Origin of the sequence: Methanobrevibacter thaueri (assembly GCF_015062915.1) — an archaeon.
In the GTDB taxonomy this organism is placed as follows: Archaea; Methanobacteriota; Methanobacteria; order Methanobacteriales; family Methanobacteriaceae; genus Methanocatella; species Methanocatella thaueri_B.
Genome location: NZ_SUTJ01000004.1, coordinates 57,672 through 112,446 on the forward strand (window position 1 = coordinate 57,672; position 54,775 = coordinate 112,446).

Genomic DNA, 54,775 nt, shown 5'->3' on the forward strand with positions numbered 1-54,775 from the left:
AAAGATGGAAGTAAAAATTCAATCTCCATTAAGATTTTAACCAATCCGTCCAGCCCTAAGGCAGCGACTGATTTAGGTTATCTGAAGGATTATCTTAGTGTTGCAAAAAGTGTTGTAAAGACCGCAGAATCTAAAGGCAAATTGCCTAACTATGTAAATTCCAAAATCGGAAAAATAGGTTACAAGGGTATTGTAAGTGCATTTGCAAAGGTACTTGTTTCATATGACAAGAAAGATAAAATGCCTTCATACATTGCTGTAAAATCCCTATCAAGTTCAACTTCTTCAGCAAAAGGAGCTATGAACATGAAAAATACAATCACTGCTTTGGCAGCATATCTTGCAGCTTCCAAGAACTGTGAAGTTAACAATGCTAAAATCAAAAAACTGGTCACAAAATTGACCAAGGATTGTAAAACCGAAAAGGAAAAGGCAAGTGCCATTTACAATTATGTAAGGGACAAGATTTCTTACAGTTTCTATTACAACACAAGATATGGTGCTGTAGGCACATTAAATGCTAAATCTGGAAATTGTGTAGATCAAGCACACTTAACTGTGGCAATGTTTAGGGCCGCAGGTCTGGCAACCAGATATGTCCATGCAAAATGTACCTTCTCAAGTGGAAACACTTTCGGGCATGTATTTGCTCAGGTATTGATTGGAAATACATGGACTGTTGCAGATACTACAAGTTCTAGAAACTCGTTAGGTAAGGTAGCTAATTGGAATACAAACACATATGTACTTGAGAGTTTTTCATCAAGTATTTCATTCTAATTATCTCCTTTTTTTAATTTTTTTAATAATTTTCTTTTTTTATAGCTAATTTTATAAAATAGTTCTAATATACATTTAATCACAAGTTAATGTTAGGACAATATCATGAATTCTAAAAAGTATAGTAAAGTGGCTGTTGGGGGAACTTTCGACAAGTTTCATGACGGTCATAAGAAATTGTTATCAACTGCCTTTGAGATAGGTGATGAAATTGAAATTGGAGTCACTTCCGATGCTTTTGGCGGTTTGAAAGGAGACATTGATTCTTGTAAAGAGAGAATGAGTAATTTAAAGTCTTTTTTTGCCGAGAGATCTAATTTTATAGTCATTCCTTTAGAAGACCCGTATGGGACAACAATTTATGATGCCGATTTTGATGCTATCGTTGTCAGCGAGGAGACTGAACCTACTGCAGTTGAAATCAATAAGATTAGAATTTCAAAAGGTATGAAACCTTTGGATATTGTTGTTGTTAGCTTCGTCTTAGCTTATGATGGAAATCCCATTTCCTCCACACGAATTAGGAGTGGTGAAATAAATCAGAAAGGGAATTTCATCGAATAATCGGAAAATATATCGATATGTTTATATATTCATTTCGATAAATATTTAATTGACATAAAAAATTTTTTTATGTAAATTGAGGTGGTTATATGGCAGTAAAAATAGACGCTGATGCTTGCGGACACATCCAAGATTGTCCAGTGCAAGGATTATGTATTAAACTTTGTGAACAAGGAGCAATCATAGAAGAAGACGGGGACGTAAAAATAGTTCCTGAAAATTGTGATGATTGTGATCTTTGCATACAAAATTGTCCAAATCAAGCCATTTCTAAAGCATGAGGGATAATATGTTTAATGTTGAAAGAGAGGGTGTAGAGCACCGTATCTTGTCATACAAAGACTCAAACTGTGTTGGCTGTGGAATATGTGTAAATGTATGTCCAACCGATTCGTTAAGATTGGGTCCTATCGTGCCTGTTGCACGTGGATTAATTGAAATGGATTTGGTTTCCTGCACTGCAGATTCTTGTGTGCTATGCGGATTGTGTTCAGTGGCTTGTCCATTTGATTCATTATCATTAACTATCGATGGCACTGATATTAAAGAAATGGATGAGTATCCTAGTTGGGATGTTGAATCAAGTGTTGATGATGAAGAATGTGTGTATTGTGGTAGATGTTATTCGGCATGTCCGAGGGATTCAATTCTCTTTGAAAGAAAGCTCCCTAATCCGGTTGATCTGGTTAGAGGAGAAATCGAAATCAATGAAGACGATTGTATTTACTGTTCTTTCTGTGCAGATATGTGTCCTGCTGGAGCTATTACAGTTAAAAATGTTCCAACATCAACAAGTGACTTGTTGAACAATTCAATTGAAGTCGACCTATCAAAATGTATTTTCTGTGGAGTTTGTAAGAGAGTATGTCCTGAAAATGCAATTAAACAAATCTGTTCTACTTGTATGTTGAGAGATGAAATTCCTGCTCCTGAAATTACTGGTGAAACATTCATTTTAGAAAGAACCTGCGTAAACTGTTCATGGTGTTCTGAAATATGTCCAGTTGATGCAATCAATATCACTAAACCATTTGAAGGTACTTTGGAATTGGTTGAAAGTGATGAAAAGGTTTGTAAAGGGGACTCATGCCACGCATGTCTTGATGTATGTCCATGTAATGCAGTAGAAATTGTTGATGGAAAATCTGTTACTAACCTGGACTTCTGTAATTTATGTGGTGCCTGTGTAAATGCATGTCCACAAAATATTAGAGTCGTGTCCAGAACAGCAATGAAATTGAATAATGTTAATTCTGAATCATGGAAAGAAATATTGGATAGTTTATTGGTTGGAAAATAGAGAGTGATACTCTCATTTTTCATATTTTATTTATTAATGAATCTTTTTCTGTTTTTAATAAGTTTTGAATGTTATTTTGTGTTTTTTCAGTTATATTAGACATATAACTTCCGACTAGAAGCACGATTATGATCAATCCTCCAACTATCAGGATTAGTTCTGCGCTTCCCTGACCCTTATTGTCTGGTTTTCTAAACATGGGTCCTGTTGTCGAGTATGGTGTTTCTCACATCAATGATGTCATCTTTTGCCTTGAGGCTGACATCACTTGTGTTCATATATGACCTATATATTGTTAATGCGAGTAGTGCAATAACAATAACTCCTCCGAATAGGAGAATGTATTCGGCGGCACCCTGGCCGGAATTTTCATTCATGAATTTTTTCAGTTTGCTCATTTTTCTCACCAATTTCATATAGGTTTTTATACTATATTAATATTACTATTTTAATAAAAAGTATTACTTAAATATTTTTTCTATCAATTTTTTCCTATTTTTTCCATTAACTTTATAAATGGTTTCGAATAAATAAAATAATAGTTAAATAATAGAGTGATAATAATTGATAAGGGTGAAAACGTGGGAAATACAATAAAATTAGTTTCAGGTTTTATTTTATTTGTAATCGGTATTCTCCTAGCATATGAAACTAGTGTCTACAACTTGATAGACATTCTCTTAATAGTCGGTGTAATCATCGCAATTGTTGGAGTGATAATAATTGTTAGCTATTTCGTAGATTCAAATGCTACCAGAACTACTGACATGATTAAAGAATTTATAGAATCTCGTGAGAATGGCTCTCCTTCATTCAAAGGATTTGATAGGAAATCCGAAGAAACTGAAGGACCTTTAAAAGTCAGAAGAGATTATAATGATTTTGATGAAATATCTTATGATGATATTGTAGTTGATGACTACCCAGACTCTTCTACAAGCGAATTTTTTGGCTCATCTTTAAAGGACAATCCAAAAGCTGTATTGAATGTTGTTCCTCAAAGTGAAAGCGAAGTTAACTTTGACAAGCAACTTGAATTTACTCCTCATTACGGCAAACCTTTAAAGGTCACAAGGTCTCCTAAAAGACGCAGTGGCGAGTACGTTCCTCAAGAAAGTCCTGAATTCATTGTTGAACCTGTCAACAAGACGGAAGAGATTCAACGTGCATTGACTGAAGAGGAACCAGTTCTTGAACCTGTTTTAGAGCCGGTTTTAGAAGCTCCAACCAAGATTGCTCCTGAAGTGCCTGCAAGGGATATCAAGATTGACGTGAACAATCCTGAAAGTTTACCAATTCCAAAATCCCTCAACAGCTACGTGCTCTCAGACACTGGTGTATTAACTTCACAGGAAGCATTTGAAAACTTGGCAGTTAATGTTAATAAGGAAATCATGCTTGAAATTCCATCATTGAAAGACTTATCAGACAGGTTTTTATCTCATGTGCCAACAATCTATTCCAGAGTGATCATCAACGAATTTGACGTTTCAGACATGTCCTACATGTTCCTGATATCTTCCCTCCTAAAACAAGGGGTACATATCAAGACCGTGCCTAAAGTGCATGCCATCAACTTGATTACTGATGATTCATATGCGATGATTATTTCAGAAGGCAGCAATGATATGGAATACGGAGCTATATACAATGACAGAAATTCCATTTCAAGCATTCGTGCCGACTTTGAAAAGACTTGGAATATTGCATCCAACCTTGATGACTCAGTTCTCATGGCTAATGCAACCGGCGGGGTAGCATAATGGAAATAAGATGGTTGGGACATTCTGCATTTGAGATAATTACCGATGACGATGTAAGAATTCTCATTGATCCGTTCATCAGCAATAACCCTACTTGTGATGTTCCGGTTGAGGAATTGAATCCGGATATAATATTACTTACTCATGGACATTCAGACCATTTCGGTGATGCATTGGAAATTTCAAACAGTACCAATGCTCCAATTGCATGTATCCATGAAATATCACTCTTTTTAGCTCAACAAGGGATAAGAAACATTAGCGTTAACATTGGTGGATCTTTCATTTTCAGAAACATTAAGTTCACAATGCTTGAAGCGAAACACTCTTCAGATATTGACATGGTTGAAGAAATCGTTCCTGGAGGCACTGCTGCAAGCTTTTTAATAACATTCGAAGACGGAACAAAGATTTATCATTGTGGTGATACTGGACTGTTCGGTGACATGAAAGACATTGTAGGTGCAATCTACAAGCCTGATGTTGTGATGGTTCCAATTGGTGACAAGTTCACTATGGGTCCTTTCGAAGCTGCACTCGGTACTATGTGGATGAATCCTAAAGTGGTCATTCCAATGCATTACAATACATTCCCACCGATAGAACAAGATCCAGCTATTTTTGCTAATTTCGTTAGTCAATTCAACCCTAACATTGATGTAGTGGTTATGAATCCTAATGAATATTTTGAATATAATCCTGAAGATTATCAGGATTAATTCCTTTCATATTTTTTTCTTTGATGATATTCTTCATCAATATCGCATTTTCCGGATGGCAACACTCTGATTATGTCATCAAGTGTTAACAGGTCATCCTCATTTATTCTTCCAATAATCTTTTTGGCAATGGCTTCTTTTTTGGTAAAGCCCGGTTTGATAACAACATAATTATCACAATGTGCCTCAACTGCCTCTATCGGCCCTGCCATTATTCTTTTTCCTTCATAGTCCACTATTCCAATAGCAAGCTTTACCCTGGCTCCTCTGATATAGTTCCTGTGTCCCCTTATCACAAATGATCCTTTTGCCAGAAACTCTCCTGCTTCTGGGGTTTTTGACACCTGGTCCGGATGGACCCAGAAGACGTCCTGGGATGTGAAGCCCATTGACCAAGCAGATGAAAATGATGCTGCAAACTCCCCGGATTCTTTAAGGATTGTGTCATTTAATTTCTGGCCGTTAAGTTTTATTGCGGTTGAAGTCGCACCGTGTATATCTGCATGCAGGTAAATGTCGTTAGGCTCAAGATATTTCTTGACAATGTTCTCATTACTGTTTGCGTCACGGCCTCCTACAACAAGGATGTTGTTTGAGCTTATGAACCATCTAAGCTTTTCATACCATTTGAGGTTCTTCTTGACCCTCTTTTTAGGCACTGCAATGTTTTCCATGGCAATGTCTTTTTTGGCCCTGATGTCTTCAAGCTGTTTTTTGGTATTTTCAATAGCTATCAATGCACCTTTGGTTTTTCTTTTAGCCTTTTTAGCTTTCTCATAGTAGTTTTCAGCATTTTCAGCTATTGTCAATTTTGGATCAATGATTAGTGATGTATCGTCAATGTTAAGTGTCAAAACACCCATCTTGTCAATGCTTTCATAAATCTGGGCTTCTGCCATTCCTTCCTTCTTGGCTTTTTTCAATGTTTTGCCAATTTCTTTGAAAGAGTAGTCGTTACTCCTTGCCTGGTTTACAACATTAATGATGTTTTCAATGGTCGGATAATTAGAATAGATAACCTCTCCTTTATGTTGGCTATCTTCAATGGTCTTGTAAAAATTATCGAGTGTTTCTTCTTGTAAATGCAATCTTTTTTCAAACTTCTTTACTTTCTTGTTCCATGCTGATTCCTTGACATTCTTTATGTCAGTGTTGACCTTTTTTGAGTAAAACTCATCGCATGCCTCATTGAATGATTCATAGTATGTTTTTTCAAAATCATCATACTTCTTGAGGTCAAGGGCAACCACATCTTCCTTTGTATCCTTCTTGACAATTTGTGGCTTGATGGATTCCTGTGTTAAACTATCGAATAATCCTTTAAACGCATTATATATTTCCACAATTTGCTCTTCTGTTATTTCACTGTTTGGAGTGTTCTTGTCAACTTCAATGTTGTCATTGGCTCTCTTGATTATCTCTTCAGCATACAAGCTTCCAAGACCGTTTTTTGCCAATGTCCTTACAGCATCGCTTTCAGGGTCTTTAAACAGTTCCTTGAACTCATCCTCAGTGACTGTCAACGGATTTATTCCACGCTCTTCCGGGAAAATGTATTCCCTTTTGGAGCTGATGTCTCTGGTACTCCAGTGTTTTCTTTTAAGAGGCAGGATGATATTGTTTTCGTCATCCAGAAGAATGATGTTTCCCTTGTCGAAGAGTTCGACGATGACAGTGTAGTACTTGTCCTTCTTGACTCTTATCTCCACAACACGATCAAAGTTGTGCTGCTTTATGCTTTCAACGTGAGCTCCTTTTATCCTTTTTCTTAAAAGCATAGGAAATGTTGGCGGGGTGGTCGGATTTTCCAATGGGTATTGGCTAGTGTGTATTCTGGAGCCACATTGCATTACCAAATCCACTCTTCCGGTTCCAGGAACATGGAATCTCATTACAACAATATCCTTAGTTGGTTGAAATGATTTGTCGACTCTAGCACCGCTCAATAAATTATTCAATTCATTACTTACTGTATAAATGTCTACATTAGACATGGATTTCATAGTTTAACACCTTATTTAATCAATACTTTAATATATTATAATAACTAAAATTATATTAATCTATTTAATTTACATGGAGGATATGAATGGACATAACTATTAAAATTACAAGTATTCACATTGTTTTTGGACTTATCGCTGCATTGGTTTCAGCTGCCCTCTCCTTAGGTTGGTTAGGATTCAAAAATGATGTATTTGCATTCTTTGTAGCAGTAATTATTCTATATTTCGTTGGTCAATTTTGTCAAAAGATTGCTGGAGATGAAATTTCCGGATTCTCCCAATGGTTATGGGACGGAATTGCACCGTTTTACTTCACCTGGGTTATTGCATACACATTATTTGTAATGTACCTATAATCCACCAAAGAATATCCATATAAATACTATTAATAATGCTGTGATAAGCAAGACTGGAGCTATAATCTTACTGACCGCAACCACTGAGCTGATTGTTGATATTAATTCGGTTGAATTCTTCGGACCGAAAGTGTTGAGATTCTCAATTTTATTAGTTCCAGTTCCAACTTCTACTTTTTCTAAGTCTTTAATGGCTTCATTGATACTGATTTTTACATATTCAATTATTTCAGGTCTTTTTGCAATTCCAATTGGATTGTATCCTCTTGAAAGTGTGTTCACTGTATGTGTGTCTGTTGTCATTACCTCAATCTCATCTATTTCCAGATCACTTACAGCATCGATAATCTCTTGCCTGAATCCTATTTCCATATTGTTGGAATCGAATAGGACATAAGCTGTTCTTTGGCCTGCAACTTCAATGACCATGGTTTTTATTCCGCTTTCACCAATTCCCTCATGCTTGTCAAGGTCTCCCATAGTGTCCTCGTAGCATCCGACCCTGATTTCATGGGTTTCCTGGTTAGGGTCTATCTTGTCGATAACGTCAATCAGTTGGAAAACCTCAGAATTTCCAGGCAGAACCTCTCCGCTTTCCGGAGTGAAGGAGTTATGACAGTCAACAATGATTGAGTCCTCAACACTGCATTTGCTTCTGCTTTGAGCCATCATGGTAAGTCCCACACCGAATTCAATGTCGTCAACCGCTTCAGGTGCAAATGTGGAAAGTATCACCATTCCTTTGTTGAAGAATTGCACACCAATGTTTGCCTTTTTGGAGTTGTATCTTACGAATCGGCTTGCATTTTCAGAGTATTCCACTCTTTCAAGGCCATCTTTCACTGCATCTTCTATCTTGTCAATTTCAGACACTGCAATCGGGTTGAAGTCATGTGTTGACGGACCATGAGCAACCATTGTGAAATGGTCGAATTTATTTGCAAGAATGGTTGGCATGTTTGAGCCTCCAATGTCTCCCAATGGACCTGGATGCACGCATGGGGATATGAAAAGTGCCTTAATTCCATTCTCGCCCTTGAAACTGACGAATGATACAAGGGTATCGATTGCCTCACTCATGTTTTCAAAAAGTCCCTCAAGTGAGTTTGATCCCTCATTCATATGTGCAATAAACAGGCTTAGCAAATCAAGAACCCCAATTCCCAGATTTTTCTTGAATGGGGAAGCAATAACTGTAATGAATGCATAAATGGCTAAAACGAATATTATGGAAGCCACCAGTGTCTTGAATATTACCTGAATGAGAACAGGTCCCATGAAACTGGTGTCGATAAACAGGAAGGATATGAGAATGTACATTGTCGCAATGAGCACTGGCTGAATGAATCCTGTTATGGCAGCTACAGTGAATCTGACTTTGGATGTGGCCCAGAAGACCAATGTGTTGAATCCATACACTATAACCAATCCGAATAATGCTGAATTGACAAAAATGTCAACATTCAGGATTCTGGAGACAACGCAGCCTCCAAGGATAAAGATTCCTAATATAAACATTGAAAGTCCTGACAGGAACATTGAATGCTTGATTTTCAAATTTATTCCATGAAGTGACTTTATCACCTGCTGATTCAGCGCTCCGCTCATGATGGAAGCGACACCCAAGACCATAAATCCGAATAATCCTCCATATATGAAATCGAGTATAATTCCTTGGTTTGGCACTAAATCAATTAAGTAATAAGTACTACCGATTAAAAAACTTATTATTAATATTCCAATTATTGTAAATTTGGTTTTTGGCAGGGTTTTGATGTATTTTGATAGTCCTGCCACACTGCTCATACTTGACATGTTTTCTCCACTTAATTTTTTTAGCCATTAAATTTATAAAATCTAAAAATTTTATATATTTATAGGTTAGTTTTATTAATAAATAAATTTTTACAAAATAAGGTGTAATAAATGGAAAAAAAGTTAAATGTTCCCATTAAAGATGATGATTTAAAAGAGTTGAATGCAGGCGATGTTGTATATTTGACAGGTAACATTATAACCGCACGTGACCAGGCACACAAAAGAATTATCGAACAAGGCGCACCATTGGACATTACCGGTGCAGTGCTTTTCCATGCAGGACCGATCATAACCGAAAAGGATGATGGCTATGAGATGGTAGCAGTTGGACCTACAACATCAATGAGAATGAATCCGTATCAGGCAGACGTATTGGATATGGGTCCTAAAATCGTCATAGGTAAAGGTGGAATGGACGATACAGTCAGGGAAGCATTAATCAGAAATGAGGCATTGTATGTCGTTGCAACCGGTGGATGCGCTGCATTGTACGTTGATGCCGTTGAAGAGATAGAAAGCGTTGACTGGCTGGACCTTGGAATGCCTGAGGCAATGTGGAACCTGAAAGTAAAGGATTTCGGACCACTTATAGTTGCCATGGACTGTCACGGCAAAAGTTTGTATGATTGATGGGACACATAAGAAATACTTATATATGAATTAATTTATAGTATATTTAAATTATTATTACTGAGGTAATTTGAAAAATAGAGAGAGTGTTTTTAATGGCTACTATTGAAGAAACTGCAGAAAAGAAGTTAAAATCAAGAATGACTAAAATTAGAAAGTGTAACAGAGAACCTGAAGAAAAAGAAAAGTTTTCTCAAAAATTCGGTACTACTTTTAGAATTGAATTCCAAAACAAAAATCCTGAAAAACTACTTGATGATATTAGTATTATCACTAATCCTGACGGAAAGGTCCTATTCGCTGAATACAATTACATGATTCCTGAAACTGAAGAATTCACTTCAGTTGACATCACAGAAAAACAATTAAAATCAATCATTGAGTTCTTTGAAGATTATAAATTACAATTGGATGACTCTGATTAGATGATAATTGAAAGTTCCCTTGATGAGGTCAAGAAAAGAGAAAAGGCTCTTTTGATTATAAGGGATATTGTTGAAAATAATGGACGAGAGTCCTTATATGATTTAACTGGACTATCAGGTGGATTCATAGCCAGTCCATCTGAGTTAAGTCTTTTGGAGACTTATGTTGGTCCTGCTATTTTTGAAGATGCCCTTCAGGAAGTTGGCATTGAGCATATGGGTGGAGAAAAGATTCTCCCATTGAACAGAACTTCCTCAGGTATTTTGGCCACTATTTTAGCATTGGTTGGGAAAGGCACTAATGTTGTACATTACCTTGAACAGTTGCCGGCCCATCCGTCAATACCTCGCAGCTGCAAGCTTGTTGGGGCGAATTATTTTGAAACTGATGTTTTTGAAGAGTTCACAATACCAGATAACACTTCACTGGTTGTCATCACAGGTTCCACAATGGACCTTAAGGTTATTGATGAGGATGAGTTTCGAAAAGTCATTGAAATGGCGCATGAGAAAAACATTCCGGTCATGGTTGATGACGCTTCAGGAGCAAGGCTCAGGACAGTTGTGTTCAATCAGGCCCGTGCATGTGATTTGGGAGCAGACATTGCAATAACAAGTACTGATAAGCTGATGCCAGGTCCAAGGGGTGGACTTATGGCTGGTCGTGAGGATTTGATTGACCTGATTAAGGTTAAGGTAAATCAGTTCGGCCTTGAGGCGCAACCTCCTGTTGTGCTTGCGATGCTTAACGGTATCAAGAACTTCAGCGGTGAAAATCTAATCAAAAGCTTTTCAAGAAAAGATGAGTTTTTCGATATCCTGGACAAGAGATTCAATAACTTCCAAAAGACACCTAACGGTGTGTTGATTTCTCCTGAAGGATTGTCTAGGGAAATCGATGTTGACCATAACCTGTCTGACAATGACTTGGCGTTTGTATTGTCATTCATTCTGCTTGAAGATTATGGAATAATAACAATTCCTGCCGTTGGAATGCCTGGTGCATCTGCCACAATAAGGTTCGACCTGTCAACAAATGATGCGTTCAACATGGATTTGAATGATCTGGGCAAAAAAATAGAATCTTCATTCGATAAGTTGCTTAGTGTGATTGGTGATGAAGATAAATGCAGGGAAATAATATTTTAAATCTTTTTTTTTAAAATTAGAATAGAGGATGTATGAATGTTATACTATGATAGTATAACATCATGAATTTAGTTTTTTATAATACATTCTCCAGAAATTACTTTTTCTAAGGTTCCGTCAATTTTTTCAACTATTAGAGCACCTTCCCTGCCGATACCTACAACATATGCGTCATAGTTCTTGTTGAACGGTTCTCTAACTTCCACGATTTTACCGACACTGTATGAACGTTTTCTCCAATCCTTGAGAATGCTTTCATAGTTTTCTTCGGTAAATTCTTTACTGATTTTTTCAAATTCTTCAAGGAATAGTCTGATTAAAACGTTTTCATCTTCTTTTCTTCCAAGCTCTTCTGCAATAGTGGTTGTTCCATTTTGCAATTCTTCTGGGAAGTCTGAGATGTCAATGTTTGCATCAATTCCGACACCGATAATCACGCTTTCGATGGTGTTGAACTTGGTTACAGCTTCGGTAAGGATTCCGCAGACCTTCTTGTCATGTATCATGATGTCATTTGGCCATTTGATTTCGGAGGTTGTGATTCCGGTTCTTTCAATTGCCTTTGCAACTGCAACGCCTGTTGCTATTGTTATTAAAGGAAGTTTTGAATAATCAACATTAGGTTTCACAATAATGGATAGCCATACTCCACCAATTGGAGATTCCCATGCTTTTCCGGATCTTCCTCTTGCTGCGGTTTGCTTTTCGGATATGACTACGCTTCCGCTTTCAGCATCGTTCATTGCCAGGAATTTGGCAACTGTGTTTGTGGAGCTCACTTCATTGAAAACGTATAGGTTTTTACCCACCCATTCAGTGTCTAAATCTTTAGAGATTTCAGAAGCTTTAATATGTTCAGTAGGTTTTTTTCCAATCTCTTCAACCAAGTTTGAAAAGTCATGGATGTTAATGTCCTTAAGTTCATTAATTGTTTCCTCGGAAAGTTTGTCTTCCTTTTTCAATAGTTTGATAATTTCATCTCTCATTTAAAAATCTCCAAAAATTTTATTTCTTTTGCATTTGTTGATTTTTAGCCATGTTCTGGTATGATCCGACTGCAGCGGAAATTGCAGCAATCTTTTTACCTGGCATGAATGTGGATTTCATCTTGTTTACAAGTTCAAGGTCTTCAGCAATAACGTTAGCCATTTCCTCTTCAATACCTTTCTTGTAGGTGTCGATGAAGTGGGTGTTGAGGTTACCTGAAACGAAGTTAGGGTTTCTCAAAACAGCCTTGTGGAATGGGATTGTGGTTTTTACACCTAAGATGATGTATTCGCTCAATGCCCTTTTCATTCTGTTGATTGCATCGTCCCTGTTTCTTCCATAAGTGATTAATTTTGAAATCATTGAGTCATAGAATGTTGGAATGGTATAGTTCATGTAGACTCCACTGTCTAAACGCACACCAGGTCCTCCAGGTGATCTGTAACCTGTGATTTTGCCAGGGTTTGGTGCGAAGTCGTTAAGTGGGTCTTCTGCGTTGATACGGCATTCGATTGCATGACCTGTTACTTGAATGTCTTTTTGTTCGTAGCTTAACTCGTCACCGTTTGCGATTTTGATTTGCTCTTTTATCAGGTCAGTGTTGGTGACCAGTTCTGTGATTGGGTGCTCTACCTGGATACGTGTGTTCATTTCAAGGAAGTAGTATTCGCCGTTGTCGTATAAGAATTCAACTGTTCCTGCACTTTTGTATCCAATGTATTCTGCAGCTTTAACTGCGCTTCCGCCCATTTCTTCTCTTAATTCTTCTGTCATGATTGGGGAAGGAGCTTCCTCAAGAAGCTTTTGGTGTCTTCTTTGGATTGAACATTCCCTGTCTGCTACGTGAATGACATTTCCATGTTCGTCAGCCAATAATTGGAATTCAATGTGACGTGGTTTTTCAAGGTATTTTTCAATGAATACTGTTGAATCACCGAAGTTGGTGGATGCTACTGATTGGGTTGACTCGATTGCACGTACAAGTTCATCCTCTTCGTAAACTGCACGCATACCGATTCCTCCACCACCTGCTGATGCCTTTACGATTACAGGGTATCCTATTTGGCGGGCAATCTCTTTTGCCTCTTCAATGTCTGTTACTCCTTCAGGTGTTCCTTCTATTACTGGTACTCCTGCTTTTTTCATAAGGGCTTTTGATGTGATTTTGTCACCCATCTTGTTGATCACATCTCCGGTTGGTCCGATAAGCTTAATTCCATTTTTTTCACATTCTTCACCAAATTTAGCGTTTTCAGCTAAAAAACCATATCCTGGGTGAATTGCATCTGCACCGGATTCCAATGCAATGTCAATAATTTTTTCAATGTTTAAATATGATTTTGCTGGGGAAGGGTTTCCGAGAGGATAACTTTCATCAGCATAATTTGTGTAAAGAGATGTTTTGTCTGCATCAGAGTAGATTGCCACGCTTTTGATGTCGAGTTCACGACAAGCACGCATTACTCTGATAGCGATTTCTCCTCTATTTGCAATTAATACTTTTTCAAACATTTGAAACCTCAAAGTAATTTATTCATTATATAATTATATACTAAATAATTTAAATATTTTATTAATGAAAAAAATAACTCGTAAAAAGCATTTGGAAATGAGGCTTCAGTCAATTCCGACTCATCCGAAACCGAAGGTTGGCCTTGAACAGTACACCACCCCTTCTGTCATTGCTTCCGACTTGATTTGGAATGCGTATTCATTGGGGGATGTTGAAAACAGAAACATTGTTGATTTGGGCTGCGGCACAGGTGTATTTGCAATAGGCTCAGCACTTATGGGGGCTAATCTCTCAGTTGGTATAGATGTCGATGAGGATTCAATAGACTTGGCGATGGAGGTTAAGGATAAGCTGAAAGTCGACAATGCAGATTTCATTGCATGTGATATCTGTGAATTTGATGAACCCTTCGATGCAGATACTGTGTTTCAAAACCCTCCCTTCGGATCACAGAAAAATGCCGATTCCGGCCAGGATTTAAAGTTCATACAAAGGGCAATCAGATTTGATCCTCAAGTATTGTACTCTTTCCACATGGCATCTACAGAAGAGTTTTTGATAAAATACTATAATGACAATAATCTTGAAATAACCCATATTTTCAGGTATAAATTTCCAATTCCGAAAATCTATGATTTTCACACAAAAGAAAAGCGTGATGTTGATGTTATTGTCATAAGGGCCGAACTAAAATAATTTATTTTTTTAAAATTCTCATTTTTAACCCTAAAAAACAATACCTTTATATAGTGGATTGCACATATTTTATATTAATATATTCTCTGAGTATAAAAAAGTTGGTAGCAAAATGAAGCTACAGATATTATAACTGATATAATATTTTGTAAATGTGTAAGTCTATTTAGTGATAGCTATATAAATGTAGGGTAATCTTTATATAGTTTACATGCCAAATGTATTACTAATGTATAAAGATGAGCTATCTATATTTATTCCAAACTCATTTCTTTCTGAGTCTAAAGATCTTAAAATTCGTACTTATAAAGTGGGAATTATAGCAAGAGCTTTAGCTATTTTTAAAGCAGATAATGTGATTATCTACAATGATACTCACGAAAAAAACGAAGATGGGAAAGAGGATGGAGCTTTTATTGCAGAAGTTTTGAATTATATGAATACACCTCAATACTTGAGGAAACAAGCTATTCCTATTAAGGCAGAACTTAAGCATGTGGGCATCCTTCCGCCGCTTAGGACTCCTCATCATCCTGTTAATAGTCAACCAGACGTGGGTGATTATAGACAAGGTTTCACTGTTAAAAGAAATAAGAAAGGAACTTATGTTGATATAGGTATGGATAAACTTGCATTCTGTAAAGAGCAACTTACAGTCAAGAAAATTTTTGACTTTAAGATTACTAAAATTGCTAAGAAAGAAGTAATAGTCACACCTGATAAACCAGATGACGTTTACTGGGGATACAAAGTGATCTCCTCTAATAAGAGTCTTAAAAATAGCTTAAAATTAATTAAACCTGATCTTGTTGTGGAAACTACAAGATACGGAGATTATATTGATTCTATTTTTGATGAATTAAAGCATAAAGTAGATGAATGTAAAAGTATTGCTATTTTATTTGGTGGCCCTTATTCTTCAATTTCAGAAGATGTTTCCAATCCAAACTGGGATTTATTTAAGGTAAATACCCTTCCTGGACAAGGAACTGAAACTGTTAGAACTGAAGAGGCAGTTGTCGCTACACTTTCTTTATTTAACTTTATGAGATTTTAATTCTCTTTATAACTTATTAGTTTTACACGCTAATAGATAACTTGCTCAACTTTTTATACAGATTATATTTTTAGGACTCCCTAGAAATATGCTTAGCACAGAATGATTTATACATTGAATATATTCTTCATTGTGCTCCAATTTGGCTAAACTCAATGGAATATATTGTGATTTAATGTTTATCTAGTTATAAACTTGTTTATGGCTATTTATCATTTAGATGAATTTATTTCATCAAAACTTGTTTAATGGCTTTTAATTAAGCTGTTAATTCAAAAAAATTAAAATAATTAAAAAATAAGGAAAAATATTAATAAGGAGGTTAAATTAAATGGTTAGACATCATCAGCCAAGAAAAGGGTCTGTTGCTTTTAGTCCAAGAAAAAGAGCAGCAAAAGAAACCCCTAGAGTAAAATCTTGGCCAAAATCAGATGAACCAAAATTACTAGGCCTCGCAGGTTATAAAGTCGGTATGACTCACGCTTTAGTCACTGATACTGATAAAAACTCTCCAACCCAAGGTATGGAAGTTTTCACTCCAGTAACCGTATTGGAAGTACCTCCGGTCGTAGTAATGGGAATTAGAGCTTATGAAAAAACTTCTCGTGGTTTGAAAGTAATCACCGAAGTACTTGCAGACAATTTAGATCAAGAACTTTCCAGGAAGATTTCCCTTCCTAAAGAATACAATAAATCTGAAGCTATTGCAAAAATACAAGGTGCATTAGAAAACACAGAAGAAATTAGAGTCTTAGTACACACAAATCCAAAAGTAACTAGCGTACCTAAGAAGAAACCAGATATATTTGAATGTGGAATTGGAGGAGCAAATCCTGAAGAAAAATTAAATACCGCATTAGAATTATTAGGTAACGAAGTAAAAGCTAGTGAAATCTTCAATGAAGGCGAATTTGTTGATGCAATTGCAACTACAAAAGGAAAAGGATTCCAAGGTGTAGTAAAAAGATGGGGAATTAGAATTCAATATGGTAAAGCTGTAAGAGCAGGTAAAGGAAGACACGTCGGTTCCATTGGTCCTTGGACACCAAGAAGAACCATGTGGACTGTAGCTCAAGCAGGTCAAATGGGTTACCACAAAAGAACTGAATTCAATAAAAGGATTTTAAAAATCGCATCAGCTGATGAAGTTGACCAAATCAACCCAGATGGTGGATTTGTAAAATACGGACTTGTCAAAAACGATTATGTCTTAGTTAAAGGTTCCTTACCAGGTCCTTCCAAAAGATTAGTAATCTTAAGACAACCTATAAGACCTAATAATAAAGCTGAGGATATACCTCAAATCAACTACATTAGTACAAAATCTAAACAAGGGGTATAATCATGAAAGTTAATGTTTATTCTATTAATGGGGAAGTCAAAGAAGAAATTGAACTTCCAGCTATTTTTGATGAAGTGTACAGACCAGATTTAATCAAAAGAGCAGTGCTCTCTGCACAATCTGCTAGAGTACAACCATGGGGTAATGACCCAATGGCAGGTAAAAGAACTTCCGCTAAAGGATGGGGTTCAGGTAGAGGTACCGCAAGAGTTCCTAGGATTAAAAATGGTTCAAGAGCAGCTTTCGTACCAATGGCTATCGGTGGTAGACAAGCACACCCTACAAGAGCTGAAAAGAATCATCATGAAAAAATCAACATAAAAGAAAGAAGATTTGCAATCAGATCTGCTGTTGCAGCAACCACCAACAAAGAGATTGTTGAAAACAGAGGTCACGTTGTAGATGATTTAGCTCAAGTGCCTATCATTGTTGAAGATGATATTGAAGAAGTAAAAACTACTAAACAAACTCGTGAAATCTTTGAAAAATTAGGAGTTTACGATGATATCATCCGTGCTAAAGAAGGTAAAAGAATCAGAGCTGGTAGAGGTAAAACAAGAGGAAGAAAATACAAAAAAGTAAAAGGGCCTCTCGTTGTAGTCGGTGAAGACAAAGGAATTTCCTTAGGTGCAAGAAACCACGCTGGTGTAGATGTTGTGGTTGTTGAAAACCTAAACGCTGAATTATTAGCACCAGGTACTCACCCAGGAAGACTCACAGTCTATACCAAATCAGCTGTTGAAAAGTTAGGAGGTTTATTCCAATAATCTTGGATAAATAAGGTGATTATTATGGATTCATATTCAGTTATTATTAAACCTCATGTTACTGAGAAGACCATGAACTTAATCGATTTAAATAATGAGATTGCATTCGTTGTCGACCGTAAAGCTAACAAAAAACAAATCAAATACGCTTTCGAAGACTTATACGAAGAAAAAGTAGAAAGAGTCAACACTCACATTACTACTAAAGGTGTTAAAGTAGCATATATCAAACTTGTTGAAGAAGAAATGGCAGAAGAACTTGCTGTCAGATTAGGAGTATTCTAAGGAGGAATGAAATATGGGAAAACGATTAATCCACCAAAGAAGAGGAAGAGGAACTCCTGCTCACCGTGTTGCTTCTCATCGTTTTAAAGATAAAATCAAATACAGATCTTACGATGCATTAGAAAAAGAAGGTAGTATCAAAGGTAAAGTCATTGACATTGTTCACGACCCAGCAAGAACCGCTCCAATTGCAGAAGTTAAATTTGAAAACGGTGAAAGGAAATTCATCTTAGCACCAGAAAGCATTCAAGTTGATGATGAAATCGAATGCGGTATTTCTGCTCCTATCAAATTCGGTAATACTTTACCACTTGCTGAAATTCCTGAAGGTACTCCAATCTATGATATCGAAAACACTCCTGGAGATGGAGGTCGTTTTGTAAGATCTTCCGGAACTTACGCTAATGTTGTTACTCATGATGCTAACCAAACTGTTGTTGAATTACCATCTGGGGAATTAAAATACTTAAATCCTAACTGCCGTGCTAGTATTGGTGTAGTAGCTGGTGGAGGAAGAAAAGATAAACCATTCCTTAAAGCAGGTAAAAAATGGCATGCTTACAAAGCTAAAGGTAAGAAATTCATGACTGTAAGAGGAGTAGCTATGAACGCTGTAGATCACCCTCACGGGGGAGGTAACAGACAACATCCTGGTCGTCCAACTACTGTTTCAAGACATGCACCACCAGGAAGAAAAGTTGGTTCAATTGCAGCTAAGAGAACAGGTTTAAAAAGATAGATAGAGGGTGTTTCATTGGCAAGAAAAATATTTAAATATAAAGGTTATACTCTTGAAGAACTTCAAGCAATGTCCTTAGAGGAAGTAATGGAATTACTCCCTGCAAGACAAAGAAGATCTTTAAAAAGAGGATTCTTACCAAGACAACAAATTGTTTTGGATAAAATGAGAAAATTGAATAAAGAAGGAACTAAAGATGGCCGTCCTGTTGTAATCAGGACCCATTGTAGAGACATGATTGTTATACCTGAAATGGTTGGAACCACTTTCGGTATTTATGATGGTCAAAACTTTGTGGAAGTAACTATTGCACCTGAAATGATCGGACATTATTTCGGTGAATACGCACCAACCAGAAAAATGGTTCAACACGGAGACCCAGGTATGGGTGCTACAAGATCATCCATGTTTGTACCACTTAAATAAGGAGATTAGAACATGGCTAACAAATATGCTTATAATGAAGAAGTTGATGAAGCAAAAACTGCACGTGCTATGGCAAAATCTCTTAAGATTTCCCCTAAGCACAGTGTTGAGATTTGCAGTGCAATCAGAGGAATGGAAGTAGGTAAAGCTAAAGCTTACTTAGAAGATGTTATTGAAATGAAAAAATCTGTTCCTTTCAAAAGACACAACAAAAAAGTTGGTCACAGAAAAGGACAAGAAGGATGGGCTGCTGGTAGATACCCTGTAAAAGCTGCAGAACAAATCTTAAAAGTATTAGAAAACGCTGAAGCTAACGCAGAGTACAAAGGTATGGACACTGAAAAATTAGTCATTGAACATATCTCATCCCACAGAGGAGTTGTTATTCCTGGTTACATCCCAAGAGCATTCGGTAGAATGACTCCATTCAATACTCCAACTACTCATATTCAAATTGTATTACAGGAGGCTAACTAATGATAGAAAAAGATTTTGTCCAAGAAGGCCTTAGAAGAACTAGAATTGATGAATACTTAGAAAAAGAACTTGAAAGAGCTGGATACGGTGGTATGGAAGTTCAAATCACACCTTTAGGTACCATGGTTATTGTTTACGCAGAAAGACCTGGTATGGTAATTGGTAGAGGTGGAAAAAACGTAAGATCTATCACTAACGTTCTTAAAACTGAATTTGGATTAGACAATCCTCAAATTGAAGTTAAAGAAGTTGAAGTTCCTGAACTCAACCCAAAAATCATGGCTTACAAAATTTCTAACATGTTACAAAGAGGTATGCACTTCAGAAGAGTAGCTTACTCTACTATCCGTAGGATCATGGGTGCAGGAGCTCAAGGTGTAGAAGTTACTATTTCTGGTAAAATCAGAGGTTCTAGATCTGCTGTAGCAAAATTCGTAGAAGGATACATCAAAAAATGTGGAGAACCTTCCATCAGATTAGTAGAAGAAGGTTTCGCTACTGCTGAATTAAAACCTGGTGTATTAGGTATTTATGTAAGAATTATGCCTCCGGAAACTGTATTGCCTGATTCAGTCGAAATTCTTCCTCCAAAAATGATCATTGAAGAAGATGGCGATGTCATCGAAGAAGAAATCGATGTTGAAACTGAAGAAGTCATCGAAGAAGAAATCATTGAGGAAATCGAAGATCTTGACGAATTAGAAGAAGTTGTTGAAGAAGAATCTACTGAAGAAGTAGAGGAAGACGATAGTTAAATATTTAAATTTAATTATCCCAAAAGAGTTGGAACAATGGCGATTTTAAGAAGTAAAGAAATTTGGGACATGGAAGTTGATGAGATTCAAGACAAATTAGTTGAACTCAGAACTGAATTATCCAAAAACGTTTCTAAAAGTGCAGCTGCTGGGGTAGTTGAAAACCCTGGAAAAATTAGAGAATTAAAAAGAACAATTGCTCGTGTTCTTACAATTTTAAATGAAAAACAAAAGGAGAATTAAATGTCAAAAATCTGTGATGTATGTGGGCTTCCTGAAGAACTTTGTGTTTGCGAAGAAATTGCACGTGAAGTTCAGACTCTAAAAGTATTTACAGTTAGAAGAAGATTCGGAAAACTCATGACTATTATCGAAGGTATAGATGAACACGATATTGATATCAAAGAGCTAACAAAAACTCTTAAAGCAAAATGCGCTTGTGGAGGAACTGCTAAAAACGGTCAAATAGAACTTCAAGGTGATCACAAGGTCAAAGTGAAACAAGTTTTATCCGACATGGGTTTCTCTTCAGATACTATCGAAATTCGTGAATCCAAAAAGAACAATAAGAAAAGGAGATAATTCATCTGTTCGATATGTTTTTCAATTAAATTTTGTAATTTTACTGCATAATTTATTGTAAATGTTACATTAAGAGATTGGGATTATGATTACTTCAAAGAATCTAGTGCATCATGAATTCATCGGTTTGGATGTGCATGCAACTAGCAAGAAGAACAAGTCTCTTAATTTAAAAGGAACTATAATTGATGAGACAAAAAATACCATTAAGATTGAAGGAAGTGACAATATAGAAAGGGTTATTCCTAAAAAAGGTTCTATATTTGTCTTTGAAATTCCTAACGGGGAAAAAATTGAAATTGATGGTGACATTTTGTCTATTCGTCCTGAAGATAGAATAAAAAAAAGGTTTAAAAAAATATAAATGGTGATAATATGGTTGGGCTTAACGTTCAAGAACCAGAAACTACATGTGATGATCCTAACTGCCCATTTCACGGAACTTTGCCTGTAAGAGGCCAAGTTCTTGAAGGCATTGTTGTAAGTAACAAAGCAGAAAGGACTATTACTGTTGAACGTAGTTACTATAAATTCATTAAAAAATATGAAAGATACGAAAAGAGGAAATCTAAAATCAATGTTCACAAACCAGATTGCTTAAATGTGAATGTTGGTGATTCTGTAAAAGTTGCAGAATGTAGACCATTAAGTAAAACTAAACATTTTGTTTTAGTTGAAGTTAAAGGAGAGTAATTATTATGAAACCATTAACCTCAAGCATGACTAAAGCATTACCAATTGGAGCAAGACTCCAATGTGTTGACAATACTGGTGCTCGTGAAATCGAAATCATTTCCGTAAAAGGATTCAAAGGTGTAAGAAGAAGGATCGACGTTGCTGGTGTTGGCGATTTAGTTGTTGCATCTGTTAAAAAAGGAACTGCAGATATGAGAAGAGAAGTTGTTAATGCAGTTGTAGTAAGACAAAAAAAGGAATATAGACGTGCTGATGGTCTTCGTGTTAAATTTGAAGATAATGCTGCAGTTATTATTACTCCTGAAGGAATATTAAAAGGATCTGAAATCAGAGGTCCTGTTGCTAAAGAAGCAGCTGACAGATGGCCTAGTGTTGGTAGTGCAGCAAGTATTTTAGTATAAGGTGAAAAAATGTCAATTCAACCAAGAAAACAAAGAAAAGCTCGTTACAATGCTCCTGCTCACGCACGTGGAAAATACCTCAGTGCTTCCTTAAGTAAAGATTTAAGAGAAAAAGTAGGCAAAAAATCTTTACCAGTAAGATCAGGAGACAAAGTTAGAGTAGTCCGTGGAGACTTTAAAGGACATGAAGGAGAAGTTCTCACTGTGGATTACAGTTCTTACAAAGTAACCATTGAAGAAGTTACTTTGGCTAAACCTGATGGAACCAGTTCATTTCTCCCAGTTGACCCATCTAACTTAGTTATTATTGAAGCAGATTTAAAAGATGATAGAAGAATAAAAAATAAAGGAGATAATTAATATGGCTAAAATGGGATCTAGAAAACATCTTAAAAGATATAAAGCACCAAAATCTTGGCCTATTCATCCTAAAGAAGACACATGGACTGTAAAACCTTCCGCAGGTGCACACTCCATTGATAAAGCTATTCCATTAACTTTAGTTATCAGAGATGTATTAAAATTAGCTGACAACGCAAGAGAAGCTAAAAGGATTATCAACTCAGGTAATGTTTTAGTAGATGGAAGAGTTGTTAAAGATTACAAGTTCCCAGTTGGATTCATGGATGTTGTTGAAATTCCAAAAACTGGTGAATCTTACAGAGTTCTTTTAGATAGAAAAGGAAGATTACAATTAGATTTAATCGAAGATTCAAGTGCTAAATTATCCAAGATTGTTAACAAATCCACTATTAAAGGTGGAAAAACTCAATTAAACCTTCACGATGGTAAAAACGTTATCATTGATGAAGATGCATACTCTGTTGGAGATGTTATTTGCTTAAAAGTACCTGAACAAGAAATTGTTGAAACCTACTCCTTACAAGAAGGAGCTACCGTTCTTGTTACTGGTGGTAAACACACCGGTGAATTAGGTACTGTATCCGAAATTATTGAAAATAAATCTTCTAATCCTAACACTATCATTATTGAAAATAGTGCAAAAGATGAATTCTTAACTTTAAAAGATTATGCATTTGTAGTTGGAAACGATGAACCAGTAATATCTTTATTGGAGGTTAATAAATGAACCCAATGAATGAAGTACGTATCGAAAAAGCTACTGTCAGTATTGGTGTTGGTGAAGCAGGTGAAAAATTATCACGTGCAATTACCCTTTTAGAAGAAATGTTCGATCAAACTCCTGTTAAAACTTTTTCTAAAGTTACTAACCCAGAATGGGGAATCAGGAAAAAACAACCAATCGCATGTAAATTAACCTTACGTGGAGAAAAAGCTGACAAAGCTATTGATATGGTATTAGAAGGTATTAGTAGAAATATTAAACCTACTCAATTTGATGCTCAAGGAAACCTTTCTTTCGGTATTAGAGAACATATTGATATCCCAGGTATGAGATACAACCCAGATATTGGTATTTTCGGTATGAATGTTTCTGTTACTTTTGAAAAACCAGGTTACAGAATTTCTAAAAGAAAAATCCAACAAAAGAAAGTTCCTCAAAAACATAGAATCTCAAAAGAAGAAACTATGAAATTTATGGAAGAAAATTTCAACGTAAATTATGTAACTGAATAAAGGTGATATTTTGCCAAGAAAATACGGTAAAGCTTCAAAAAAATGTAGTCGTTGTGGAGACCACTCTGCTATGGTAAGCAGATATGGTATAAATTTATGCAGACAATGTTTTAGGGAAGTAGCTCCTAAAATGGGTTTTAAAAAATATAATTAGAGGTTATAAATATGAGTCTTATGGATCCTCTCGCTGATGCTTTAACTAACATTAGAAATAACGAATTACAAGTGAACGACTCTTGTGTTATTTCTCCTGCTTCCAAATTAATTGGACAAGTTTTAAGCACTATGCAAAAAGAGAATTATATTGGTAATTTTGAATATGTTGATGACAACAGGGCAGGAAAATTCATAGTAGAATTAGAAGGTAACATTAACAAATGTGGTGTTATCAAACCTCGTCATGCTGTTAAAAAAGATGAATTTGAGAAATTTGAAAAAAGATATTTGCCAGCAAAAAACTTTGGTATTTTAATCGTCACAACTCCTGAAGGAATTATGACTCACTATGAGGCAAAAGAAAGGGGTATCGGCGGACGTTTGTTGGCTTACATGTATTAGGTGATAAAATGGTAGTAGCTGCAGCTATAAGGGAAGAAATTGAAATCCCTGAAGGCGTTGAAGTTATAATTGAAAACAATGTGGTTTCTGTAAAAGGACCAAATGGAGAAGACTCCAGAAAATTTACTTATCCTAATGTAAGTATTAAAGAAGAAGACGATGTTGTTGTTTTAGAAACAGCATTTCCTAAAAAGAAAGACAAAGCAATGATCGGAACTACAAGAGCACACATCAACAATATGATTATTGGTGTTACTGACGGTTTCGAATATCACATGAAAATTGTATTTGCTCACTTTCCAATGACTGTGAAAGTTCAAAATGATACAGTGGTAATTGACAACTTCCTCGGGGAAAGACACCCAAGAACCGCTAAAATTGTAGGTTCTGCTGAAGTATCAGTTAAAGGTGATGAGGTAACAATCACTGGTATTAATAAGGAACATGTTGGTCAAACTATGGCTAACTTAGAACAAGCAACTAAAATTAAAGGAAGAGATCCTAGAGTATTCCAAGACGGAATATACTTAACTAGCAAAGAATAGATTTGGTGATTTAAATGGCTAATAAAAGATTTAAAAGACAAGAATATGCTCGTTATAAAAAACTTGGAATCAAATGGAGACGCCCTAGAGGTAAAACCAGTAAAATGAGAAGATACGAAGCAGGCAAACCTGATATGCCAGCTATTGGTTACAGAACCCCTAGAGCAATAAGGGACTTACACCCTTCAGGGTATAATGATGTTCTTGTTCACAATATGCAAGAGTTAGAAGACTTAGACCCAGCTACTGACGCTGCAAGAATAAGTGCTTCTATCGGTAAAAGGAAAAAAGCTTTGATGTTAGAAAAAGCATCTGAGCTCGGAATTAAAGTATTAAATAAATAAATCATATTTATAAGTCGAATCAATTCCGGGGCTTTAATTTGAATTGATTTGACTGGTTAAATTAAAATTAGGGAATTTAGATTATTTGTCTAAATGGAGGATTATATACATGAATCTTACAACTCAAAAAAGATTAGCTGCTAGTATCCTCAAAGTAGGACTTAATCGTGTATGGATTGATCCAGAAAGATTAGAAGAAGTCTCTATGGCAATTACCAGAGAAGGTGTAAAGCAGTTAATTAACGATGGAGCTATTAAAGCAAAACCTCAAAAAGGTATTAGTAGCTACAGATCTAAAAAAATCAAAGAACAAAAAGCAAAAGGTAAAAGAAAAGGTAGAGGTAGTATTAAAGGGGCTCAAAAAGCACGTACACCTAAGAAAAAAGCATGGATGACTACTATCAGAGCTTTAAGAAAAGATCTTAAAGAAATGCGTGAAGAAGAAGTAATTGATGCTACTACCTATCGTAAATTATACAAGATGGCTAAGGGTGGCGCATTCAGAAGTAAATCTTACATGAGAAACTACGCCCGTGACCATGATTTAATTAAAGGAGAGGAATAAGCATGGCACAAGGAACTAAATATAAAGTAGCATTCAGAAGAAGAAGACAAGGAAAAACTGATTACGCAGCTAGAATGAAATTAGTCGATTACGACAAATCCCGTTTAGTTGTAAGAGTATCCAACTCTCACGCTACTGTTCAAGTTATCGATTACGCTCCTGAAGGAGATATTACTGTTGCATCCGCTGTAAGTAAACAATTAGCTAACTACGGTTACTTAGGTGCTACCGGTAACCTTTCAGCATTCTACTTAACTGCATACTTATGTGCTAAAAGAGCTTTAGCAGCTGGTGTTGAATATGCAATCTTAGACATTGGTTTAAAATCACCAATTAAAGGTTCTAAAATCTTTGCAGCTTTAAAAGGTGCATTAGACGCTGGTTTAGAAATCCCTCACGGTGACTTCATTTTCCCAGAAGATGAACGTATCAGAGGAGAACATGTTGCTAACTACGCTGAATCTTTAGATGCTGAAGAAGTAGCTAAAAAATTCTCAAAGTACTTTGAAAGAGGTCTCGACCCTAAAAAGTTACCTGAAAACTTTGATGAAACTGTTAAAAATATTGATGAGGCAGAGGTATAACTATGAGTTTTAATATTGATGAATGGGAACCTAAAACTAAAATGGGTAAATTAGTTAAAGATGGAACCATTACTGATATCGATGAAATCTTTGAAAAAGGTCTTCCAATTATGGAATTAGAAATAGTTGATGCCTTAATTCCAGATTTAGAAGAAGAAGTAATGGATGTTAACTTAGTTCAAAGGATGCATAAATCTGGTAGAAAAGTTAATTTCAGAGTAATTGTTGCTGTAGGTAACAAGAATGGTTACGTTGGATTAGGCCAAGGTAAAGCTAAAGAGGTCGGTCCTGCTATTAGAAAAGCTGTTGACAACGCTAAATACAACCTTATTAAAGTAAGAAGAGGTTGTGGAGATTGGGGTTGTGTTTGTGGAAGAGAACACACCGTACCTTTCAAAGTAACCGGTAAAACCAGTAGTGTAAGTGTTACTTTAATGCCAGCTCCTGCAGGTGTAGGATTAGTAGTTGGAGATGTCGGTAAAACTATCTTAAAACTCGCTGGTATTCACGATGTATGGTCTCAAACTTTCGGTCAAACTCAAACCACAGTTAACTTTGCTAACGCTGTATTTGATGCTTTAAAAGAATTAAGTAACGTTAAAGCAAGTAAAGAAGATCTCAAGAAAATGGGAGTTAACTACTAAATGGTGATATCATGTATTTAGTTATTAGAGTTAGAGGAACTACCGGTGTCATTAAAAATATTGCAGACACCTTAGATATGTTAAGACTTAACAGAATCAGCCATGCAGTGTTAGTTGAAGAAAATCCTAGTTACGAAGGTATGCTTCAAAAAGCTAAGGATTACATCACCTGGGGAGAAATCGACGCTGAATTCGTTGCAGCTATGATTGCTAAAAGAGGAAGACTCCCAGGTAATGTGAAAGTTACTGACGAGTATGTAGCTGAAAATACTGATTACGCTAATATCGAAGAATTGGCTAAAGCTGTAGTTGAATCTAAAGTTAAATTAGCTGATGTAGGTATTAAACCTGTATTCCGTTTACACCCTCCAAGAAAAGGTTACGAAGATATCCGTTTATCTGTTAAAGAAGGTGGATCTTTAGGTTACAGGGGAGAAGAAATTAAAGACCTTGGTAAAAGAATGCTTTAAACAGGTGAGTATTTATGATTAGAACAAAACGTAAAATCAACAAACAAAGAGGTTCTAGATCCAACGGTGGAGGATGTACCAAAAAACGTAGAGGTGCAGGTAACAAAGGTGGAAAAGGTAAAGCAGGTATGGGTAAACAACACTGGACCTGGACTGTAATCCACGACCCAAACCACTTCGGAAAACATGGTTTCAAAAGACCTCAAAAAATGATTAAAAAAGTCAACACTGTTAACTTAAATTACTTAGAAGAGCATGCTGACGATTTAATTGCAAAAGGAATTGCATCCAAAGATGGAGACGCAATCGTTATTGATGTTACTGAATTAGGTTATGACAAAGTTTTAGCTAAAGGTAAAATTACCAAAGCTTACAAAATCTCAGCACCTCAATTCTCAGCATCTGCTATTGAAAAAATTGAAGAATTAGGAGGAGAAGCTATATTATTATAGCTTTATCCTTAATCAGGGGATAAAATGTCATCATTAGAAGTATTAGAGCCAATATTTAAAGTTATTCCAGAAGTTAAATCTCCGGTTCACAGGGAAGATTTTAATGAGAAACTTAAATGGACAGCTGTTGTCTTAATTTTATATTTCTTTTTAACTCAAATACCATTATATGGTTTAGCTCCTGGAGCTATTGACAGTTTTGCTCAATTAAGAGCAGTTATGGCTGGAAGTTTTGGTTCCATTCTTACATTAGGAATTGGCCCTATTGTTACTGCTTCTATTGTTTTACAATTATTAGTTGGTTCAAATCTTTTAGATTTGGACCTTTCATCCCATAAGGACAAGTCTCATTTCCAGGCAACACAAAAGGTTTTATCCATTGTGTTCACAGTGTTTGAGGCAAGTGTTTTAGTACTTACCGGAAACCTAGTCCCTATTGACGGATCATATACTTGGTTATTAATCCTCCAACTTGTTCTTGGTGCGTTGGTTATCATCTACCTTGATGAAGTTGTTTCAAAATGGGGATTCGGTAGTGGTATTGGTTTGTTCATTGCTGCTGGTGTATGTCAAGCAATTATGGTAGGTTCATTCAGTATTTTACCTGGTACTGATGGATTTTTAGCTGGTATCATTCCAAAATTCATCCAACAAATCATGGCTGGTACTCCTGACTTATCTATTTTAATCCCATTGATTGCAACTATTATCGTATTCTTAGTTGTATTATATGGTGAATCAATGAGAGTGGAAATTCCTATTTCTCATGGTAGTGTAAGAGGACATGGTAGAATCAGAGGATCTGTTGGTAAATATCCATTGAAATTTGTTTACTCAAGTAACATGCCGGTAATTTTAACAAGTGCTTTACTTGTAAACGTAACTTTATTTGCTAATGTTTTCCAAAAAATAGGAGTTCCTATTTTAGGCCATATGCAACAAGGTAAACCTGTTGATGGTATTGCATGGTTGTTATCCACACCAAGTTTGCAAAACTTCGTCACTGAACCAATACATGTTTTAGTTTATGCAGTATTCTTCATTGCATGCTGTATGTTATTCTCATACTTATGGGTTGAAATCAGTGGTTTGAATGCTAAAAAGATTTCAGAACAACTTCACAAATCAGGTATTCAAATTCCAGGTTTCAGAAGTAGTAAACGTCAATTATATAAAATTTTGAAAAAGTATATTCCTGCACTTACCCTTATCAGTGGTATCTATGTAGGTCTTATTGCTTTCCTCGCAGACTTGACCGGTGCTTTAGGTGGAGGTACTGGTGTATTGCTTACTGTAGGTATTCTTCACAAGCTATACGAAGAAATGGCTGAAGAACAACTCATGTCCGCAAATCCTGTCCTTAGGAAAGTTTTAGGAGGAGATTAATTTCTCTCCTATTCTCTTTTATTTAAACGAGGGATTAAAATGAAATTAGTAGTATTAACAGGGATTCCAGGTTCTGGTAGTACCACATTACTTGGAAAAGCATTAGAAGAAGTTGATTATGTCCACTTAAACTACGGAGACATAATGACTGAAATTGCAATTAAGGAAAAAATTGTAAATGACAGGGACGCTTTAAGGAAATTGCCTGCTGAAACACAAAAAGAAATTCAGGCTAAAGCAGCTAAAGAAATCAAAGCAAGATCCGAAAAGGATAATGTTATTGTAGATACTCACTGTACCATTAACACTCCTGCTGGATTTTTACCAGGACTTCCAATTTGGGTTTTAGAAGAATTACAACCTGATCAATTCATTTTAATTGAAGCAAATCCTGATGAGATTATTTACAGAAGATTAAATGATGATACTCGTGAAAGAGATATTCAAAAAGTGAAAGAGATTGAATTGCATCAACAAATGAACAGGGCAACCTCAATGGCTTATGCTACTTTAACCGGTGCAACTGTCAAAATTGTTGCAAATCATGACAATCATTTAAATTCTTCAGTTAAGAAATTGGTAAATGTATTAAAATTATAGGTGATTAATTATGCCAGATATAATGGGAATGGTTTACGGTGCATTGAATACAATCTTTAATCCTATTTTAGCTTTGGATCCGAATCCAACTAATCCTGCATTAACTGTATTGATCATTGCATTTTTCGTTTCATTAATCACAACTATTGCTAACAAGTATTTAGTTGACCAAGATGAAATGAATGCTATCCAAGAGCGTAATAAAGCTTTCCAAAAAGAGTTACGTGACGCTCAAAAAAGAGGAGACGGTAAAAAAATTGCAGAGCTCCAGGCTAAACAGACCGAAATGATGAAAGACCAATCTGCTATGATGTCCAATCAGTTCAAGCCTATGATTGTAACTTTCGTTCCGATCATTTTGATTTTCTTCTGGATGAGAACATCTGCAATCAGTAACTTGGTTATCATTTTGCCTCCGTCCGTTTATTGGGTTACTTTAACACCATTATGGCATGTAATCGGTAGCATTTTCTATGGTGGTCAAGCCACTATCCCATATGGTATCGGTTGGTTATTATGGTATATGATTTGTACTTTCGGTATGAGTCAGATACTAAGAAAATTTTTAGGTTTCAAACAAGGGTTCTAATTTAACCCTTTTTCCATACATTTATTAATAATGAGAAATATATATTATAGTATTCTATTTTGAATACGCTATTACACAATTATTATATAATTTATTTAAAAATTAATTTAAGGTGATTAAATGCCTGCAAATAGGTTTAGATCAAGATCATATAAAAGAGTTCGCAAAAACACTCCCGGAGGGGAAAATGTTTTAAGATACAAAAAGAAAAAACCATCTAAGCATGTTTGTGCTGAGTGTGGTGCAGTCTTACATGGTGTTCCTCGTGGACGTCCATATGAAATTGGAAAATTATCAAAAACAGCTAAAAGACCTAACCGTCCTTACGGTGGTTACTTATGTTCAAGCTGTGCTCGTAAACTTTTCAAACAAGAGGCTAGAAAATAATGATAATTACTATCGGCGGATTAGCTGGAACCGGAACAACAACCACTGCTGAGTTACTCTCAGAAAAACTGGATATTCCATACATCTCTGCAGGTTTTGTCTTTAGGGAAATGGCTGCGGAAAAAGGAATGAGCGTTCTTGAATTCAGTGAATTTGCTGAAGGTAATGATGATATTGATAAAGAAATAGACAAAAGGCAAGCTCAAAAAGCTAAGGAAGCAGAAAACCTCATTGTCGAAGGAAGATTATCCGCATACTTTGTGGACAATGCCGACTTGCGACTATGGTTGGTGACTCCTTTTGATGTTCGTTCACAAAGAATTGCTGAAAGGGAAGAAAAAACTGTTGAAATAGCAAAAGATGAAATAATCATTCGTGAAGAGAGCGAAGCCTTAAGGTACATGGAAATCCATAACATTGACATCAGCAATATGGATATCTATGACTTAATTATAAATACTGATACCTTCGATCCTGAAAGCGTATCAGAAATCATTATTCAAACATTAAAGGTGATATAAATGGCATCAATCGAAGTAGGTAGAGTATGTGTTAAAACTGCTGGTAGAGAAGCAGGCGAAAAATGCGCAATCGTTGAAATTATCGATGAAAACTATGTAGAAGTTATTGGTGAAGCTGTTAAAAACAGAAGATGTAACATCGCTCACTTAGAACCAACTGCAGATTCCATCGATGTTTCTGGTGATGCAGAATCTATCAAAGCAGCTTTAGCTGACTTATAAAATTCAATGAATAATTAAAAAAAATTATTCATAACTTTTTTTATTTACTATTTTTTTAAGGGTACTTTTTCATGAAATTCAATATGGTTAAAAAATCTGAAGGATTCACTTCTCCTGATTTCGGCTGCAAGCCTGAAGACAGGCCGATTGAAGAATACATTTCTCATGGTGTTATCAATTTGGACAAGCCATCCGGACCGACATCTCATGAAATAGACTCTTGGGTTAAACGCATATTAAACCTGGAAAAATCCGGTCACGGAGGGACACTTGACCCTAAGGTTACTGGTATTTTACCAGTGGGACTTAATGATGCAACCCGTGCAATACAACTGTTATTGACCGCTCCAAAGGAGTATGTCTGTCTTTTGACTTTCCATCAGGATGTTGATGAGGAAAGGATTCGTGAAGTTTTCGCTGAATTTACAGGAAAGATTTTCCAATTGCCTCCTGTTAAAAGTGCAGTGAAACGTGAAATGAGAACCCGTAACATTTACTATTCAACAATCTATGAGATAGAAGGTCGTGACGTGCTTTTCAGGATTGGTTGTGAAGCCGGAACATATGTCAGAACCTATTGCCACAATATAGGTGAGGCATTGGGTGTAGGAGCACATATGGCAGAGCTTAGAAGAACACAAGTCGGTTCATTTAATGAAAAGAACAATCTGGTGACATTGCAGGATGTTACCGATGCATATCACTTCTGGAAGGAAGATGGTGATGAGTCATTCCTGCGCAACTCAATAATGCCAATGGAAAGGGCTGCAGATTACCTTCCAAAGATTATCATAAAGGACTCAGCCGTTGATGCGGTTTGCCATGGTGCGGATCTTGCCAATGGTGGTATTGTTGAACTGGCGGACAGTATCCAGAAAAATGATATTGTGGCTATTGAAACTCTCAAGGGAGAGTTGGTCGGTGCTGGAAATTCATTATTGACTTCTAATGAGATTTTGGATGCGGACAGTGGGTTTGCCGTCAATGTCAATAAGGTTTTCATGAAACCTGATACATATCCAAGGTTTTGGAAATAATTTTTCCACTTAAACTCATTTAATTTTTAATATTCAAACTTATATTACTTTAATTTTCAATTAAACTATTTTTATTAATTTATTTAACATATAAGAATGCAAGTGAGCACTTGCTTGCGAAAAACTTTATATATGGATAGTTTTATATATTTACTTGTACTTTTAAGTACTTTTGATACTCGATTAACCTAGATGGGTGAATTCCTAAACTTTTTTAAATTCGCCTGTCTATTTTCTCCCTTTGTAATTTATTTTTGAATATCCAAAAACTTTATATTTAATTTTTCAGTTATATTATTATATGAAAGTTAGAGTTGGAGGTTATTAATTTTGAACAAAAGATTTGTTCTACCGATATTTTTTGTATTAATTCTTATTTTTTCAATCACTGCGATTCAAGCAGGGGATGTTAACTCAACAGTAGCAAGCATTAATGCTAATGAAACTCTAACAATTGATTCAAACTTGGATGCTTTAGCAGAAGATTTTTCAAATGATAAGGCTAAAAACAGTACAGAGTTAGCACCGCAATCCGATAATATCTACTATTATGGGGATTATAATGTTTCCTTGAAGGATTCAAATACCAACAATAGTCTTGAAGGCAAGCAAATCCGTTTAGTTATAAACGACGTTAATTATACAATCGTTACTGGAATTTCAGGCATTGCAGGGCTAAACTTGAATTTAACACCTGGAAAATATAGTGTATCAGCATATTTTGACGGGGATGAGCTATTTGAGTCCAGCAATTTCACCTCCACTTTTTCAATACTTCCAACAGTCACATCTAAGGATATAACTAAATATTACAAGGGAGGCACAAAATACACTGCAACTTTCTATGACAGTCTGGGCAATCCATTGGCAAACAGAAATGTTGCAATTAGTGTCAACGGAAAGTCATACACTGCAAAAACCAACAGTAAGGGTGTTGTCAGCTTGGCGGTTAACCTAAAACCAGGAACCTATAAGGTTATTGCAACAGATCCAATCACAGGTTATAAGATGACAACCACCTTCAGGATATTGTCAACAATCAGCTCAAGCAACCTGAACAAGGTTGAAGGTGACGGCAGGAAATTCACGGTTAAGTTTTTTACTAGCAACGGAAAAGCCTTAACCAAAAAATATGTTAAAATCAAATTCAAGGGAAAGACTAAAAAGTATAAGACAAATGCTGCTGGAAAAGTTAGCTTGCCTGTCAAAAAGCTTAAAAAGGGAACATATTATGTAACCTGTTACAATAACGGATTAACCAAAACCTATAAAATCAAGGTGTTCAAGAAAAAGGCATCCACCAAACTGACCGCATGGGATTACACATACTATACAAATCAGACAAAAACCATCAAGGTTAAGCTGTCAACCGCTTTGAATGACTATTCAAACATTGGAAAGGTCATTAAGATAAAGGTCAACGGAAAAACATATTACAAAAAAACAGACTCTAAGGGTATGGTTACTTTTAACCTTCCGGCTTTAAAAAAGGGTCTTTACAAGGTCCAATACACTTATGATGGAACCAAATACTTCAAAAAGGCAAGTTCAACAAGGCTATTGACAATACTTGATACCAGAACCACAGAACTGAATGTTAAGGGCATAACCAGTTTCGGTTATGGTGCGGGCTCATCCCTAACGGTCGCCTACACTGCAGGTGGCGTTCCATTGGCCAAGAAAAGCGTTTCCATTACTTTGAATGGTATCACTTACACTGAAACCACCGACAATAAGGGACTGGTGTATCTGCCGATTGACTTGGATATTGGAAAATATGAAGTTAGCTATGAGGCTGAGGGCGACTCTAAGGTTGACGGCACATCCGGTTCAAGCTTTATTGACGTATTCAAAAGGGAACCATCGAAAGTAACCTGGAAAAGTCCAAAAACCTTCAAGGACGCCTGGCAGGCTTTCAAGATATTGGTGAGGGATTCAAATGGGAATCCGATTTTAGGCAAAAGCGTTAAATTGACAATCGACGGCGAATCCTATTATGCAAAAACCGATTCCAAAGGATATGCAACAGTCAAGACAAGCGTTGCAATAGGTCATTATAAGGTTTCATTCAAATTCCTCGGAAGCAATGACTTTGCACCTAGTGCCTCATCAAAAACAATTAAGGTTAAGCTGTCAACGTATAAGAATGGTATAAACCAGAAGAACACCATTTCATACCTCAAGTCATATATTAAATCATCCAGCCACTGTAAGGTCGGAACTAAGGCAATCAAGAAACTGGTTAAATCCCTGACTAAAGGCAAGAAGTCCAAAGTGGACAAGGCAAGGGCAATATTCAATTGGGTAAGGGACAACCTTGGCTACAGCTACTATTATGACACTAAATACGGTGCAACAAAAACATTGAAGTATATGAGAGGTAACTGTGTCGATCATTCACACTTGCTGGTTTCAATGTTCAGGACTGCAGGTTTAAAGGCAAGATATGTCCATGGAGTGTGCAAGTTCCCTTACAGTGGAACCACAGGCCATGTATGGACTCAGGTGCTAATCGGAAAGAACTGGGTCTGCGCCGATGCGACCAGCTACAGGAATTCCCTTGGAAAGATTGCCAATTGGAACACCAAGTCATATCACATTCACGCTAAGTATGCAAGCTTGCCGTTCTAGTGTGTGATGGAAAAATTATTTTATATTAAAAAAGAAAAAGGAAGTGGGAAGCTAGAACGCTCCACCGCCTCCACCTCCTGATCCTCCTCCAAGGCCGCCGAAGCCTCCTGAGTCGGATGAAGGATTTGCAGCACTTTCACCTGTTCTGAATGCGGAATACATCAGGCCATAACCGCCATAGTAATGATACATGAACAAATCATCTTCATAATCCAGGTAATTTGGAACCTGGAGTTTCATGTTCTCATAGACCTTGTCAGCTATTCCAAGAGCCGCACCATAAATCAGGTACTTCCTCCAGACAACTATTGATTCCGGAGGGTGTTCGTTAATTAAACTGTTGTCCTTCAAGAACTTCTTGAAGTTTCTCCATTTAAGATAGAAGGTCCTACCATTTTCAGTCCATCTTCCAAAAATATCCTCGTTAAGACGCATCAGAACTAATGAAATTATGATGAGTAATATGCCGCCAACAAGTGCGAACACTCCACTTTTAAGTTCTGTTGTGAAACCCAATATTGCAATAATCGCTCCAAAGGCAAGGCCACCTATTGAAATTGCGGCTATTGCTGTTGAACCCCTGTCATCAAAGTATTCCGGCAGGTTTATCTGGTCCTTAACTGTTTCTTCCCAGTGTTCAAACTGGCTCATGAACCATTTTGCATTGGTTTCAGAAGACAATTGGGAATTCAATGCGGAAAGATTCAGTGTATTGTTTTGGGAGAAATGCTTCAAGGTGTTGAACACTATCTGTTCGCTTGTGCTTAACTCGGAAAACTTCTCATTGTTGAATGTTAAAATCAAATCGTTAAGTTCTGTGTCAACATCCGCTTCCTGGAACAGTCTGAATGCCTTCTTGTCGATGAGGTTCATGATTGACGCTTCAAAGCCCTTCATATTAGGGGTTCCAAGGTCTGTCCTGTCCTCAATCAATGCATTGATCACTTCTGGCGGGTCATTTGTCGGCAGGTCTCGCTCATAGATTCCGTCATATTCCACCTTAGGCTCCCTTCCATATTTCAGATAGGTCACCACGGCACCGACAGGACTCAGTATTGAAAGCAATCCTAAAATCAGGTATGTTGTGTTCCAAAAGTTGCGTCCGTTGACGCTGTTCTCAAGATTCTTCATGATCATGTCACGCCCGTCACGGTTCACATGCTTTGCATAGGTTGCATCATCAAAATCGTCCAACGGCATAAGGACAAGAATTTCATAGAAGTCCCCTTCAGGAATTGATGTTGTGGTTGCTGTAATTGTGTTGCCTTTCAGGTCACTTGTAACGTTGAATTCCTGCGGGTTCAGGAAGTACTCGTTGCCGGTCTTGCCGGGCAGCTTGACATTAACATTAACCTCTTCGACTCCAACATCCCATTCGTCTCCCCAGAGCTTGTATTGGAGTCCTCCAACATCATTGAAAAGGGTTACGACATTTTTCATGTCATAATGAATGTGGACTTTAACGTCACAGTCGCTGATGCCTCTTGTATGGGCAGCATCGGAGTAGAGATAGATTTTCAGATGCTTTTTACCGTCCTCATCGCTTTGCTTAAGTACGGGATAGGCTCCCTCGGCGTAAACCTCAATGTTGTCTATGCTTTCTCCAGGCTTCAGGGGAATGTCTCGATAGACTCCGTTGAATGAGCCGTCAAAAGAGTAATCGTACTCCTCCTCCACATGCAATAGGCCGTTACTTCCAACTGTCAGGTCAATGAATGCTTGATCTATTGTGTAGCTTCTGTCGTCATCTGCGGTTACTGCGCTTAGGGTTGAAAATAATAATAAAAAAAGTAGAATTATAATAAATGTGTTTTTAACATTCATATAATTCACCTACTCAAATTTCACTTCCGGCACGGCTGTTTCACTTGCAGGAGCTTCGAAGTAGGTTTCTTCCTTAAATCTAAAGATTTTTGCCATGAGGCTGCTTGGGAATTGTTGGCAAGCGTTGTTGTATTTCAAGACAACATCATTGTAGAACTGTCTTGCATAAGCGATTTTGTCTTCGGTTTCGCTTAATTCAGTTTGCAATTGTTGGAAATTGCTGTTTGCCTTTAAGTCAGGGTAGTTTTCAGCAACAGCAAACAGTGTTTTCAATGCTCCGGTCAACTGATTGTCCGCAGCGCTTGTTTCCTCAATGCTTGTTGCGTTCATGACTCCTGTCCTGGCTTTTGTCACTTCTTCAAGAACACCTTTTTCATGAGCAGCATAGCCCTTAACGGTTTCGACAAGGTTAGGTATCAGGTCGTTTCTTCTTTTAAGTTGAACATCTATTTGCGCATAGCTGTTTTTCACGCGGTTTCTAAGTCCAACCAGGTTATTGTACATGTGCACGAATGTCACTATAACAAAAATAACCAGTATTACCATTATTATTATAAATAGGATATCCATTATATCACCTAATTAATAATATATTAAGGTATAAAATATAATTTGCCATTTGATTTAATAACCATGAAAAATATAATATTTCATGAGAATAGCATTTTTTATTAAAATCTTAGTTTTAAGCAAACCTTTATATAGGTTGACAATTAAATATTATTTTATCATATTATTCTAGACAATATGATGGACAAGTATTGCTAACTATTTTAATGCCGAGATAGTCTAGCCTGGTAAGGCGCGAGACTGGAAATCTCGTGGGCGTTCAGCCCTCCTGGGTTCAAATCCCAGTCTCGGCGTTTATTAGTTTTTAACTATATTTTTTTGATAATTTATAAAAATACTTGTTAAACTGATATTTATTGCACTCTTAGCCAATAGGCTAAGTTTATAACTGTTGAAAAAAACTGTGTTTTGAAATTCAAAACATTCGAATCTATATTTTACGTCTCGTAGGTTCGCTCTATAAATGGAGGTTATTTAATGGAAGACGAATTCAAACATTTAGTACGTATTTCAAGAAAGGACGTTAATGGTAACAAAACCATTGAACATGCTTTGACTGAAATCAAAGGTGTTGGAATCTCTTTATCTAAAACTATCTGTCGCGTTTTAGACTTAGATTTAGATGCTAAAATTGGATACATTGCTGACGAAGATGTTTTAAAAATTGAAGAAATTTTAGAAAACCCTCAAAAGTTCGATATCCCATCATGGATGTTAAACAGAAGGGAAGACTACGAAACTGGTGACGACATTCACTTAATCGAATCAGATCTTGACATGACCTTAAGGGATGATTTGAACAGAATGAAAAAGACCAGAAGCTACAAAGGTAGAAGACACGAAGTTGGTTTACCTGTTAGAGGTCAAAGAACCAAATCTACTTTCAGAAAAAGTTCTTCAGTTGGTGTAAAACGTTCAAGAGGATAGGCAAGAGCTTTTTTTATAAATTAAATTATTGAAATTCAATTTTTAAGGAGATGTTTTAATGGGACAACCTAGAAAATCAAGGAAAAAGTATAATACACCACCACATCCTTGGAATGCGGAAAGAATTAAAAATGAAAATAAATTAATGACTAAATACGGTCTTAAAAACAAAAAAGAAATTTGGAAAGCTGATACTTTAGTCAGAAGATACAGTAGGGAAGCAAGATACTTACTTGGTTTCGATACTGATCAAATGGTAAAAGAAAAATTACAATTATTAGGACACTTAGCTAGAACCGGTGTTTTGCCAGAAGGTGCTGCTCTCGAAGATATTCTTGACTTAAACGTTGAAGATATCTTAAGAAGAAGATTACAAACTATTGTATATAAGAAAGGTTTAGCTCGTACTCCTAAAGAAGCAAGAATGTTCGTTGTACACGGTCACATAGCATTAAATGGTAAAAAAATCAACTCACCAAGCTATGTAGTTTTAGACGGTCAAGAAGATCAAATCGGTTTCTACCGTTCTTCACCTGTAGCAAAACAAATTGAAGAGTACAACAAAGCAAAGGATAATAAAGCTAATACAGAGGAATAAAGGGTGTAACTATGGCAAAAGATGAAAAATGGGGTATAGCTAATATTTACTCATCATTTAACAACACTATTATTACTGTAACAGACATCACTGGTGCTGAAACTATTTCACAATGGTCTGGTGGTAAAGTTGTTCGTGCAGACAGGCAACAAGCTTCACCATTCGCAGCAATGGCAGCAGCAACCAGAATCGCTGATGACGCTAAAGAAAAAGGATTTGTTGGATTACATATTAAAGTAAGAGCTCCTGGTGGAAATGGACCAAGAAGTCCAGGACCTGGTGCACAAGCTACTATCCGTGCTTTAGCAAGAGCTGGAATTAAAATAGGAAAAATCGAAGATATCACTCCTATTCCTCACGACGGTACTGGAAGACCTGGTGGTAAGAGAGGAAGAAGAGTATAAGCGGAAGGGTTTAATATGGAGATAGAAGTAAGAAGTCAAAGTGATGATGAAATTGTTTTCATCGTACGTGATGCAGAAGTGCCTTTCATCAATGCTATCAGAAGGGTTGCAATGGTCAACGTTCCAAAAATAGCTATTGAAGATGTTAATATCATCAAAAATGATTCTGCAATGTTTAATGAGGTACTTGCTCATAGACTCGGTTTAACTCCTTTAGTTTCTGATTTGGATGCTCTCGAAGGAATGTCATTACCTGAAGACGATGACTGGGATGACTACACCAATGGAATCATGTTCCATTTGAATGAAGAAGGACCAAAAACAGTATACTCCAAGGATTTAATATCTTCAGACTCAAAAATTAAACCAGTTTACGACACTATACCTTTAGTAAAACTTAAAGAAGGCGAAGAGATCAACATTGAAGCGGTTGCAAAAGTCGGATACGGAAAGGAACATGCTAAATGGATGCCAACTACCGTGTGCGCTTACAAGCAATATCCTGAAATAACATTCAATGATGATGTCGAAATCGATTACGACTGTGCTCAAGCATGTCCAAGAGGTATTTTGAAATCCGATAGAAGATCTAAAGAAATCAAAATCTTAGACATCGAAAACTGTGCCATGTGTAAAAGCTGTGTAAGAGCTTCAGACAACGGCTACATTAATGTCGGATACCGTGAAAACGATTTCATTTTCAGAATCGAAACTGACGGTGCAATGCCTCCTAAAGAAGTTTTATTAAAAGCTTGTGACGTATTAGGTGAAAAAGCGGATAAGTTTATCAGATTTAGTGAAGAAGGAGGAAGTAAATAATGGTTAAGAAAGTAGTAAAAACAAATCCTAACCTTATTGAACTTATTAATAAACTTTATGAACAATCAAGAAATGAAGATGCAGCTATTTGGAAAGATGTTGCACAAAGACTTGAAAGGTCAAACAGAAGAACTGCTGAAGTAAATTTATCAGACATCGCAAGATACGCTGAAGAAGGCGAAACTGTTTTAGTACCTGGTAAAGTTTTATCAAACGGTGATTTGGAAAACAAAGTAGATGTTGTAGCATTAAAATTCTCAGCTAAAGCACAAGAAAAAATCGCAGCTGCTGGCGGAGAATGCATCTCAATCGAAGAAATTATGGAAAGTAATCCTAAAGGATCAAACATCAGGATTATGGAATAGGGGATGTGTGTTATGATGATTATAGATGGAGAAGGATGCGTTTTAGGAAGATTAGCTAGTATCACTAGTAAAAATCTCTTAGAAGGCGAAGAAGTAGTAATTCTTAATGCTGAAAAAATCATGTTAACCGGTAACAAGGATTGGGCTTATGCTAAATACAAACAAAGAGTGGACAGAGCAAGTATCTCTAACCCTCGTGACTTAGGTCCTAAATATCCTAGAAGACCTGACGACATATTTAGAAGAACTGTAAGAGGAATGTTACCTTTCAAAAAATCCAAAGGTAAAACAGCATACAAAGGCTTAAAAGCTTTCGTAGGTGTTCCTGCTGAATATGCTGATGCTGAACTCACTGCAGTTCCTGAAGCAGAATACGGAGATCTTAAAAAAGGTATCGAGTTAGGAGAAATCTCCAAACTTTTAGGAGCTACCTTTTAGATAAATGGATGTGTAATTATGGTTAAAGTTATTCATACTAGTGGAAAACGTAAAACAGCTATCGCAAGAGGTACTGTTCGCGAAGGAACCGGTAAAGTAAGAATCAACAAAGTTCCTTTAGAACTCTACTCTCCTGAGCTTGCTAACTTAAAATTACAAGAACCATTAACCTTAGCTGGAGACTTAGCTAACGAAGTGGATATCAATATCCATGTTATTGGTGGTGGAGTAATGGGTCAAGCTGAAGCTGCACGTATGGTAATTGCAAAAGGACTCGTTCAATGGTCTCAAGATATGGATTTAAAAGAAAAATTCACTCACTATGACAGAACCATGTTAGTTGGTGACCCAAGACGTTCAGAACCTAAAAAATATGGTGGTCCTGGAGCAAGAGCACGTAAACAAAAAAGTTACAGATAATCTCATCTGTACTTTTATATTTTATTTAAATTAAAAAAGATGATATAAATGATTCCTATAAGATGCTTAAGTTGTGGAAAACCTGTATCAGCATACTTTGATGAATACAACAAAAGAGTAGCTGCTGGTGAAAAGTCTAAAGATGTTTTAGATGATTTAGGTTTAACAAGATACTGTTGTAGAAGAATGTTAATTTCCCACGTTGAAACTTGGGAATAGACAAATTGTAGGGATATTTTCTTGATAAAACTAATCTTGGTAAAATATATGCCTAAAAAATGGAGTAATATTCATGGATGTTGAAAAAAAATTAACAAGGTTTGAAAGAGCTAGACTTCTCGGGGCTAGAGCAATTCAAATATCTATGGGTGCAAGGCCTTTAGTGGAAATTAAAGACTCCCTAGATCCTATTGATATAGCTTACGAGGAACTTAAAGCTGGAGTTTTACCATTAGATGTTATTAGAGATGAATAGATTCAATCTATTTTTCTCCAATTATTTAAAAAAAATAGTAAATACCAATACGACTCTATAAAGAAACTTACTAATTTTTTCAAAGTATAGGTTGGTTGGTAATAAATTGAATGACACTGAGGTGTTTTTTTGGATAGTATAATAGAAGACGTCCAGGTTCGAAAGATTTTGGACAGCAGGGGGAACCCGACCATTGAAGTCGATGTAAAGACTTGGGGTGGTTACGGTAGAGCTGCTGCACCAAGCGGAGCGAGCACTGGTTCAAGAGAAGTGGTGTCCTTCCCTGAAGGAGGAGTGGATCTTGTAGTAAGTGAAATGGAAGACCTTATTGCTTCCGAGCTTATTGGAATGGATGCATGCGATATCACAACAATTGATGAAGTGCTTAGAGAGATAGATGGAACAGACAATTTGGCCGCTATAGGAGGCAACACTACAGTTGCAATTTCACTTGCTGTAGCCAAGGCTGCTGCTGCATCATACAACATGCCGCTTTACCAGTACCTTGGAGGCAACTTCACCAATGAATTGCCGTATCCTTTAGGTAACATGATGAATGGTGGTGCTCATGCAGGCGTCAATGCTCCCGATATTCAGGAATTCCTGGTTGTTCCTATTGGAGCATCCAATGTTGTTGAAGGAATTTTTGCAAACGCTTCTATTCACAAAAAGTTAAAAGAACTAATCCAATCTAAAGATTCAGCCTTTACCGGAGGTAAGGGAGATGAAGGCGGATGGGTACCTAACATAACCAACGTCGATGCTTTGGAAATTCAAGCCCAAGCATGTGAAGAGGTTGGGGATGAATTGGGAATTGAAATTCGACCTGCTTTAGATATGGCAGCATCCGAATTGTGGGATGCAAATGAGCAGAAATACGTTTATGCTCAAGATGGTATCAAGAGAGATACCGGAGATCAGATTGATTTCGTAAAGGATATCATTGATACTTATAAAATGTTTTATGTAGAAGACCCATTTGATGAATCAGATTTTGAGGGATTCGCTCAATTAACTGCCAAAGTTGGTGACAGATGTCTTGTCTGTGGAGATGATTTGTTTGTAACCAACAAGGAACTTCTAGCTAAGGGAATTGAAATGAAAGCCGCAAACGCTATCATTATCAAGCCCAATCAGATTGGTTCATTATCCGAAACTTATGCTACAGTTAAGCTAGCAAAAGAGAATGATATTGTGCCGGTTGTTTCTCACAGATCTGGTGAAACTACTGATGAAACTATTGCTCACTTGGCTGTTGGTTTTAACTCTCCATTGATTAAGACCGGCGCTATCGGCGGTGAGAGAATAGCTAAATTAAATGAGTTAATTCGCATAGAGGAAGAACTTCCAAATTCAAAAATGGGTAAATTATAATTAAAATTTTGGAGATTAGATTATGTCAAAAGTAATTTTAGATTACGATAAATGTGATGGTGCTGACTGTGCAGAATGTGCTGACGTTTGCCCAATGGAAGTATTAGTTCTTAAAGGAGACAAAATTGAAATTGTCGACCCTGAAGAATGTAGTTATTGTGAAGTATGTATGGACGTTTGTCCTAACGAATGTATTCAAATTGAAGATGATTTTTAAATTGTAGGTGAAAATATGGTAAATGAAGAACTTTTAATAGACTTAGATAATTATTTAGCTGCTGGATTACACATTGGTACCCAGCAAAAGACTAGTGACATGGAAAAATACATTTTCAGAGTAAGATCTGACGGTTTATATGTATTAGACATTCAAAAAACTGATGAAAGAATCAGACAAATCGCAAAATTACTCGCTAAATACGACCCTGAAGACATTTTGGTAGTAGCTACCCGTCAATACGGTCAAGCTCCTGTTAAAAAATTCGGTGAGTTAACCGGCGCTAAAACCATTCCTGGTAGATTCATCCCAGGTACCTTAACAAACCCAAATTACGCTAAATTCATTGAACCAAAAATCATTGTAGTAACTGACCCAAGATCAGATTCTCAAGCTATCTTAGAATCCAAACAAAACGGTATTCCAGTTATTGCATTATGTGATACTGAAAACTTACTCAGTTTCGTAGATATTGCTGTACCTGTAAACAACAAAGGTAGAAAAGCTATCGCTTTAGTTTACTGGTTACTCGCAAGACAAATCTTAAGAGAAAGAGGAGACATCCCAGAAGACGGTGACCTTGATATTGATGCAACTGAATTCGAACTTAAATTTTAAGTGAGTTAACATGTTAAGACAACCTGCTGTTGCTGGAGCGTTCTATCCGGATGACCCTGAAACTCTAGTTAGGCTTATTGAAAGCTGTTTTCTAGATGATTCCGGCGTCGGATACATACCTGAACTGAAATCATTTGAAGGTACAGAGTATCCTATCAACGTTATGGTTCCGCATGCAGGTTATCAATATTCTGGTGCAATAGCTTCTCATGGCTATTGCGAAATCGTTAAAAATGGTTTTCCTGAAGTTTTTATAATTTTAAGTCCAAACCATACTGGATTCGGTAGTGAAATTTCCATCTTCAATGAGGGCGAATGGATCACCCCATTGGGAAACGTTCCTGTGGATGGGGAGTTTGCAGACAGCATTATTGAGTTTTCAGACATTGCGTCTGCTGAATTCACAGCCCATCTTCGAGAACACAGTATTGAAGTTCAGCTGCCGTTCCTACAATATTTTTCCGCTGATTTTAAGATTGTTCCTATTACAGTGGGCAAACAGGATTTTGTTACTTCAACCGATCTTGCCAATGCGATTTATGAGGCTGGAAAGAAATTGAACAGGTCATATTGCGTTATTGCAAGCACTGATTTGTCTCATTTCAACACTCAGGAAAGGGCAAACAAGGTTGACGGGTTTGTCCTTGAGGACATTGGAGAGATGAACGAGTTCAAGCTTTTCGAAGAGGTTGTTCAGTACAATATCACAATGTGCGGCTATGGTGCGGTAATGACTGCAATTTCCCTTTCAAAGCGGTGTGACAAGAATGATTGTGACATATTGGCTTATGGGACCAGTGGTGACGTTACCGGGGACATGACATCAGTGGTTGGTTATGCTTCAGGTATTTTTAGATAGGTGAGTTAATTGATAGCTAAAGCTTCTGCTCCGGCAAAAACTATTCTATTTGGAGAACACTCTGTTGTTTATGATGAACCTGCTATTGCAGGTGCTGTTAATAAAAGAGCTTATGTTACCGTTAAGGATTCTGAAGACGATAGAACTATTTTCAGAGCTCCAGATATTGGTTTTGAAGCTGAATTACTTACAGATGAGAAAAAATATATTCTACTTAAGGGAAAACCAGGTATTATTAGATACATTTTAGAAGCTCTTTATAAGGTTCACGACCACACGCCGATTGACATAACATTGAACTCCCAGGTGCCTATAGGTTCCGGATTGGGTTCGTCAGCGGCAGTTACAGTTGCCACATTGGCGGCATTATACCGTTATCATAATATTCGTTTCAATAAGCAATCACTTGCTCATGATGCTCATATGGTTGAACAGGCGGTTCAGGGCGTTGCAAGTCCTCTTGACACTTTGGTTTCCACTTACGGGGGACTCGTTTACCTGTCAAGGAACAAGAAGGTTGAGCATTTCAAGGTCAACTTCAATGTCCCGTTCGTTGTGGGATACACCACAAAGCATGGAAACACTGGCAAGATGGTTAAGGATGTCAGAAAGCTCAAGACAAGAAATCCTAAAATCATCAATCCCGTAATCACTTCAATGGGCAATCTTACCAATTACGCAAAACAAGCAATCCTGAAAAGGGATTTCGCCAAAATCGGTGAGTTGATGAATATTAATCATGGATTCTTGGATGTTTTGGGTGTAAACACATTGGAATTGTCACGTATGGTGTATAATGCAAGGGAAGCCGGTGCAATCGGTTCCAAGACTACCGGTGCAGGTGGTGGAGGAAGCATAATTGCGCTTTGTCCTGGCAAAGTCGATGAAGTCGCTCAGGCAATCGCTCGTGATGACCATGTTTTAAAAATCAGATTTACAAGAAAAGGAGTTTCTTCAAGGGTTTACAAGTGATTTAATGATTATTTTAAAAATTGGCGGAAGCATCCTGACAAACAAGGATTCACAAAGCAGTGAAGTAGATGCGGCTAGCCTTAAAAGAATTGCATCCGAGATAAAAAGATCTCTCGACAATTCCGAAAAGGAACTTATTATCGTTCATGGTGCCGGTTCATTCGGCCATCCTCCTGCCAAGAAACATAAAATCGGGGAGGAATTCGACAAGTCCCAATATCCGGAAAAGAGATTGGGTTTCTGTGAGATTCAAAATGAAGTCAAAAAGCTTAACATGTTCATTTGTGAGGCTTTCATTGATGAAGGAATACCTGCAATTGCAGTTCCCGCTTCTGGTTTTATAACTGCAGCAGACAAGAGAATCACCGAGGGTGATCTTGACCTCTTTAGGAGATACTTGGATAAGGGTTTTGTCCCTATAATCTATGGGGATGTTGTTTTGGATGATGAGTTGGAGTTCTGTGTCATATCAGGCGACCAGCTGATTCAGTACTTGGCGAAAAATCTTAATCCGGACGTTGTCGTTTTGGGAACTGATGTTGACGGTGTTTATAACAAGAATCCTAAAACACATGAAGATGCAATCTTTTTTGAAAAGTTCTCATCACTAGAGGACTTGGATACCCTGGAAGGAACCACAAATGTAGACGTGACCGGTGGAATGGTCGGGAAAATTAAAGAACTTTTAAGTTTAGCAGATTTAGGAATTGAATCTAAAATAATAAATGCTGAAGTTGAAGATAATATTTTCAAAGTGCTAGAAGACAAGGAAGTTAAAGGAACTGTAATTTCAAGGGGAAATTAGGAAATGATTTCAGATAGAAAATTAGAGCATTTATTAATTTGTGAAAATTATGATGTAGAGTTTAAAGACAAGACTACTGGATTTGAAGATATAGAACTGATCCATAATGTTTTACCGGAAATAGATAAAAACGAGATTGACTTGTCAACAGAGGTTTTCGGTAAGAAATTAGATTCACCTTTATTTATCACAGCAATTACAGGAGGCCATCCTGCAGCCCGCAAGGTCAATAAGGAATTGGCTATTGCAGCTGAAAACAATGGCATTGCATTAGGAGTAGGATCCCAAAGGGCCGCATGTGAACATCCGGAACTTGAGGACACATACACTGTAGTGCGTGAAAACGCACCGGACTGTTTGCTTGTTGGAAACATTGGGGCTCCACAATTGAACCTTGCTGAAAAGGCAGTTGAGATATTGGATGCGGATATTTTGGCTATTCATTTAAACCCTCTTCAGGAATCAATTCAGCCGGAAGGGGACTTGGATGCAAGAGGATACACTGACCTCATAGCCAAGATAACAGACACAGTTGACATTCCAGTTGTGGCTAAGGAAACCGGTTGTGGAATTTCCGCTGAATCAGCCAAGACTTTGGTTGATGCCGGCGTTGATTTCATTGACATTGAAGGTGCAGGCGGTACAAGCTGGGCAGCCGTTGAAACATACCGTGCAGAGGACAGGTACCTTGGCGAAATATTCTGGGACTGGGGAATTCCAACAGCAATAAGCACTGCGGAAGTTGTAAGTGCAGTTGATGTTCCGGTAATTTCTTCAGGAGGAATCAGAACTGGTCTTGAGGCCGCAAAAGCTATTGCTCTTGGTGCAGATGCAGTGGGTATGGCATTGCCGTTTTTAAAGAATTGCAATTCACAAGAGGCTTTAAACACATTTATTAACAGATTTAATGATTCACTAAGAATTGCTATGTTTTTAGTTGGAGCAAATAACATTGAAGAATTGAAACAATCCAGATTAGTCATTCGCGGAAAAACAAGGGAATGGCTAAACGAAAGAGGTATTAACACAAAGAACTATTCAAGGAGATAAAACATGAGCGTTGAAGTTATCGCTATAGGTGGATATCAGGAAGTCGGGAAAAACATGACTGCTGTACGTATAGGGGATGATGTTGTTATTTTTGATATGGGAATTCACCTAGACAGGATCAGCATGCACGAGGACACTGATATTGACAGAATGCACAGTTTAGATTTAATCGAAAGGGGAGTCATTCCAGATGATACATTGATGAAGGATGTTGACGGGAAAGTAAAAGGAATCGTCTTCTCTCACGGGCACCTTGACCATATAGGTGCTGTTGCAAAATTGGCTCACAGGTATGATGCGCCATTGATTGGAACACCTTATACTGCTGCATTAATTGAAAAACAGATTAAAGGAGAACGCAAATTCAAGGTAACAAACCCTATTAAAGTATTGAATCCTGGAAGCAAGGTTAAGCTTTCAAAAGATATTACTTTGGAATTCGTTCAATCAACACACAGTATTCCACAAGCAGTATTTCCGGTATTGCACACTTCAGAAGGTGTAATCGTATACGCGCTTGATTTCAAATTTGACAATCACCAAAAAGTATCACCGCCACCTGACTATAAAAGGCTTAAGGAGTTAGGTAATAAGGGCGTTCTTGCATTGATAGTTGAAACCACCAATGCAATAAACTACAATGAGGTCAAGACCCATTCCGAAAGAATTGCAAGAAACATCCTCGAAGACGTAATGAGGGAACCATTGCATGAGAAAACCGGAATGATTGTCACAACATTCTCATCACACGTTGAACGTGTACAGGCAATTGCAGACATTGCAAAGAAAAGCCACAGGGAAATCTTTTTCCTTGGAAGATCCATGGAAAGGTTCTGTGGAATCGCACAGAAATTAGGCATATTGAAATTGCCTAAAAATGCAAGCATCTACGGATCTCCAAAAGCGGTCAACAGGGCTTTGATGAAAGCTGATGAGGACCGTGCAAACTACCTGTTGGTTACAACCGGACACCAAGGTGAACCTGATGCACTCCTGCCTAGAATCGCAAGTGGCAGAACTCCATTCAACATTAAGGAAGGGGACAACGTTATTATTTCAGCACCTATCATTCCAAACCCTACAAACGCCGCAAACAGGCACATCATGGAAAGGAGATTGAAACTCAAAGGTGCAAGAATCTATCCAAATGCTCACGTTTCCGGACACGCTGGAAGAGAAGACCACAGGGAATTCTTAAGAATGCTCAAACCGCAGCATATCATTCCTGCTCACGGAGACTTATCAATGCTTTCAGCTTATGCTGAACTTGCAGAAGAAGAAGGTTACAGAATCGGATATGACATTCATATCTTAAGAAATGCTCAAGCACAAGTTTTTAAAAGTTAAAAAGAGGGAAATACAATGAGTGATGTAAAAGAAGTACTTGGAAACTATTCAGGCGACATTACAAAAACTATTGAAGACGAACTAGCCACTATTACTCCAGATAATCTTGCAGAAGCTTCCGTTTATCTTACAAGAGCTGGAGGAAAAATGCTCAGACCGGCTTTGACATTAATCGCTGCTGAAGCTGTTGGCGGAAAACGTGAATCCGCTCTTAAAGCAGGTGCTGCTATTGAATTGATTCACACTTTCTCCTTAATCCATGACGACATCATGGACCAGGATGATATGAGAAGGGGAATGCCATCCGTCCACAAGGTATGGGGTGATGATGTAGCTATTCTTGCTGGAGACACATTATTCTCAAAGGCTTTTGAAATAATCATCGGCTCAAAAGGTACCAGTTCAGAACAGAACAACAAGGCACTTGCAACCGTTGCAGATGCATGTGTAAAAATCTGTGAAGGACAAGCATTGGACATGGGCTTTGAAGAAAGGTTTGACGTTACTGAAGATGAGTACATGGAAATGATTTTCAAGAAAACCGGTGCTTTAATTGCAGCAGCCACCAAAGCTGGAGCAATCATGGGCGGAGCATCTGAAGAGGTCATTGATGCAATGTATGAATACGGTCGTTTAATTGGTCTTGCTTTCCAAATTCAGGATGATTATCTTGATCTCGCTTCTGATGAGGAGACTTTAGGTAAACCAATCGGTTCAGATATTGGAAAAGGAAAAATGACCATTATTGCAATAAAAGGTTTAGCTAATGTTGAAGATGACAGATTACTTGAAATCTTGAAAGCTGAAAATAATTCACAAGATGAGATAGATGAGGCAATTGAAATTTTAACAAATTGTGGCGCTATTGAATATGCTCGCAATTTGGCATTAGAATCTGTTGATAAAGCAAAAGAAGTACTCGAAATATTAGACGATTCTTCATCTAAACAGGTACTTGCTGACATTGCAGATTTCGTTCTTGAGAGAAGTGCTTAAACTCTCTCATTTTTTTCACTTTTTTTTAAAAATTTTTGAGATTCCATGAGTTAACATGGAATCTGAAAGTCGGTATCAATACGGTTTTTACATTAGCTGTATATTGTGGTTGAAATTTCCATAATGCGGTAACATGTTGTATTCTAATTAATCCTTGGAAGTGAGTCGAGAACGTTTTAAAAGAAATGCATTATAGAAATTTCCGTGTTTCATGATAATACAAAGTATTATCAAAATTAGGTATTGTTTCCATTTGATATAAGTTTTTTCTTTGTTTTAAGGTCAATAAGTTCAATTCAAGACAATTTTACCAACTGAAAACAATTTTACGAATCCCTACAACAAATCTTAAAAACCATTTATACACAAAAATTAACATATGAAAGGTATAATTGGAGCAATATCCGGTGATATTATCGGATCAACAAAAGAACATCGCCCTATAAAAACAAAAGATTTTGAATTGTTTCCCCGTGGCTCAACCGCCACTGATGACACTGTCATGACATTGGCTGTTGCAAACTGGCTGATTGAGGATAAGGATTCACTTGAGGTTCTGGTGGATAATCTGCAGTTTTTCGGCAACCTGTATCCAAATGCAGGCTATGGGGGAAGATTCATTCACTGGTTAGCTGCGGAAAAACCTGAGCCATACAACAGCTGGGCCAACGGATCAGCAATGAGGGTTTCACCATGCGCATGGGTTGCAAACTCTCTTGAAGAGGCACAGAAGCTTGCTGAAATGTCGGCCATTGTCACCCATGACCATCCTGAAGGAATCAAGGGGGCGCTTTCCACATGTGATGCCATTTATCTTGCAAGAACCGGCGCCGGCAAGGATGAAATCAAAAGCCACATTGAAGAGACATATGGATATGACCTTTCAAGAAATCTGGATGACATCAGAAGGGTATATGAATTTGACATTTCATGTGCAGGAAGTGTTCCTGAGTCCATTATCTCTTTTCTTGAAGCGGAGGACTTTGAGGATACCGTTAGAAACGCCATATCTCTTGGAGGGGATGCTGACACTCAAGCGGCTATTGCTGGAAGCATTGCATCAGCATACTGGGACGTTCCGTTTGACATGTATGAAAAGTCACTCGATTATCTTGATGAGACATTGCTTGCAGTCTACACTGAATTTGAAGGAAAGTTCATATTGCCAAATATTTAAGTATATTAAAATGTTAAATATTAATTGGTTGTGAATGAATGAATAGGAAAATATTATTTACTTTTTTAATAGTTTTAACATTATTGTTATCCATTTCTTGCATTTCAGCTACAGATAATTTAACTGACACTGTTAGTTTGGATGATGATTCATCTGACATTGCGGATTTGGAAAATGATTCCAGTCCCGTTTTGCAGGAAGCTCCAACTGATGATGGCTCAGATGAGGATAATAAGTCCTCTACTGTGATTAATGCCTCTGATGTGGAGACATACACTGACTTGAAGGACACTTTTACGGTTAGCCTTAAGTCAAATGGAACAGCTCTAGCGAATAAATCAGTTGAAATTATCTTGAATGGCGTCACATACAATGGAATCACGGATGATAAAGGTAAGTACAGCATAAACTTCAAGCTTAAGACAGGAAACTACACTGTTCAATACTTCTTCTATGGTGATGACAACTACACTGCATCCAATGGGACAGCTAAAATAATTGTCAATCCCGACATTGTAACATATTTGAAGGTTGTAGACAAGGATATCAATTATCGTCAAGGCCTGAAATCAATGTTTCAGTTGAAACTGACTGATATTTACGGTAATCCTGTAAAAAGCCAATATGTTAAGATTAATGTCAACGGCAAGACATATAATGTCAAAACCAGTGCAAGCGGTGTTGCAACTATTTATCTAAGCCTTAAGAAGGGAACATATACTGTTTCATATTCCTTTGCAGGTTCAGGATTATACCTGGCTTCATCAGGAACATTTAAAATAACCGTAAAGCCCGCCTTGAGCAAGGGAAACGGATATTGGGTTAACAAGTGGAGCATGAAGAAAGTCAATCTTAAAAAGCTTTCCAAAAAGGGAACCAAGCACATTTTCCTTCAGCATACTGCATTCTCCCATTATGGCAAGAACAAAGTCATCAAATGGATCAAGAAAGCCCATAAGTATGGAATCAAGGTTCATATATGGATGGCAGTATTCTACAATAACGGAAAGTATATTCACGCTTCAAGCAAGAAGGGTGTCTATAATTATGCCCACATGAACGAAAAAATCAAATTGGCAAAATACTACGCTTCATTCAAGGAAGTTGACGGAATCCACTTTGACTACTTGAGGTTTGGAGGAAATGCATATAAGTACAAGAACGCTGCCAGTGCAATCAACTATTTTGTAAAGAAAGCATGCAGCGAGGTTAGAAGTGTGCATCCAAACATAATTGTTTCAGCGGCAGTGATGCCTGAGCCGTCTTCCATGAAATATTACTACGGTCAGGACGTTCCAACAATATCCAAGTATCTGGACGTTGTCATTCCGATGATTTATAAGGGAAACTATCATGCAAGTTCCAAATGGATTAAAAAGGTTACCAAAAAGTTCGTCAAGCAGACTACGGGTTCCAAGATTTGGGCGGGACTGCAGTCATACAAATCCGATTGGAACATCAAGAAACTGTCCTACAGTGCTCTTTTGAAGGATGCCAAAAACGCCAAGAAGGGCGGAGCGGCAGGTGTTGTTCTGTTTAGATTCGGATTGTCCGCTTTATTGAACTTTAAGAAAATATAATATTTTATTTCTTAAAAACATAATCTTTAAATGGATCAGGTGATGTCGCACATGTTCATGAATTTTCCCCAGAAATTTCATGCTACGTTCCTGATAGCCAATCAGTTGCATTGAATAATTAAAAATACTATTCAATGCTTCCATTTCTTTTTTTACCATTCAAATTTCAACAATCATCCAGTTTTTGCAATTTTATAAATGACTGAAATATTCGTTTAGATAACAATAACATTTTGTCAAGTCATTTTTTTCTCTTCTTTCTGTTTTTTAATTTTTTCAATTGGTTCATGAAACGCTCATCATAGTTTCTTGCAATGTCCTCGTACTTGTTCCAGATTCCGATTGCGGTTTCAGGTATCACTTCACGCTTGTCCTCACTGAACTTGGTGTAGGTGTGCATCATCTCCTTTGAATCGGATATTATCAGCTTTACGAATGGAATGTCTGCCTTTTGAATGTTAATGTCATTTTTCTTGAATAACTTTATGATATCCACTTCTTCATTGTTGATGTAGCATGTCGGTGAAGCGAGGATGTTTATCCTTAAATCAGACCTGTTTTGCAATGCCTTGACCAGTGCTTCCCCTTCCCCTTCGAAGAGGAATCCTATTCTCATGTTTATGGAATCCCTTGCCCTCTTGATGATTTCCAATTCCTGGGCAATGATTTTCTCAACACCGTATATTCTCCAAATTGGGGCTTGAACCTGGCTCATACCGTTTTCGTAGACATATGTCAATCTTGTGATTGTATCGTCAATTTCTGCATTCAACCTTTCCTTTTCACGTGTCAGGACCTCTACCGGTGATTTCACATTATATGTCAGTGGCCTTCCGTCCTCGATTTCAATGAAATTCTTTTCACTTAACTTCTTCAAAACATCATATATTTTACTGCGAGGAATGCCTGATTTTTCTGATACTTCAACTGCAGTTGCTGATATTAATGAGGTGAGTGTTACATATGCTTCGGCCTCATACATTGTCAGTCCTATTCCCTTAAGTGTAGCTATATTCTCGTCCATGTTTTTTATTATTTCTTTAATAATATATAATTGTTACTTTTCACCCTTACGAAGTGACAAAATCTTTATATATGCTTCAAGTCAACTTATAATTATAACTAAAAAGAGGTTATTATTATGGCAGAAGGATTAGATATGTTTTGTTATCAATGTTCCCAAACCGCTAAAGGTACCGGATGTACTGTTAGTGGAGTTTGCGGTAAAAAACCAACAGTTGCAAGATTACAGGATAACTTGATCTTCACTATGAAAGGAATCAGTGCATACAACTACAATGCAAACGTTTTAGGAAAATTCAACCCTGAAATAGACGCATTCCTAACCAAAGGATTATACACTACATTAACAAACGTCAACTTTGATGTTGAAGACTTAGTTGCACTCGCTTTAGAAGCAGGAAAAGTCAGCGTTGACGTAATGAGATTACTCAAGGACGCACACATCGAAGCATACGGCGAACCGCAACCAGTGGAAGTTAAAGTCGGAGCACAGGAAGGACCAGCAATCATCGTAACCGGTCACGACCTAAAAGCATTGGAAGAACTGTTA

At 37.0% G+C, this 54,775-nt stretch carries 74 protein-coding genes and 1 tRNA gene (2 of these 75 only partly in view); 66 read left to right on the plus strand and 9 right to left on the minus strand.

The features are described from left to right. The 4 genes from E7Z78_RS03900 to fwdF all read left to right on the plus strand — a co-directional run. Nucleotides 1-780, plus strand: partial view of an Ig-like domain-containing protein gene (locus tag E7Z78_RS03900; protein WP_303723878.1) — the 3' end only. 2,148 nt of this gene lie to the left of the window's left edge; 780 of the gene's 2,928 nt are visible here — the last part of the coding sequence; its start codon lies beyond the left edge, outside the window; the stop codon is at nt 778-780. A gap of 105 nt (nt 781-885) precedes the next feature. Next, entirely contained in the window at nt 886-1,344 is a 459-nt protein-coding gene (locus E7Z78_RS03905) for a phosphopantetheine adenylyltransferase (RefSeq protein WP_303723879.1), read from the plus strand. An 89-nt stretch (nt 1,345-1,433) separates the two neighbouring features. Further along, nucleotides 1,434-1,625 (plus strand): 4Fe-4S binding protein, encoded by a 192-nt coding sequence (locus tag E7Z78_RS03910; protein ID WP_295599042.1) that lies wholly within the window; start codon nt 1,434-1,436, stop codon nt 1,623-1,625. Between the two features lie 8 nt (nt 1,626-1,633). After that, nucleotides 1,634-2,644 (plus strand): tungsten-dependent formylmethanofuran dehydrogenase subunit FwdF, encoded by a 1,011-nt coding sequence (gene fwdF / locus E7Z78_RS03915; protein WP_303723880.1) that lies wholly within the window; start codon nt 1,634-1,636, stop codon nt 2,642-2,644. 19 nt (nt 2,645-2,663) lie between these two features. On the opposite strand, the gene E7Z78_RS03920 is transcribed toward fwdF, so the two are convergent. Beyond that, on the minus strand, nt 2,664-2,843 hold the full coding sequence (locus tag E7Z78_RS03920) for a class III signal peptide-containing protein (RefSeq protein ID WP_303723881.1): 180 nt from the start codon (nt 2,841-2,843) through the stop codon (nt 2,664-2,666). Further along, on the minus strand, nt 2,836-3,042 hold the full coding sequence (locus tag E7Z78_RS03925) for a class III signal peptide-containing protein (protein ID WP_303723882.1): 207 nt from the start codon (nt 3,040-3,042) through the stop codon (nt 2,836-2,838). Before E7Z78_RS03925 ends, E7Z78_RS03920 begins: the two co-directional genes overlap by 8 nt. A 183-nt stretch (nt 3,043-3,225) precedes the next feature. On the opposite strand from E7Z78_RS03925, the gene E7Z78_RS03930 reads away from it, so the two are divergent. After that, nucleotides 3,226-4,407 carry a hypothetical protein gene (locus E7Z78_RS03930; protein WP_303723883.1) on the plus strand — a complete coding sequence of 394 codons (1,182 nt, stop codon included), beginning with the start codon at nt 3,226-3,228 and terminating at the stop codon, nt 4,405-4,407. Next, nucleotides 4,407-5,126 (plus strand): metal-dependent hydrolase, encoded by a 720-nt coding sequence (locus E7Z78_RS03935; RefSeq protein WP_303723884.1) that lies wholly within the window; start codon nt 4,407-4,409, stop codon nt 5,124-5,126. Before E7Z78_RS03930 ends, E7Z78_RS03935 begins: the two co-directional genes overlap by 1 nt. On the opposite strand, the gene rqcH is transcribed toward E7Z78_RS03935, so the two are convergent. Then, nucleotides 5,123-7,129 (minus strand): ribosome rescue protein RqcH, encoded by a 2,007-nt coding sequence (gene rqcH, locus E7Z78_RS03940; RefSeq protein WP_303723885.1) that lies wholly within the window; start codon nt 7,127-7,129, stop codon nt 5,123-5,125. The genes E7Z78_RS03935 and rqcH overlap by 4 nt on opposite strands. An 86-nt stretch (nt 7,130-7,215) precedes the next feature. On the opposite strand from rqcH, the gene E7Z78_RS03945 reads away from it, so the two are divergent. Then, nucleotides 7,216-7,488 carry a hypothetical protein gene (locus tag E7Z78_RS03945; RefSeq protein WP_303723886.1) on the plus strand — a complete coding sequence of 91 codons (273 nt, stop codon included), beginning with the start codon at nt 7,216-7,218 and terminating at the stop codon, nt 7,486-7,488. Here E7Z78_RS03945 and E7Z78_RS03950 read toward each other — a convergent pair. Then, complete coding sequence (locus E7Z78_RS03950) at nt 7,483-9,303, minus strand: DUF2070 family protein (protein WP_303723887.1); 1,821 nt, start codon at nt 9,301-9,303, stop codon at nt 7,483-7,485. The two genes, E7Z78_RS03945 and E7Z78_RS03950, sit on opposite strands and share 6 nt — an antisense overlap. Before the next feature lie 111 nt (nt 9,304-9,414). On the opposite strand from E7Z78_RS03950, the gene E7Z78_RS03955 reads away from it, so the two are divergent. The 3 genes from E7Z78_RS03955 (at nt 9,415) to E7Z78_RS03965 (ending at nt 11,510) form a co-directional block, all read left to right on the plus strand. Continuing rightward, entirely contained in the window at nt 9,415-9,936 is a 522-nt protein-coding gene (locus E7Z78_RS03955; protein WP_303723888.1) for a FumA C-terminus/TtdB family hydratase beta subunit, read from the plus strand. A gap of 95 nt (nt 9,937-10,031) precedes the next feature. Continuing rightward, complete coding sequence (locus E7Z78_RS03960; protein ID WP_303723889.1) at nt 10,032-10,361, plus strand: hypothetical protein; 330 nt, start codon at nt 10,032-10,034, stop codon at nt 10,359-10,361. After that, a complete protein-coding gene (locus E7Z78_RS03965) occupies nt 10,362-11,510 on the plus strand; it encodes a TIGR03576 family pyridoxal phosphate-dependent enzyme (protein ID WP_303723890.1) in 1,149 nt (382 codons plus the stop codon). Nucleotides 11,511-11,578: 68 nt separating this feature from the next. Here the strand turns inward: E7Z78_RS03965 and E7Z78_RS03970 are convergent, their stop codons facing one another. After that, nucleotides 11,579-12,496 carry a biotin--[acetyl-CoA-carboxylase] ligase gene (locus tag E7Z78_RS03970; protein WP_303723891.1) on the minus strand — a complete coding sequence of 306 codons (918 nt, stop codon included), beginning with the start codon at nt 12,494-12,496 and terminating at the stop codon, nt 11,579-11,581. Nucleotides 12,497-12,515: 19 nt separating this feature from the next. Continuing rightward, on the minus strand, nt 12,516-14,009 hold the full coding sequence (locus tag E7Z78_RS03975; RefSeq protein WP_303723892.1) for an acetyl-CoA carboxylase biotin carboxylase subunit: 1,494 nt from the start codon (nt 14,007-14,009) through the stop codon (nt 12,516-12,518). Between the two features lie 64 nt (nt 14,010-14,073). On the opposite strand from E7Z78_RS03975, the gene E7Z78_RS03980 reads away from it, so the two are divergent. The 34 genes from E7Z78_RS03980 to E7Z78_RS04145 all read left to right on the plus strand — a co-directional run bounded on the left by E7Z78_RS03980 (nt 14,074) and on the right by E7Z78_RS04145 (nt 35,367). Further along, complete coding sequence (locus tag E7Z78_RS03980; protein ID WP_303723893.1) at nt 14,074-14,706, plus strand: METTL5 family protein; 633 nt, start codon at nt 14,074-14,076, stop codon at nt 14,704-14,706. A gap of 229 nt (nt 14,707-14,935) precedes the next feature. After that, complete coding sequence (locus E7Z78_RS03985) at nt 14,936-15,763, plus strand: putative RNA uridine N3 methyltransferase (protein ID WP_303723894.1); 828 nt, start codon at nt 14,936-14,938, stop codon at nt 15,761-15,763. Nucleotides 15,764-16,094: 331 nt separating this feature from the next. Beyond that, nucleotides 16,095-17,105, plus strand: coding sequence for a 50S ribosomal protein L3 (gene rpl3p / locus E7Z78_RS03990; RefSeq protein WP_303723895.1), 1,011 nt, complete (start codon nt 16,095-16,097; stop codon nt 17,103-17,105). A 2-nt stretch (nt 17,106-17,107) separates the two neighbouring features. Continuing rightward, the gene (rpl4p, locus tag E7Z78_RS03995; RefSeq protein WP_303723896.1) at nt 17,108-17,872 is read left to right on the plus strand and encodes a 50S ribosomal protein L4; all 765 of its coding nucleotides are present in this window, start codon (nt 17,108-17,110) and stop codon (nt 17,870-17,872) included. 24 nt (nt 17,873-17,896) lie between these two features. Next, nucleotides 17,897-18,157, plus strand: a complete 261-nt coding sequence (locus E7Z78_RS04000; RefSeq protein ID WP_303723897.1) for a 50S ribosomal protein L23 — start codon at nt 17,897-17,899, stop codon at nt 18,155-18,157. Between the two features lie 13 nt (nt 18,158-18,170). Further along, nucleotides 18,171-18,896 (plus strand): 50S ribosomal protein L2, encoded by a 726-nt coding sequence (locus tag E7Z78_RS04005; RefSeq protein ID WP_303723898.1) that lies wholly within the window; start codon nt 18,171-18,173, stop codon nt 18,894-18,896. Between the two features lie 15 nt (nt 18,897-18,911). Further along, nucleotides 18,912-19,322, plus strand: a complete 411-nt coding sequence (gene rpsS, locus E7Z78_RS04010; protein ID WP_303723899.1) for a 30S ribosomal protein S19 — start codon at nt 18,912-18,914, stop codon at nt 19,320-19,322. 12 nt (nt 19,323-19,334) lie between these two features. After that, nucleotides 19,335-19,799 carry a 50S ribosomal protein L22 gene (locus E7Z78_RS04015; protein ID WP_303723900.1) on the plus strand — a complete coding sequence of 155 codons (465 nt, stop codon included), beginning with the start codon at nt 19,335-19,337 and terminating at the stop codon, nt 19,797-19,799. Beyond that, nucleotides 19,799-20,554, plus strand: a complete 756-nt coding sequence (locus E7Z78_RS04020) for a 30S ribosomal protein S3 (protein WP_303723901.1) — start codon at nt 19,799-19,801, stop codon at nt 20,552-20,554. Before E7Z78_RS04015 ends, E7Z78_RS04020 begins: the two co-directional genes overlap by 1 nt. 36 nt (nt 20,555-20,590) lie before the next feature. Continuing rightward, complete coding sequence (gene rpmC, locus E7Z78_RS04025; RefSeq protein ID WP_116591334.1) at nt 20,591-20,797, plus strand: 50S ribosomal protein L29; 207 nt, start codon at nt 20,591-20,593, stop codon at nt 20,795-20,797. Beyond that, nucleotides 20,798-21,136 carry a stress response translation initiation inhibitor YciH gene (yciH, locus tag E7Z78_RS04030; RefSeq protein WP_303723902.1) on the plus strand — a complete coding sequence of 113 codons (339 nt, stop codon included), beginning with the start codon at nt 20,798-20,800 and terminating at the stop codon, nt 21,134-21,136. A gap of 85 nt (nt 21,137-21,221) precedes the next feature. Next, entirely contained in the window at nt 21,222-21,500 is a 279-nt protein-coding gene (gene rnp1, locus E7Z78_RS04035; protein ID WP_303723903.1) for a ribonuclease P protein component 1, read from the plus strand. 11 nt (nt 21,501-21,511) lie between these two features. Next, entirely contained in the window at nt 21,512-21,829 is a 318-nt protein-coding gene (locus tag E7Z78_RS04040; protein ID WP_295598965.1) for a 30S ribosomal protein S17, read from the plus strand. A gap of 5 nt (nt 21,830-21,834) precedes the next feature. Continuing rightward, a complete protein-coding gene (locus E7Z78_RS04045; RefSeq protein WP_116591330.1) occupies nt 21,835-22,233 on the plus strand; it encodes a 50S ribosomal protein L14 in 399 nt (132 codons plus the stop codon). A gap of 9 nt (nt 22,234-22,242) precedes the next feature. Next, the gene (gene rplX, locus E7Z78_RS04050) at nt 22,243-22,593 is read left to right on the plus strand and encodes a 50S ribosomal protein L24 (RefSeq protein WP_303723904.1); all 351 of its coding nucleotides are present in this window, start codon (nt 22,243-22,245) and stop codon (nt 22,591-22,593) included. A gap of 1 nt (nt 22,594) precedes the next feature. Then, nucleotides 22,595-23,323, plus strand: a complete 729-nt coding sequence (locus tag E7Z78_RS04055; RefSeq protein WP_303723905.1) for a 30S ribosomal protein S4e — start codon at nt 22,595-22,597, stop codon at nt 23,321-23,323. Then, on the plus strand, nt 23,320-23,832 hold the full coding sequence (locus E7Z78_RS04060) for a 50S ribosomal protein L5 (protein WP_116591327.1): 513 nt from the start codon (nt 23,320-23,322) through the stop codon (nt 23,830-23,832). The genes E7Z78_RS04055 and E7Z78_RS04060 overlap by 4 nt, the downstream gene beginning before the upstream one ends. A gap of 10 nt (nt 23,833-23,842) precedes the next feature. Continuing rightward, nucleotides 23,843-23,986, plus strand: coding sequence for a 30S ribosomal protein S14 (locus E7Z78_RS04065; RefSeq protein WP_116591326.1), 144 nt, complete (start codon nt 23,843-23,845; stop codon nt 23,984-23,986). A gap of 11 nt (nt 23,987-23,997) precedes the next feature. Continuing rightward, nucleotides 23,998-24,390, plus strand: coding sequence for a 30S ribosomal protein S8 (locus tag E7Z78_RS04070; RefSeq protein ID WP_116591325.1), 393 nt, complete (start codon nt 23,998-24,000; stop codon nt 24,388-24,390). Between the two features lie 8 nt (nt 24,391-24,398). After that, nucleotides 24,399-24,935, plus strand: a complete 537-nt coding sequence (locus tag E7Z78_RS04075; RefSeq protein WP_292740327.1) for a 50S ribosomal protein L6 — start codon at nt 24,399-24,401, stop codon at nt 24,933-24,935. 14 nt (nt 24,936-24,949) lie between these two features. Beyond that, on the plus strand, nt 24,950-25,279 hold the full coding sequence (locus tag E7Z78_RS04080) for a 50S ribosomal protein L32e (RefSeq protein WP_292740325.1): 330 nt from the start codon (nt 24,950-24,952) through the stop codon (nt 25,277-25,279). 109 nt (nt 25,280-25,388) lie between these two features. Continuing rightward, nucleotides 25,389-25,844: a 50S ribosomal protein L19e gene (locus tag E7Z78_RS04085; protein WP_303723906.1), complete on the plus strand. Its 456-nt coding sequence runs from the start codon at nt 25,389-25,391 to the stop codon at nt 25,842-25,844. Nucleotides 25,845-25,846: 2 nt separating this feature from the next. Then, the gene (locus tag E7Z78_RS04090) at nt 25,847-26,428 is read left to right on the plus strand and encodes a 50S ribosomal protein L18 (protein WP_303723907.1); all 582 of its coding nucleotides are present in this window, start codon (nt 25,847-25,849) and stop codon (nt 26,426-26,428) included. Nucleotides 26,429-26,430: 2 nt separating this feature from the next. Beyond that, a complete protein-coding gene (rpsE, locus tag E7Z78_RS04095) occupies nt 26,431-27,072 on the plus strand; it encodes a 30S ribosomal protein S5 (RefSeq protein ID WP_116591320.1) in 642 nt (213 codons plus the stop codon). 11 nt (nt 27,073-27,083) lie between these two features. After that, entirely contained in the window at nt 27,084-27,542 is a 459-nt protein-coding gene (locus tag E7Z78_RS04100) for a 50S ribosomal protein L30 (RefSeq protein WP_303723908.1), read from the plus strand. Nucleotides 27,543-27,556: 14 nt separating this feature from the next. Further along, nucleotides 27,557-27,994, plus strand: a complete 438-nt coding sequence (locus tag E7Z78_RS04105; protein WP_303723909.1) for an uL15m family ribosomal protein — start codon at nt 27,557-27,559, stop codon at nt 27,992-27,994. 24 nt (nt 27,995-28,018) lie between these two features. Beyond that, nucleotides 28,019-29,380, plus strand: coding sequence for a preprotein translocase subunit SecY (gene secY, locus E7Z78_RS04110; protein WP_303723910.1), 1,362 nt, complete (start codon nt 28,019-28,021; stop codon nt 29,378-29,380). A gap of 39 nt (nt 29,381-29,419) precedes the next feature. After that, on the plus strand, nt 29,420-29,980 hold the full coding sequence (locus E7Z78_RS04115; protein WP_303723911.1) for an adenylate kinase: 561 nt from the start codon (nt 29,420-29,422) through the stop codon (nt 29,978-29,980). Nucleotides 29,981-29,990: 10 nt separating this feature from the next. After that, nucleotides 29,991-30,569: a DUF106 domain-containing protein gene (locus tag E7Z78_RS04120; protein ID WP_303723912.1), complete on the plus strand. Its 579-nt coding sequence runs from the start codon at nt 29,991-29,993 to the stop codon at nt 30,567-30,569. A gap of 120 nt (nt 30,570-30,689) precedes the next feature. Next, nucleotides 30,690-30,956 (plus strand): 50S ribosomal protein L34e, encoded by a 267-nt coding sequence (locus E7Z78_RS04125; protein WP_303723913.1) that lies wholly within the window; start codon nt 30,690-30,692, stop codon nt 30,954-30,956. After that, a complete protein-coding gene (gene cmk / locus E7Z78_RS04130) occupies nt 30,956-31,477 on the plus strand; it encodes a (d)CMP kinase (RefSeq protein WP_303723914.1) in 522 nt (173 codons plus the stop codon). Before E7Z78_RS04125 ends, cmk begins: the two co-directional genes overlap by 1 nt. Next, entirely contained in the window at nt 31,478-31,699 is a 222-nt protein-coding gene (locus E7Z78_RS04135; protein ID WP_303723915.1) for a 50S ribosomal protein L14e, read from the plus strand. A gap of 83 nt (nt 31,700-31,782) precedes the next feature. Next, the gene (locus E7Z78_RS04140) at nt 31,783-32,736 is read left to right on the plus strand and encodes an RNA-guided pseudouridylation complex pseudouridine synthase subunit Cbf5 (protein WP_394354859.1); all 954 of its coding nucleotides are present in this window, start codon (nt 31,783-31,785) and stop codon (nt 32,734-32,736) included. A gap of 330 nt (nt 32,737-33,066) precedes the next feature. Then, on the plus strand, nt 33,067-35,367 hold the full coding sequence (locus tag E7Z78_RS04145) for a transglutaminase domain-containing protein (RefSeq protein WP_303723917.1): 2,301 nt from the start codon (nt 33,067-33,069) through the stop codon (nt 35,365-35,367). 51 nt (nt 35,368-35,418) lie between these two features. Here E7Z78_RS04145 and E7Z78_RS04150 read toward each other — a convergent pair whose 3' ends face one another. Further along, a complete protein-coding gene (locus E7Z78_RS04150) occupies nt 35,419-37,191 on the minus strand; it encodes a DUF2207 domain-containing protein (RefSeq protein ID WP_303723918.1) in 1,773 nt (590 codons plus the stop codon). A 9-nt stretch (nt 37,192-37,200) separates the two neighbouring features. Then, nucleotides 37,201-37,761 (minus strand): LemA family protein, encoded by a 561-nt coding sequence (locus tag E7Z78_RS04155; protein ID WP_303723919.1) that lies wholly within the window; start codon nt 37,759-37,761, stop codon nt 37,201-37,203. Nucleotides 37,762-37,969: 208 nt separating this feature from the next. Here E7Z78_RS04155 and E7Z78_RS04160 point away from each other — a divergent pair. From E7Z78_RS04160 to E7Z78_RS04260, 21 genes are all read left to right on the plus strand, one after another. Further along, nucleotides 37,970-38,054: transfer RNA gene (locus tag E7Z78_RS04160), tRNA-Ser, on the plus strand. Between the two features lie 184 nt (nt 38,055-38,238). Next, nucleotides 38,239-38,688 carry a 30S ribosomal protein S13 gene (locus E7Z78_RS04165; protein WP_303723920.1) on the plus strand — a complete coding sequence of 150 codons (450 nt, stop codon included), beginning with the start codon at nt 38,239-38,241 and terminating at the stop codon, nt 38,686-38,688. 58 nt (nt 38,689-38,746) lie between these two features. Then, on the plus strand, nt 38,747-39,286 hold the full coding sequence (locus tag E7Z78_RS04170; protein WP_303723921.1) for a 30S ribosomal protein S4: 540 nt from the start codon (nt 38,747-38,749) through the stop codon (nt 39,284-39,286). A gap of 11 nt (nt 39,287-39,297) precedes the next feature. Beyond that, nucleotides 39,298-39,690, plus strand: a complete 393-nt coding sequence (locus tag E7Z78_RS04175; RefSeq protein WP_069574667.1) for a 30S ribosomal protein S11 — start codon at nt 39,298-39,300, stop codon at nt 39,688-39,690. Between the two features lie 15 nt (nt 39,691-39,705). Further along, a complete protein-coding gene (locus E7Z78_RS04180) occupies nt 39,706-40,509 on the plus strand; it encodes a DNA-directed RNA polymerase subunit D (protein ID WP_303723922.1) in 804 nt (267 codons plus the stop codon). Continuing rightward, entirely contained in the window at nt 40,509-40,874 is a 366-nt protein-coding gene (locus E7Z78_RS04185) for a 50S ribosomal protein L18e (RefSeq protein WP_303723923.1), read from the plus strand. The genes E7Z78_RS04180 and E7Z78_RS04185 overlap by 1 nt, the downstream gene beginning before the upstream one ends. Before the next feature lie 15 nt (nt 40,875-40,889). Beyond that, nucleotides 40,890-41,312 carry a 50S ribosomal protein L13 gene (locus tag E7Z78_RS04190; RefSeq protein ID WP_287411725.1) on the plus strand — a complete coding sequence of 141 codons (423 nt, stop codon included), beginning with the start codon at nt 40,890-40,892 and terminating at the stop codon, nt 41,310-41,312. A gap of 18 nt (nt 41,313-41,330) precedes the next feature. Next, entirely contained in the window at nt 41,331-41,732 is a 402-nt protein-coding gene (locus E7Z78_RS04195; protein WP_303723924.1) for a 30S ribosomal protein S9, read from the plus strand. A gap of 48 nt (nt 41,733-41,780) precedes the next feature. Beyond that, nucleotides 41,781-41,951, plus strand: coding sequence for a DNA-directed RNA polymerase subunit N (locus tag E7Z78_RS04200; protein WP_042694539.1), 171 nt, complete (start codon nt 41,781-41,783; stop codon nt 41,949-41,951). A 73-nt stretch (nt 41,952-42,024) separates the two neighbouring features. Further along, nucleotides 42,025-42,207: a DNA-directed RNA polymerase subunit K gene (locus E7Z78_RS04205; RefSeq protein ID WP_303723925.1), complete on the plus strand. Its 183-nt coding sequence runs from the start codon at nt 42,025-42,027 to the stop codon at nt 42,205-42,207. 129 nt (nt 42,208-42,336) lie between these two features. Further along, nucleotides 42,337-43,581, plus strand: a complete 1,245-nt coding sequence (gene eno, locus E7Z78_RS04210; RefSeq protein ID WP_303723926.1) for a phosphopyruvate hydratase — start codon at nt 42,337-42,339, stop codon at nt 43,579-43,581. 22 nt (nt 43,582-43,603) lie between these two features. Continuing rightward, nucleotides 43,604-43,798, plus strand: a complete 195-nt coding sequence (locus E7Z78_RS04215) for a 4Fe-4S binding protein (protein WP_116591299.1) — start codon at nt 43,604-43,606, stop codon at nt 43,796-43,798. A 15-nt stretch (nt 43,799-43,813) separates the two neighbouring features. Then, the gene (gene rpsB / locus E7Z78_RS04220; protein ID WP_303723927.1) at nt 43,814-44,416 is read left to right on the plus strand and encodes a 30S ribosomal protein S2; all 603 of its coding nucleotides are present in this window, start codon (nt 43,814-43,816) and stop codon (nt 44,414-44,416) included. Nucleotides 44,417-44,426: 10 nt separating this feature from the next. Continuing rightward, nucleotides 44,427-45,275: an AmmeMemoRadiSam system protein B gene (gene amrB / locus E7Z78_RS04225; protein WP_303723928.1), complete on the plus strand. Its 849-nt coding sequence runs from the start codon at nt 44,427-44,429 to the stop codon at nt 45,273-45,275. A gap of 9 nt (nt 45,276-45,284) precedes the next feature. Next, on the plus strand, nt 45,285-46,247 hold the full coding sequence (gene mvk, locus E7Z78_RS04230) for a mevalonate kinase (RefSeq protein WP_303723929.1): 963 nt from the start codon (nt 45,285-45,287) through the stop codon (nt 46,245-46,247). Nucleotides 46,248-46,251: 4 nt separating this feature from the next. Further along, nucleotides 46,252-47,052: an isopentenyl phosphate kinase gene (locus E7Z78_RS04235; protein ID WP_303723930.1), complete on the plus strand. Its 801-nt coding sequence runs from the start codon at nt 46,252-46,254 to the stop codon at nt 47,050-47,052. 3 nt (nt 47,053-47,055) lie between these two features. Then, the gene (fni, locus tag E7Z78_RS04240; RefSeq protein WP_303723931.1) at nt 47,056-48,102 is read left to right on the plus strand and encodes a type 2 isopentenyl-diphosphate Delta-isomerase; all 1,047 of its coding nucleotides are present in this window, start codon (nt 47,056-47,058) and stop codon (nt 48,100-48,102) included. A gap of 3 nt (nt 48,103-48,105) precedes the next feature. Continuing rightward, nucleotides 48,106-49,449, plus strand: a complete 1,344-nt coding sequence (locus tag E7Z78_RS04245) for an RNase J family beta-CASP ribonuclease (protein ID WP_303723932.1) — start codon at nt 48,106-48,108, stop codon at nt 49,447-49,449. Between the two features lie 15 nt (nt 49,450-49,464). Continuing rightward, nucleotides 49,465-50,445, plus strand: a complete 981-nt coding sequence (idsA, locus tag E7Z78_RS04250; protein WP_303723933.1) for a short chain isoprenyl diphosphate synthase IdsA — start codon at nt 49,465-49,467, stop codon at nt 50,443-50,445. A gap of 379 nt (nt 50,446-50,824) precedes the next feature. Beyond that, nucleotides 50,825-51,622 carry an ADP-ribosylglycohydrolase family protein gene (locus E7Z78_RS04255; protein WP_303723934.1) on the plus strand — a complete coding sequence of 266 codons (798 nt, stop codon included), beginning with the start codon at nt 50,825-50,827 and terminating at the stop codon, nt 51,620-51,622. Between the two features lie 83 nt (nt 51,623-51,705). After that, on the plus strand, nt 51,706-53,202 hold the full coding sequence (locus E7Z78_RS04260) for a putative glycoside hydrolase (protein ID WP_303723935.1): 1,497 nt from the start codon (nt 51,706-51,708) through the stop codon (nt 53,200-53,202). Nucleotides 53,203-53,443: 241 nt separating this feature from the next. Here E7Z78_RS04260 and E7Z78_RS04265 read toward each other — a convergent pair whose 3' ends face one another. After that, complete coding sequence (locus E7Z78_RS04265) at nt 53,444-54,226, minus strand: TrmB family transcriptional regulator (RefSeq protein ID WP_303723936.1); 783 nt, start codon at nt 54,224-54,226, stop codon at nt 53,444-53,446. A gap of 117 nt (nt 54,227-54,343) precedes the next feature. Between E7Z78_RS04265 and hcp the strand changes: the two genes are divergently transcribed. Further along, nucleotides 54,344-54,775: the 5' portion of a hydroxylamine reductase gene (gene hcp, locus E7Z78_RS04270; RefSeq protein WP_303723937.1), read on the plus strand. It continues 876 nt past the right edge of the window; 432 of the gene's 1,308 nt are visible here — the first part of the coding sequence; its start codon is at nt 54,344-54,346; its stop codon lies off the right edge, out of view.

Coding starts and splice junctions, on each gene's coding strand:
- E7Z78_RS04255 (WP_303723934.1), top strand. CDS start 50,825: ATGAAAGGTATAATTGGAGCAATATCCGGTGATATTATCGGATCAACA.
- E7Z78_RS04180 (WP_303723922.1), top strand. CDS start 39,706: ATGGAGATAGAAGTAAGAAGTCAAAGTGATGATGAAATTGTTTTCATC.
- E7Z78_RS04205 (WP_303723925.1), top strand. CDS start 42,025: ATGGATGTTGAAAAAAAATTAACAAGGTTTGAAAGAGCTAGACTTCTC.
- E7Z78_RS03920 (WP_303723881.1), bottom strand. CDS start 2,843: ATGTTTAGAAAACCAGACAATAAGGGTCAGGGAAGCGCAGAACTAATC.
- E7Z78_RS04165 (WP_303723920.1), top strand. CDS start 38,239: ATGGAAGACGAATTCAAACATTTAGTACGTATTTCAAGAAAGGACGTT.
- E7Z78_RS03905 (WP_303723879.1), top strand. CDS start 886: ATGAATTCTAAAAAGTATAGTAAAGTGGCTGTTGGGGGAACTTTCGAC.
- E7Z78_RS03980 (WP_303723893.1), top strand. CDS start 14,074: ATGAAAAAAATAACTCGTAAAAAGCATTTGGAAATGAGGCTTCAGTCA.
- E7Z78_RS04265 (WP_303723936.1), bottom strand. CDS start 54,226: ATGGACGAGAATATAGCTACACTTAAGGGAATAGGACTGACAATGTAT.
- E7Z78_RS04155 (WP_303723919.1), bottom strand. CDS start 37,761: ATGGATATCCTATTTATAATAATAATGGTAATACTGGTTATTTTTGTT.
- E7Z78_RS04175 (WP_069574667.1), top strand. CDS start 39,298: ATGGCAAAAGATGAAAAATGGGGTATAGCTAATATTTACTCATCATTT.
- fwdF (WP_303723880.1), top strand. CDS start 1,634: ATGTTTAATGTTGAAAGAGAGGGTGTAGAGCACCGTATCTTGTCATAC.
- E7Z78_RS03970 (WP_303723891.1), bottom strand. CDS start 12,496: ATGAGAGATGAAATTATCAAACTATTGAAAAAGGAAGACAAACTTTCC.
- E7Z78_RS04195 (WP_303723924.1), top strand. CDS start 41,331: ATGGTTAAAGTTATTCATACTAGTGGAAAACGTAAAACAGCTATCGCA.
- E7Z78_RS04000 (WP_303723897.1), top strand. CDS start 17,897: ATGGATTCATATTCAGTTATTATTAAACCTCATGTTACTGAGAAGACC.
- E7Z78_RS04245 (WP_303723932.1), top strand. CDS start 48,106: ATGAGCGTTGAAGTTATCGCTATAGGTGGATATCAGGAAGTCGGGAAA.
- E7Z78_RS03925 (WP_303723882.1), bottom strand. CDS start 3,042: ATGAGCAAACTGAAAAAATTCATGAATGAAAATTCCGGCCAGGGTGCC.
- E7Z78_RS04085 (WP_303723906.1), top strand. CDS start 25,389: ATGAATCTTACAACTCAAAAAAGATTAGCTGCTAGTATCCTCAAAGTA.
- E7Z78_RS04115 (WP_303723911.1), top strand. CDS start 29,420: ATGAAATTAGTAGTATTAACAGGGATTCCAGGTTCTGGTAGTACCACA.
- E7Z78_RS04005 (WP_303723898.1), top strand. CDS start 18,171: ATGGGAAAACGATTAATCCACCAAAGAAGAGGAAGAGGAACTCCTGCT.
- rnp1 (WP_303723903.1), top strand. CDS start 21,222: ATGATTACTTCAAAGAATCTAGTGCATCATGAATTCATCGGTTTGGAT.
- rpmC (WP_116591334.1), top strand. CDS start 20,591: ATGGCGATTTTAAGAAGTAAAGAAATTTGGGACATGGAAGTTGATGAG.
- E7Z78_RS04135 (WP_303723915.1), top strand. CDS start 31,478: ATGGCATCAATCGAAGTAGGTAGAGTATGTGTTAAAACTGCTGGTAGA.
- E7Z78_RS04040 (WP_295598965.1), top strand. CDS start 21,512: ATGGTTGGGCTTAACGTTCAAGAACCAGAAACTACATGTGATGATCCT.
- E7Z78_RS03975 (WP_303723892.1), bottom strand. CDS start 14,009: ATGTTTGAAAAAGTATTAATTGCAAATAGAGGAGAAATCGCTATCAGA.
- E7Z78_RS04020 (WP_303723901.1), top strand. CDS start 19,799: ATGATAGAAAAAGATTTTGTCCAAGAAGGCCTTAGAAGAACTAGAATT.
- cmk (WP_303723914.1), top strand. CDS start 30,956: ATGATAATTACTATCGGCGGATTAGCTGGAACCGGAACAACAACCACT.
- yciH (WP_303723902.1), top strand. CDS start 20,798: ATGTCAAAAATCTGTGATGTATGTGGGCTTCCTGAAGAACTTTGTGTT.
- E7Z78_RS04080 (WP_292740325.1), top strand. CDS start 24,950: ATGGCTAATAAAAGATTTAAAAGACAAGAATATGCTCGTTATAAAAAA.
- E7Z78_RS04185 (WP_303723923.1), top strand. CDS start 40,509: ATGGTTAAGAAAGTAGTAAAAACAAATCCTAACCTTATTGAACTTATT.
- secY (WP_303723910.1), top strand. CDS start 28,019: ATGTCATCATTAGAAGTATTAGAGCCAATATTTAAAGTTATTCCAGAA.
- E7Z78_RS03965 (WP_303723890.1), top strand. CDS start 10,362: ATGATAATTGAAAGTTCCCTTGATGAGGTCAAGAAAAGAGAAAAGGCT.
- E7Z78_RS04100 (WP_303723908.1), top strand. CDS start 27,084: ATGTATTTAGTTATTAGAGTTAGAGGAACTACCGGTGTCATTAAAAAT.
- E7Z78_RS04120 (WP_303723912.1), top strand. CDS start 29,991: ATGCCAGATATAATGGGAATGGTTTACGGTGCATTGAATACAATCTTT.
- fni (WP_303723931.1), top strand. CDS start 47,056: ATGATTTCAGATAGAAAATTAGAGCATTTATTAATTTGTGAAAATTAT.
- E7Z78_RS03945 (WP_303723886.1), top strand. CDS start 7,216: ATGGACATAACTATTAAAATTACAAGTATTCACATTGTTTTTGGACTT.
- rpl4p (WP_303723896.1), top strand. CDS start 17,108: ATGAAAGTTAATGTTTATTCTATTAATGGGGAAGTCAAAGAAGAAATT.
- E7Z78_RS04170 (WP_303723921.1), top strand. CDS start 38,747: ATGGGACAACCTAGAAAATCAAGGAAAAAGTATAATACACCACCACAT.
- E7Z78_RS04090 (WP_303723907.1), top strand. CDS start 25,847: ATGGCACAAGGAACTAAATATAAAGTAGCATTCAGAAGAAGAAGACAA.
- E7Z78_RS04075 (WP_292740327.1), top strand. CDS start 24,399: ATGGTAGTAGCTGCAGCTATAAGGGAAGAAATTGAAATCCCTGAAGGC.
- E7Z78_RS04150 (WP_303723918.1), bottom strand. CDS start 37,191: ATGAATGTTAAAAACACATTTATTATAATTCTACTTTTTTTATTATTA.
- rqcH (WP_303723885.1), bottom strand. CDS start 7,129: ATGAAATCCATGTCTAATGTAGACATTTATACAGTAAGTAATGAATTG.
- E7Z78_RS04140 (WP_394354859.1), top strand. CDS start 31,783: ATGGTTAAAAAATCTGAAGGATTCACTTCTCCTGATTTCGGCTGCAAG.
- E7Z78_RS03985 (WP_303723894.1), top strand. CDS start 14,936: ATGTATAAAGATGAGCTATCTATATTTATTCCAAACTCATTTCTTTCT.
- E7Z78_RS04045 (WP_116591330.1), top strand. CDS start 21,835: ATGAAACCATTAACCTCAAGCATGACTAAAGCATTACCAATTGGAGCA.
- E7Z78_RS04125 (WP_303723913.1), top strand. CDS start 30,690: ATGCCTGCAAATAGGTTTAGATCAAGATCATATAAAAGAGTTCGCAAA.
- E7Z78_RS04105 (WP_303723909.1), top strand. CDS start 27,557: ATGATTAGAACAAAACGTAAAATCAACAAACAAAGAGGTTCTAGATCC.
- E7Z78_RS03950 (WP_303723887.1), bottom strand. CDS start 9,303: ATGTCAAGTATGAGCAGTGTGGCAGGACTATCAAAATACATCAAAACC.
- E7Z78_RS04190 (WP_287411725.1), top strand. CDS start 40,890: ATGATTATAGATGGAGAAGGATGCGTTTTAGGAAGATTAGCTAGTATC.
- E7Z78_RS04015 (WP_303723900.1), top strand. CDS start 19,335: ATGGCTAACAAATATGCTTATAATGAAGAAGTTGATGAAGCAAAAACT.
- E7Z78_RS04215 (WP_116591299.1), top strand. CDS start 43,604: ATGTCAAAAGTAATTTTAGATTACGATAAATGTGATGGTGCTGACTGT.
- idsA (WP_303723933.1), top strand. CDS start 49,465: ATGAGTGATGTAAAAGAAGTACTTGGAAACTATTCAGGCGACATTACA.
- E7Z78_RS03910 (WP_295599042.1), top strand. CDS start 1,434: ATGGCAGTAAAAATAGACGCTGATGCTTGCGGACACATCCAAGATTGT.
- rplX (WP_303723904.1), top strand. CDS start 22,243: ATGTCAATTCAACCAAGAAAACAAAGAAAAGCTCGTTACAATGCTCCT.
- E7Z78_RS03955 (WP_303723888.1), top strand. CDS start 9,415: ATGGAAAAAAAGTTAAATGTTCCCATTAAAGATGATGATTTAAAAGAG.
- E7Z78_RS03935 (WP_303723884.1), top strand. CDS start 4,407: ATGGAAATAAGATGGTTGGGACATTCTGCATTTGAGATAATTACCGAT.
- rpl3p (WP_303723895.1), top strand. CDS start 16,095: ATGGTTAGACATCATCAGCCAAGAAAAGGGTCTGTTGCTTTTAGTCCA.
- rpsB (WP_303723927.1), top strand. CDS start 43,814: ATGGTAAATGAAGAACTTTTAATAGACTTAGATAATTATTTAGCTGCT.
- E7Z78_RS04235 (WP_303723930.1), top strand. CDS start 46,252: ATGATTATTTTAAAAATTGGCGGAAGCATCCTGACAAACAAGGATTCA.
- E7Z78_RS04070 (WP_116591325.1), top strand. CDS start 23,998: ATGAGTCTTATGGATCCTCTCGCTGATGCTTTAACTAACATTAGAAAT.
- amrB (WP_303723928.1), top strand. CDS start 44,427: ATGTTAAGACAACCTGCTGTTGCTGGAGCGTTCTATCCGGATGACCCT.
- E7Z78_RS03960 (WP_303723889.1), top strand. CDS start 10,032: ATGGCTACTATTGAAGAAACTGCAGAAAAGAAGTTAAAATCAAGAATG.
- E7Z78_RS04060 (WP_116591327.1), top strand. CDS start 23,320: ATGAACCCAATGAATGAAGTACGTATCGAAAAAGCTACTGTCAGTATT.
- E7Z78_RS04200 (WP_042694539.1), top strand. CDS start 41,781: ATGATTCCTATAAGATGCTTAAGTTGTGGAAAACCTGTATCAGCATAC.
- E7Z78_RS04055 (WP_303723905.1), top strand. CDS start 22,595: ATGGCTAAAATGGGATCTAGAAAACATCTTAAAAGATATAAAGCACCA.
- rpsE (WP_116591320.1), top strand. CDS start 26,431: ATGAGTTTTAATATTGATGAATGGGAACCTAAAACTAAAATGGGTAAA.